A 57,671-nucleotide genomic window follows, 5' to 3' on the forward strand; every position below is an offset into this window, starting at 1 on the left:
GTCACGAGTCCATCGCTATTTTCTATGGCTGTTATGCCAGCATTTCCCCATCCAGCACCCCATTGGCCTGGGATCTCAATGCCACGAAGGCGCTGCTCATCATTGAATTTTGTGTAGTAGATGTCGAGTACAGAGTGAAAAGTCTCATTTGGCTGGTATTCAAATACGGCTAAAACACCATCACGCTCAAGCTCACTTGAACGCACAAAAGGTTTTGCCCCACCCAATACTTTTGGATTGTCTGGGTTATAGTCAAGCTCTGGGTAACCCCAAGCTTGCCAGCGCTCCTCCTGATTAGGTGATTGCATGCGTGCATAACCTAAGGCGATCCCAAAGGTGTCATCGGCAAATTGATCCACATAGGAGATACTACCGCGGTAGCCTTTGTCGGTGGAGTCACTGTTAAGTGCGCCAAGGTCGTTCCACTCACCGCGCAGAGACACGGCGATAGTCTGCTCACCATGAATTAGTGGACTGATGGTTTGCATATCAACTGTGCCACCAATGGCCTGAGCCATAACAGAGGCATCGGGTGTCTTATACACCACCACGCGATTTAATAGCTCTGAAGGGTATTGATCGAACTCTACACCACGATTGTCATTAACAGAGGCCTGTTCACGTCCGTTCAAGGTTGCGGTTGTGAAGTCTGGTCCCAGTCCACGAATTGAGATCACATTGGCACGGCCATCGAGTCGCTGGGCGGCAACGCCTGGAAGTCTAGCTAATGATTCAGCAATACTGACATCTGGCAGCTTGCCTATATCTTCAGCAGATATCGCTTCAACAATGGATGAGGATGACATCTTTAGTGATTGTGACTCTTTGAGGCTGCGTCTGATCCCCGTCACTTCAATCACTTCGATCGCTTCTTCTGCATTTTGGTCTGTTTGCGAAAGTGGTTCTGCTGCGTAGGTTTGCGTACTTGCACCTGCGGCCATTAAGGCTAAAGTCAGTAGGCTAGGTTTAAATTGAATCATCCATCTATCCCCTTATTTCACTCGATTACTTATCTTATTTTTATTGTGAGCAGTCACGGCAATACACAGGTTTTAATGAATCGTTGTGAATTAGAGCTGCTTGATTGTTGCATCTGTTTTTGGTTTGTTGCATTTCAGTGACGATACTACTCTCGGGATAATGGAGACGACAATATTATGCATACGTATTCAAAAGATATGCAAGAGGCGTTATGGGTGTTTTTTACCCATATCTAGCCCAGTTAAAGTTAGGCGAAAAGAGGTGTTTGCCTTTGTTTTTAAATGGTTTTACTGCCTCATCTCACTAGCCTTGTTTAGCTTGGTAGTTATGCATACGTATGCAGAGATATTGAACCCTATTTCCCGGATCACGTATGCTCAACTCATTCGAGCAATCACTTTTGTGCTTTACAAAAAAACAACAAGGGTGCAACTGGCTAGAGTTTTTGTTCTCAAGTTGGTTATTAATTTTTTTAGGGGCGGCAATGACTCAGGTTTCGACTCAGCTTTCTTGGTGGCGCGGTGCGGTGATCTATCAGATCTATCCACGTAGTCTGCTTGATACCAACGGAGACGGTGTTGGTGATCTACAGGGCATTATTCAAAAGCTTGATTATATCGCTAGCCTGAATGTGGATGCTATTTGGATCTCTCCATTTTTTAAGTCACCAATGAAAGATTTTGGTTATGACATCAGTGACTATCGTGATGTTGACCCCATGTTCGGCACGATGAATGATTTCGATAAGCTGATTGTTAAGGCGCACGCGTTAGGTATTAAGGTGGTGATCGATCAAGTGCTAAGTCATACATCAGATCAGCATCAGTGGTTTATCGATAGTCGTGAAAGTAAGACGAATGCTAAAAGTGATTGGTATGTATGGGCTGAGCCAAAAGAAGATGGGACGGCGCCCAATAACTGGTTAGCTATTTTTGGCGGTTGTGCTTGGGAGTGGGAACCTAGGCGTCAGCAGTATTACCTGCATAATTTTTTAACGAGTCAGCCTGATCTTAATTTTCATCATCCAGAGGTAAGGCAAGCGGTACTCGATAATGTTGAGTTTTGGCTTAAAAAGGGAGTTGACGGTTTTCGGTTAGATGCGATCACTTTTTGTTATCATGATGAACTGCTTAGAGACAACCCGCCTAAGCCAAAGGATAAGCGCCAAGGCCGCGGCTTTAGTGAAGACAACCCTTACGCATACCAATATCACTACTTCAATAATACCCGCCCACAAACCTTAGGGTTTATTGAGGAGCTAAGAGCATTAGTGGATAGGTATCCAGGTGCTATGACCTTAGGTGAGGTCTCATCAGAAGATTCACTCTCTACGATGGCTCAATACACCCAAGGTGAGGGGCGATTGCATATGGCCTATAGTTTTGAGCTACTGACCGAAGATTTTAGCGCAGCCTACATAAGACAAACGGTGGAAGAATTAGAGGCTAGCATTGGCGATGGATGGCCTTGTTGGGCCATTGGAAATCATGATGTGCAGCGTGTGGCAACGCGTTGGGGTCGAAACTGTAGTGATCCCAATATGGTGAAGATGTTAACTGCCATGCTGTGCTCTCTACGTGGCAGTGTTTGTACTTACCAAGGAGAGGAGTTGGGACTCACAGAGGCTTCGATCGATTTTGAGCAGTTGCAAGACCCCTTTGGTATCGCTTTCTGGCCCAAGTTTAAGGGGAGAGATGGATGCCGCACTCCACTACCTTGGACCAACAGTGATAAGGGGGCGGGCTTTAGTGATGGGGCACCTTGGCTTCCTGTCGCTAAAGAGCACTTGTCTGCATCAGTAGCAGGGCAGGAATCTAATCAGGATTCAGTACTCAATGCATATCGACAGTTTCTGCAGTGGCGACGTGAACATACGCCACTTATTCAAGGTGAGATCAAATTTATTGATGCACCGGAGTCCATTCTCGCTTTTATTCGTGAAGCTGAAGGTATTCGCTATTTTATCTGTTTCAACCTTAGCGATAAGTGCACTGAATATAGATTCAGCTTAAGTGGTGAAGTCGATGCGAAGAAGCTTGATGTTCTCAGTGGTCATGGGCTAGTGACTGGTCGATTGATAGACGGTGGCCTTGCGTTACCTGCTTACTCAAGTTTTTATGGCGTATTAACGTGAAATAAATTGATAATAAAATTGGAAGATAATAATGGCCTCACTCTATAACAACTCACAACTTGATAACTCTGGCTCCAATAAAGCAGGTACTGAAGGGAGTTATCGGTTTGCTTTGGTGTCTCTAACGTCTCTGTTTTTTATGTGGGGCTTTATTACCTGCTTAAACGATATCCTTATTCCTCATCTTAAGGCCGTCTTTTCCCTAAATTATACCCAGGCGATGTTAATCCAGTTTTGTTTCTTTGGCGCTTATTTTTTAGTGTCTATTCCAGCAGGCCGATTAGTTAAAAAGCTTGGGTATCAGAAGGGGATAGTCACTGGGTTGATTATTGCTAGTTTAGGTTGCGCCCTGTTTTACCCCGCAGCTGAGTTTGAAACCTATGGCTTATTCCTCGGCGCTCTATTTGTGTTAGCGTCTGGAATTACAATACTGCAGGTGGCTGCTAACCCCTATGTCAATGCGTTAGGTAGTAGTGAGACGGCATCTAGCCGTTTAAATTTAACCCAAGCGTTTAATGCATTGGGGACGACAGTGGCTCCCTATTTCGGGGCTGTGCTTATTTTATCGGTAGCCACGGAAGCCACATCGGCTTTAGCGCACTCAGCAGAAGCTGAGGTAGTTAAGCTCCCTTATCTTTTGTTATCAGGCATGTTGGCCGTGCTAGCTTTGGTATTTGCCAAGCTTAAGCTACCTGTTATTCAATCTCATATCGATTTAAATAGCGGTGAAACAGTCACGTACAAAGGGAGAACAGGTGCGCTGCAATCGACACACTTGGTATTAGGTGCAGTGGGTATTTTTGTTTATGTGGGCGCAGAGGTGTCGATTGGCAGTTTTCTGGTTAACTTCCTAGGCGAGTCTCATATTGGTGGATTGAAAGAGTCTGAAGCAGCCCAGCTTATTACATACTATTGGGGCGGGGCGATGGTAGGGCGCTTTATTGGTTCTGCGGTGATGCAAAAAGTGGCAGCGGGAAAAGTATTGGCCTTTAATGCGGCTATGGCAGCTATTTTGGTTGCTGTGGCCATGCTCAGTAGCGGTAACATTGCGATGTGGGCAATCTTGGCTGTGGGTTTATTTAACTCAATTATGTTTCCTACTATCTTTAGCTTGGCATTGAGGGATCTAGGACCACATACATCACAAGGCTCAGGAGTTCTCTGTTTGGCTATTGTTGGTGGAGCAATCTTGCCATTACTGCAGGGGATAACGGCTGATGCTATCGGGATCCAGCAGGCCTTTTTCCTACCTATCCTCTGTTATGCTTTCATCCTATTTTATGGTGTTAAAGGTTCTCGTATTTAGCCGTTGCCGATTGGTATTAGCGGCCCGTTGGCCGCTTTTGAATTTGTCAGAGCAAGTCCTGAGTATATAATCGCGCTTTGGAGGAGAGATATCTTGCGTATTGCAGGCTTAACTCTTATTATCCTCACGTTTTCCCTTATGCATCTACAATAGGCAATATCATGCTTAACTCTCCGCTTTCCCCTAGCTCAACAGAATTAGTTATCAGTATTTTAGATATGGTGTTATCTGAAGGTAAACCTTTAGATAGAGCTTATTCTGTTCACTTCTCTGGTCTTCAACTTATACCGTCGGAGCAGGCCCGTATAACTAAGGTCGTCGGAGATATTTTACGTCGTTTGAATCTGTACTGTTTTCTATCTGACGTGAAGCCTGAGGAGATCTCTCGTTTGGGATCGCGTTTGATGAATGCTTGGCACCTGTTTCACGAGCTTGAATTACCAAAACTTCAATACTCCTTGCCTCTTGCTGAAGCTGAATATTTTGCCCGTCTTGAAGAAGCTAAGCTTCAACCAGCGCTCTGGGATGGTTGTCCTGAATGGTTAGATACCATGGGACAAGCTCAATTAGGAGAGGCATGGGCAAAAGAGCGTGCGGCATTGAATACTCAGCCTAAGCGTTTTATTCGTACCAATATTTTAAAATGTACCCGTGAAGAGCTTGCAAAGAAGTTGCGCAATGAGCAAGTGCAAACAACTGAGGTTGATGGTGTCGATACCGCCTTAGAGGTGGTGTCTGATTCTGCACTATTTCGTACAGAGAGTTTCAAAAAAGGTTGGTTTGAGCAGCAAGACGCTGGCTCTCAGTTGGTGGCAGCAGCGGTCGATGCCAAACCTGGTATGCGCGTGATTGACGCATGTGCTGGTGCGGGTGGAAAAACCCTTTCAATTGCAGCTCAGATGAAAGGGAAAGGTCGTTTACTGGCGATGGATGTTGAGCAGTGGAAACTCGATAATCTTAAACAGCGTGCTCGCCGTGCAAATGCTAGTAATGTTGAAACTCGTATTATCGCCAGCAGCAAAACAATAAAGCGTTTGAAATTGAGCGCCGATAGATTGTTACTTGATGTTCCTTGTTCAGGTTTAGGCGTTCTTAAGCGTAACCCTGATGCTAAATGGCGTGACACGCCAGATCGTCTCCCTGTTTTGGTTGAGCTGCAAAAGCATATTTTACAAAGTTATAGTCGTATGGTGAAAGTGGGCGGGATCTTAATCTATGCGACCTGCTCAATTATGCCAGAGGAAAACCGCGACCAAGTCGACGCGTTTTTGGCTGAAAATGAACACTTTACATTTTTAGAAGATGAAACCATCAGTGTCGCTGACTCAGGTTTTGATGGCTTTTATATGGCAAGGCTTGAGCGGATTGCTGAGTAGAGGTTTGTTGCCTATATTTCAATCAACTGTTAATAAACGAGGCTAATAGCCTCGTTTTTTTTGCAGGTAATAAACCGTTTATGCTTGTATTTCTTGGTCAGCATTTGTAAGCATTTATGTTTAAATTAAGTTAGAATTATTGTAGAACCTTATCTTGTAGATGCGGAGAGCAATGAATATAAAGCGCGACTACAGTATTCCTGAACTACCCAGTATGACTAATTCCAGTGTCAGTGTTAGGCGTTATGGTTCGATTTTAGCCATGTTGCTTGATGCCTCGCCCTTAAAAGATATCTTAGACTCCTTAGTCTTACTAATAGAGGAGGAGAAGCTTGGAACGATAGGCTCCATCTTGCTACTTAGCGATGACGGACAGCGTTTGTTAACTGGTGCAGCCCCCAATCTACCCGATAGTTATAATGAGGCTATCCATGGGATTGAAATCGGTGAGGGGGTTGGGTCGTGTGGAACCGCCGCTTTTCGCGGTGAGCGGGTTATTGTTGAAGACATTAGTAGCCATCCCTATTGGGAGCCTTTCAAGGCGCTTCCATTAGCAGCAGGACTACAAGCATGTTGGTCTGAGCCCATCAAGAATAACGAAAACAGGGTACTTGGCACTTTTGCGATGTACTATGACACTGAAAAGTCTCCCACAGAGATGGATCTTGTTTTGATCCGTGAGGCTGCTAGGCTTGCCAGTTTAGCGATTGAGCGCAGTAGAGCGCTGCAGTTTCAACGCCTAACTGCAAATATATTTAATCACTTACCGATGGCGATGGTGATAACCAATCAGTTGGGCTCAATACTCGATGCCAACCCCACATTTTATCAGATGTTAAATGCCTGCCCTGATAAATATCATCATTTTGAACCTGAGATCTTTTTTAAATCATCAGGTCATAAGCTCAACTCTATGTTAGCCCAGTTAAAACTGAAAGAGAGTTGGCAGGGTGAACTACTTGGCTGCAGGCTCGATGGTGAGCATTTTCATCTTGATCTGACTGTCAGTGTGTTTAAAGACCCAGCCTCTGATGAGCGCCTTTATTCATGGCTCTTTAGTGATATCAGTGAGCGAAAAAAAGCGAGTGAAATTATTGATTTTCAGGCTAATTACGATTCTTTAACTCACTTAGCGAACCGTAACCACCTGTTTAAAGCCATGAATGCTGAAATTGAGTCCGATAGGCTCAATCCAGGCTTTGGTTTTATGTTGATGGATCTGGATAACTTTAAGCAAGTTAATGATACTTTAGGACATGATAAAGGTGATCAACTCCTGCAAGCTGTGTGTAAACGTATTCAGGCTTGTATTAAAGAGAGTGCGTTACTAGCTAGGCTAGGTGGTGATGAGTTCGCGCTTTTGTTGCCCGATATGGTGAAAGAGTGCGAACTACAGCTATTAGCTAATGAGATTAATGAAGCCGTATCAGTTCCCTATATTTTAGGAGGAGACAAACAAGTTTTAACCAGTATTAGCATAGGTATCGCTCGCTTTCCTGAAGATGCGATGAGTTTGGAGCAAGTATTAAACTGTGCTGATCAAGCCATGTATATCTCAAAAGATGAGGGCAGGAATTGTTTTCATTTCTTTACTGAACAGATGCAGCAAAACGCTGAATACACGGCAAAAATGCATACATCGCTTAAGTTAGCACTAGAGTCAAATGCATTCGAGCTATATTTTCAGCCTATTCTCTGCCTTGATACTCATCAAATTGTGCGTGCAGAGGTGTTATTAAGGTGGCAGGATGAAGGGCAGTTTATACCTACAGATGAGTTTATTGCACTGGCTGAAAGTAGTGGTTTAATCGTAGATATTGGACATTGGGTTCGTCAAGAGGCGATGTCATTTCTGATTGAACTGCAAAATATTGCTCCAGATATTGGTTTGTCGATCAACGTATCAATGTATGAGTTTTGGTCACACTCTCTACAAGATAACCTTGTGAATTCGATTCAACATATTGCCAAAGAGTTGAGCTGTGATGCTTTCCCCTTTGAGATGGTCACCATAGAGATCACAGAATCTCTTTTAATGAAGCAGCATACTCACCTTATTGATTCTCTTAATAAGCTTAGGGAGATGGGGATAAAAATCGCAGTTGACGATTTCGGCACTGGTTATTCATCTTTATCCTATTTAAGTCATTTTCCAATAGATCAGATCAAAATAGACAAAAGCTTTATCCAAGACTCTGGTATATCAAAAAAACAACAAGCGTTAGTTGAAGCTATTACGACACTTAGTCATGCATTGGAGCTGCATGTGATAGCTGAAGGTGTTGAAACCAAAGAGGAGCTTCAGTTCGTTAAGAATGCGGGAATAGAAGCAGTTCAAGGCTACTATTTTTATCGACCTATGACTAAATCGTCGCTGATTGAGTTACTCAATAAACGTTAAATTATATTTTATGAAGCATTTTTAACTGTAAAAAGGAGAAAAAGGCGTAATATCTTAATCATTAAATTACTTCTGTATGCGGGGTGAGCAAAATGAAGTTAACTAATGAGCAAGGTGAAGAACTGAAAACCTATCGAGTTTGGGATAGGCCAAGTCGGATATTTCATTGGGTTAATCTATTTCTGGTCGTTAGCCTGATATTTGTTGGCTTGTTGATGCTGTTTCGTAAAGATTTAGGCATTAATGCACTGGAAGCCAAAATTAAGTTAAAAGAGCTGCATGTCGTTATTGGCTATCTTTTTGCTGGTAATCTTATCTTTAGGATCCTGTGGGGTTTCATTGGCAGTCATTTTGCTCGGTTTAGTCACAATATACCGAGCCTTAAAGCTATCAAGGAGTATAAGTCAGCGTTAGATCGTGGAGAGAACCCACAGTATATCGGTCACAACCCCATGGGGAAATTAGCTGTCATGGTTATCATGCTGATGTTAGTCGTGCTTCTCGCAACGGGGTTATTTCGAGCTGGGACAGATATCTACTATCCCCCATTTGGCGGTACAATTTCTGAATATATCGCACAGGATGGTGTGGATGCTGCCAGTATTAAACCTTATGATGAAACTGGCGTCGATAAAGCTAAGTTAGATGAGATTAAGCCATATAAAAGTATCGCGGGTAAGATCCACCTTTACGGAGCCTATTTTTTAATTCTATTAATCTTCATTCACGTTATTGCAGTGATATACGCTGAGAGAAAGCATCAAGCGGGTATAATCTCTGCCATGTTCTCAGGTAAAAAGCGGATTGTTGGCAAAGCTAAAGACAGTGATACTTAACTTAGGTTGAGGCGATCAATAAGAAGTCTGTTGTTTAATGCCTTGTAATGCGTGTACTAAATTTGTACTCATCTACATGTGATTGTTCTTAAAATAAGCCATCAGTTAGCTGTTTGACCTACTTGACTATTTTTTGATTTATAACTGGATTAAAAGAACTGATGTCATGGTGCAAGAGTGCTATAGTTCTCGCTTTGGGTTTAATTCTTTTGTCGCTCTAGGGCGACATAAGATAGGTAAACAACGAGAACGAAAGGCAAACTCATTGGTCAAGCTAGAAGCGTATTTTAGTCAAGCAACAATCTTTAATGGCATGCAGCTTCTGTTAGCTGAGCAGCTAGTCCATGTTGATCACTCCTCATGGCTACTGTCCGGCGAGTTTAAATTTGACAATAAGCATGACGGGCTAGAAAGTGGCAAGTGTATTGAGTTGATTGATACTCAGCTTGATTGGACTGCTGGCCCGATAGTTGGTTCTGAACATAGTCGCTGCTCATGTGTGCAACAAACTCCCTGTGAACATCTTGCGGCATTAGCCATTGACTATATCGCTAAACAAGATGCGATAACGCCCTACCCAAGCGAGAAAAAGCGTGCTGATACTGCGATTCGTTTGCTTAAAACTGAGTTTAACCAGCGCTTCGATCCCTATCCTAATATGGCGCGTCACCGTATTGTTTACCTGCTCTCCTTAAGCAATGAGGGCGTTTTACATCTTACAGCCCATAAAGGTTATATCAGTAAGAAAGGCAGATACTCCATCAAACGGGATATGGGCTTTGCGTTTTCAGCTAAATCTGCACAACCTAAATATATCACCCAAGCCGATCTTTACCTGTTGGCAGAGCTTAAAGCTTTATCTTTAACTTTGGATGAACAGCAAAAAGCAGCTCAACAGGAGGCTATTTCACTTGATATCCAAGCGCTTAGCACGCTGACATTCATTAAAACATTATGTGCGACTCAGCGCTGCTTTTGGATGGATTGTGAGCAGGTTCCTTTAACAATAGAGACTCAATATCCGTACGATTTTTTTGATCCCGACGCCTTTATCGCAATTGATGAGCGAGCCTACCTAGATCTAGCAAGCATGAGCTTAGTTTTACTCCCTACAGAGGGGCTTGATAAGCCTGTAGTTAATAACGATATTGACTGGTCACCTAGCTTGACGATTCGTCGACATCAAATTGAATTTTCATGGTCTGAGCAGGCTGAGCTTGCAGTAGAGGTCGCAAATTTCTCGCTAGTCCACGCAGAGCAGAGCATCAGTTTAGATGAGATATTTTCCTGCGCCTATGATGCTCCTGATGTGATGAAGCAAACGGCTGAGCTTAATGTGCAACTTGCTGACTTTCCGCTACTAACCTCAGCTTTTGAATCACCTGTATGGGATTTGTTTCCTATTGGTACCCGGATATTACCTCCACAGTTAAGTGAGCAGATGATCTTACTTCGCCGGTTATCTCTTGCGGGATGGCAGATAAATTATGGGCTTAAAAATCGCTTTGAATTGATACATGCAGAGCGTTGGTATGGGGATGTACAGAGTAGGGGAGATGATAAAAGTTGGTTTGATTTAGAGATAGGCGTCGAGGTTAACGGTGAGAAAGTGAATCTGTTGCCCTACTTAGTTAAAGCTATTCGTCAGGGGGGAGTTGAAGAGCTTGATAGTCAATCCCTATTCTTGATGGATCTTGATAGTGGGGAGCGCCTTGCATTACCTGCAGCAAGGATTAAAAAAATCTTAACCGTATTGGTCGAGCTATATGATAAAAAGCCTCTATCTCTTGATGATACGGTAAGTTTGCCATTGCATCAGTTAACTAGAGTAGCAGAGTTATCCTCCATTAAAGTGGGTGGTGAGTTTGAGTGGTTAGGTAGTGACTCACTCAGAAAGAAAGCTGAAAAAATCTATGCCTATCTGGACAAGAGTGGCACTAAAGCTCATTTTACTAAGCCACCTAAAGGGCTTAATGCCCAGCTGAGAGAGTATCAGCAAGAGGGAGTTAATTGGCTACAGTTTCTGATGAAACAAGGCTTTTCTGGTATTTTAGCCGATGATATGGGGCTAGGAAAAACAATTCAAACTTTGGCCAGTATACTGATTGAAAAAGAGTCAGGTCGATTAACTAAGCCTTGTTTTATCGTAGCGCCAACCAGTTTACTCGCCAACTGGCTGCATGAAGCTCAGAGCTTTGTACCAGATTTAGCCGTGCTTTTATGGTCAGGGACCAAGCGGCATAAAAACGCTGAGCAGATAGATCAAGCCGATATTGTGATCACGAGTTACGGCACTCTTCAGCAAGATGCACTATTTTGGGCCGATACGCACTTTCATCTTGTGGTACTGGATGAGGCTCAGAATATTAAAAATGCCCGCAGCCGCATAGCCAGAGTCGTGGGCAGTTTGTCATCGTCCCATAAACTGTGTTTGACGGGGACTCCACTTGAAAACCATTTAGGTGAGCTATGGTCTCAGTTTAACTTTTTAATGCCAGGTTTTTTGGGCAGTGCAGCTCAGTTTAATCGCTTATATCAAACGCCAATAGAGAAGGAGGAAGATGAAGAGGTTCGTGGCGCTTTAGTACGGAGAATTAACCCCTTCCTATTAAGAAGAATGAAAGCGGATGTTGCAAAAGAACTTCCTGAGAAGACAGTTATTAATGAGTATATTAGCTTGACTCAGGTACAGGGGGATCTCTATGAAACGATCCGATTAACCATGTCTGAGGAGCTAAGAAAGGCTGTTTCACTCTCAGGTATGAAGCGTAATCGTCTAGCTATCAGTAATGCTTTACTGAAGTTACGTCAGGTATGTTGTCATCCCGATCTGCTTAAGATAACCCAAATTGCAGACAGAACTGATAAAGAGGGGCAAAGAGTTGAGCATTTAGTGGCTAATTCTTCGATGAATGTAAGGCAGAAGCTTGTCGCTAAGATGGAGAACCAATCGCCTAATAGCACAGGTGTGACACACTCTGGTAAGCTAAATTGGCTTGCAGATAAACTTCCTGGCATGCTTGAAGATGGAAGACGTATACTTATCTTCTCCTCCTTTACCAGTATGTTAACTTTAATCTCCGAGCTACTTGAGAGTTTAAGTATTCCCCATGTTGAACTTACAGGTAAAAGCCGAGATCGGGCGAATTTAGTTAACCGCTTTCAAAATTGTGAGGTTCCAGTTTTTCTAATTAGCCTAAAAGCAGGGGGAGCGGGATTGAACCTGACTGCCGCCGACGTGGTTATTCATACCGATCCTTGGTGGAACCCTGCCGCAGAGCAACAAGCAAGCGATAGAGCTTACCGAATTGGGCAGGATAAATCTGTGTTTGTGTATAAGCTTATCTGTAAAGATACGGTTGAAGAGCGGATTCAGAGGTTGCAAGAGAGCAAGTATAATCTGGCTCAAAGTATCTATGACAGTGAAACACAGCATCTAACAGAGATGACAGGGGATGATTGGCTTGAGCTGTTAAAGCCTTTAGCCATTGATGAATAATGATAAATCTAACTTGGTTATTTATTGACAAGCAGGAGCCTTAACTTAGTCTATTTTCAATTAAATAAACTTATTGAGGAGTAGTCCTTTACGCTCCTCTTCATCCCTCTTTAATATGACTGCGATTTTCAATTGAAGTTCGGTTCTGAGAAGGTCTGATGCCGATTGTGCATAATCAGTATCCTGAATTCTTGAGCGAGCAGCTTGGTTATTGGTACTGCTTATCTGATAAAGATTAATCTGGCTATCTAGTCCACGGCTTTGTACACCGCCTGCACTGGCGTTTGCATCTATAGTTGTACTGGCAGTTTCAATATCACTTTGTGCTGCACTTGGGTTACTTGCATCTAAAGAGGGAATAAAATTGCTCTGTCCCAATACTTGCTCAGCAATAACATTAATCTCTTCGGTAAGCTGATCAAGTTCAGCTTGAATCGCTTGCTTATCATTAACAGGATTACCAGCTTGTATGGTTAGTTCTCTAGCGCGTAATAGGTTATCTGTGATTGAAGCATATTGGCCAGCTTGGGTATTGATGATGCTTTGTTGATCTCTGGCATTGCTGGTTCGATTATCTGCGGCATTGATGCTTGAGGTTAATCTGTTTGCTATTTGCGAACCTGCAGGTGCATCCGCTGCTTGGTTTATCTTAAGACCTGTCGCAAGCTTTTCTTGTAGCTTCTTTCTCTCCTCCTGTTGACGTTCAAGGTGACTCAGATTACTTGCTTGTGTGGTAGGCAGTTTCATCTTTGCCTCCAAATACCTCTATCGATACTTAATTATTTCTCTGTATCACTCAAAAAACAACCGCCCTTAGTCCTTTGTTTAGTGCAAATAGGAGCAAGAAATAGAAGGTTAGAGCGGATAGGTATATTTAGTCGAAAGTGATTGTAGGACTATTCACCCTGTATGGTGGCAATGAGATGACGGGAGCTTGCTCTGTCTCTTGCTTCACACAGGTAGATACCTTGCCAGGTTCCCAAGTTTAACGTGCCATTGGTGATTGGAATGGTAAGTGATGCGCCTAACAGGCTAGATTTTAGGTGAGCAGGCATATCGTCTGGACCTTCATAGGTGTGAGTATAGTAAGCCTCATTCTCTGGGGCGAGCCTATTGAAATAGCGTTCAAAGTCCACTCTAACGCTAGGGTCTGCGTTCTCATTAAGGGTTAAGGCTGCAGAAGTGTGTTGAATAAAAATGTGTAAAACACCTATCTGTAATGAAGCTATCTCTTCGATAGCATTTAAGATCTCATCAGTAATGAGGTGAAAACCTCGTGGTTTACTGGTTAGGTTGAACTCTTTTTGTATCCACATAATGCTTCTTATTTGAGTGATGAGTAAGCCTAAATTCTTGGGCTAGGATTTACATCCAACCCCCTTCAAAATGCAGGATTCAGGCTCTTGAGATGGCTTGGTGTATCTGTCTCTGCCATCTGATTTTGCCTGATAAAGGGCTTTATCACAATCGGCAAGCCACTGTTCTATTAACGTCTGTGCAATTAAAGGGGCCTGATTAGCATCCAAACCAGTCAATACGATAAGAAACTCTTCAGCGCCATAACGAATCACTTCTGAATCATCTGGGGGGGGGCACTTTTAAAGCTTAAGCTGTTTTGCGTAAGAGTTCGCCTCCAATAAGGTGACCAAATTTATCATTAACTTTTTTGAAATGATCGAGACAGAGCAAGAGTATTGAGGATTGAATGCCGTTTACTGTGTTCTCTTGAGGTCGACGGGTTAATGTTTATATTAGGCGTTTACGGTTGTAAACACCGGTTAGCTCATCAGTAGTTAGCAAAAATGGAATTTAACTGAGTTTCAAATGGATTGATGATTGCACCATATTTTATGCTAGTTATTACCTTCAATAGTAGCATTGAACGACAATATTGATTTTTGATGCTAATCAAATGAACTGGCTTAGTTTCAGTTATCATTTTTACTCATAGGTTATTCTTGAGTACAGCGCTGTAACTTATCTGCTTGTCAGTGTATAAATGAGTCATCATTAGTTATTAATAAGTCAGCTAACATGGTAAAAAGACTAAATTATCATTACGATAAGCTCACATCGATTATTTTTGTTGTAGCAATATCTCTGTTGCCAATGAATATGGTTTGGGCCGAGCCAAGGCTGGATATTGAAGTGAAAGGAGGAGATGGCCAAACTTATTCTCTTTCTGAGTTGCGTGGGCAGGTGGTATATATCGATTTCTGGGCATCATGGTGTGGGCCCTGTCGCAAATCTTTTCCTTGGATGGATGAGATGCACAATAAATATGCAGATAAAGGTTTGAAAATTGTCGCAGTCAACCTTGATTTTGATAGTACGCTTGCTGATCAGTTTTTACAGCAGCTCCCTGCACAATTTACCATCGCTTATGACGTTGAGCATAAGGTCGCAAAAGAGTTTGAAATCCTCGGTATGCCATCTAGTTACCTCTTTAATCGAAAGGGGGAACTTGTGAACACTCATGTCGGATTTTATGGGGAAAATTTAATGGAATATGAAACTGAAATTGTTAAACTGCTAAATGAGAGCAAATGATGGCTATCTGTGGAAAGTGGGTTAAGGCTAAGTTTTTGTTTTTATTTGTTTTGCTTTGCGGTGGCTGTTCCACGTTAGGTGTTCAGCCGTGGGAGCGGGATCAGTTCGCTCGAGAAGATATGGCGCTTGATAATGAGAAGTTAGATCTTATGTTGAACGATCATATCTATTTCAGTAAAGAGGGGACGAGTGGGGGCCGCACACAAGGTGGTGGAGGTTGTGGGTGCAACTAACCGCGATGAGAAAAAAGCGCAGCTCAATACAAGAGAGTTCTACCCAAAAGAGCTCAACACAAAGAAGTTCAGCATTTGAACTCGCCTCAGGGGCATCAGATAAACACCAGTGCAAGCGCTATAGAAATATCAATAAAAGCCTGACTATAGCCAGCTTTGCGTTATTTTCAGCGCCTGTTATGGCTACAGAGATAGATGACTCTAAAGATATGGAGGAGGCTGATAAAACCAGTATTAGTCTCCCCACGATAGCGAGCGAAAAGAAACTTGAAGTAACAAAAATAGAAACAGCGCTGCTCTATTATCAAGAACCTGATAGGGTAACAGCTGCAGAAGGCATTTTTAATCTTCAAGCCAGTTATGGAGATAAGAGTGAACTTGAGGGAAAACTCCTCCTCGATACCTTAACTGGTGCATCTCCCAACGGCGCAGCTCCTCAACAGCAACAACAAACCTTTACGCGACCCTCTGGCAACGGTGTTTATTATGCCAAAAATGGTGAAACACCTCTGGATGATACCTTTAAAGATACCCGTTTACAGCTAAATGGTAACTGGACTGAAACCCTCTCTAATACCGATAAAGTTAATCTTGGATTTCATCTATCTCGTGAGTATGACTATACCTCCCTTGGGGTGAACAGTGGCGCCGAGCGGTCATTTAACAGGGGAAATAGCGCTGTGAATCTTGCATTTGGCTATTACTACGACATCATAGATCCTGTTGGGGGAAGGCCTGTTTCTTGGGCGCCTATGTTATTTAGAGATGATTTTTCATCTCAGTCAGAGTTTAAGCAAGCATTTGACAAAACAAGGGATCTATCGAGCTCCATTAAGCAAACTTTTGATTTAAGTGTTGGTTTTACGCAACTTCTGAATCGATACTGGCTAGTCCAAGGCAATTATAGTTTTTCCTATCTTGATGGGTACATGACCGACCCCTACAAAATAATTAGCCAGATTGATGAACGGGGGACGGCTCAGGGCTACCTCTATGAGAATAGGCCAGATACACGATATAAACAGAGTGTATTCTTGTTAACCAAAGGCGCACTAGAAACTGGAGTTGTTGACCTCTCCTACCGATACAGTGCAGATGACTGGGGCATAGATTCCCATACGGTTGAAACACACTATCGTTATCAATTTACTGCTTCACTCTATGGTCAGATCCATCTACGTTATTATCGACAATCAGCGGTCGACTTTTATCATGCCTTCTTGCCAGAACTGGATGAATTGCCAGAATACGGCAGTGCAGATAGCAGGTTAGGGAAATTAACAGCCTATACATTTGGCATTAAATTTGGTCATAAACTCCAGGGGGGAACAAAGTTTTCTTATCGGTTAGAGCTTTATCAGCATAGACCCCAGGATAATGGTGATGAGCGAGTGGGTCAGCTCGCTCATTTAGGTTTATATGAGCAGGTTAATGCCGTTATTGCTCAGATTGGTTTCGCATTTTAAACGTTCAATGGCTCCTTTTGCTTAACTTTTTCCAATATTGATATGATTTTCTCTATTTTCAGTTATTTGTGTTTGTTTCTGAGCGGGTAATGTACTACATATTAAGTTGGAGTGAGGTTACTAAGGAGTATAAGAAGATGGCAGCTAACATGCGTGAGCCTGAAGATTTAATGCAACTTATTCGAAAAGAAACCAATGCTAGAATGAGATTAAAGCTGCTCGCCTTACTTCATTTCCAAGAGGGGAAATCAAGATATCAAATTGCTGAATATCTAAAAGTCAGCCGTACTAGTGTCAATAAGTGGATTGCTAATTATCTGTCGTTTGGTTTAGATGGTTTAAAGGAAAAGAAGCATACGGGAAGGCCAGCAGCCTTGAGTGAGAAGCAGTTGGAGCAGTTGTCGATATATATAAAATCACATACAGAAAATCCCACAACAGAAACGTTACATGGCTGTGATATTCAAGAATATATCTCCGAACAATTTGAGGTAAATTATGAAATATCAAATATTTATCGAATATTAGATCGGCTAGGCTTCTCGTGGGTGATCCATGCAAGTAATGAAGTCAGTTGAAGGGCTTGGGAAGTTGGTTATCTAGTCGTTTTATTTAGAGAGAATAAAAAAACGCCCATATAGGGCGTTTTTCTTTCAGATTTAGGGCTTAGAAGCTTGCTGACTTTGGTGCGCGAGGGAAAGGGATCACATCACGGATGTTGGATACACCCGTCACATAAGATACCAAGCGCTCGAAACCTAGGCCGAATCCTGAATGTGGTACTGTGCCGTAACGGCGCATGTCTCTGTACCACCAGTAATCCTCTTTGCTTAGATTCATCTCTTCGAGACGAGCATCAAGAACCTCTAAACGCTCTTCACGTTGGGCACCACCGATAATTTCACCAATGCCTGGAGCAAGTACGTCCATTGCTGCAACGGTTTTACCATCTTCATTGAGTCGCATATAGAAAGCTTTAATGTCTTTCGGGTAGTTCTTAACCACAACAGGCGCTTTAAAATGCTCTTCAGCAAGGTAGCGTTCATGCTCTGATTGTAAATCAATTCCCCACTCAACATCGTATTCAAACTTTTTGCCGCAGTTCTTTAAAATCTCAACCGCATCAGTGTAGTCGACCTGAGCAAAATCACTGTTAACAAATGACTCTAAACGTTCGATAACTGTTTTATCAACACGTTGTGCGAAAAACTCAAGATCGTCGCGACGCTCTTCAAGTACTGCTTTAAAGCAGAATTTAAGCATCTGCTCAGCTAGGCCTGCTACATCGTCAAGATCTGCGAATGCAACTTCAGGCTCAACCATCCAGAATTCAGCTAGGTGACGACTGGTATTAGAGTTTTCTGCACGAAAAGTGGGACCGAAGGTATAAACCTTAGACAGTGCACTTGCATAAGTCTCTGCGTTAAGTTGGCCAGATACGGTTAAGAAAGACTCTTTACCGAAGAAGTCTTCACTGTAATCGACTTTCCCCTCATCAGTACGTGGCAGGTTTTCCATATCAAGTGTTGAAACACGGAACATCTCTCCAGCACCTTCACAGTCTGATGCAGTGATGAGTGGCGTAGATACCCAGATAAAGCCCTCTTCATTGTAAAAGCGGTGAATAGCCTGAGATAAGCTGTTTCTTACGCGGGCAACAGCACCAATAATATTGGTACGAGGGCGCAAGTGAGCTAGCTCTCTTAGGTGCTCTATAGAGTGACGCTTAGCTGCCATTGGGTAGGTATCAGGATCTTCAACCCAGCCTGCGACCTCAACCTGAGTGACTTGAAGTTCAAAAGCTTGACCTTTACCTGGAGAGTCGACAACTTCACCAGTCATAACAACAGAGCAACCAGCTGTTAGCTTTAAGATTTCGTCATTATAATTAGCTAAGCTATTTGGCACTACACCCTGAATAGGGTCAAAGCAGGAACCATCATAAACGGCAAGAAAAGAGATCCCAGCCTTGGAATCTCGACGGGATCTTACCCAACCGCGAACAGTAACTTGCGAACCGATCGCAAAATCACCTTTAAATACAGAAGCGACAGATGTAATGCTCATTGTTGCTTAGTTCTCCAACGAAACGTTATATAAAAAAATCGGATGTTCATATTACCTTGCTGACGGCTTTTCTCAAGTGTAAATAGGCATATTCGTGGCTTGTTGGAAAAATAATGATAGAAAAGTTTATATATCAGTCCAAATAGAGGTGTTAAGGGGTTAAAACTCCATGCTTGAGCAGAAAAAATGTAATAAGTTGCTGAAAGATGCGTCTCAATATCATATTGTTATACTTTCTATAGGGCAGTTACTAAGGAGGCTGTATGAAGAAAGTTAAGATATTTCAACTCCTATTGTCATTTTTATCGGTTTGTGGCTGGTCTTTGGCTGTTTACGCACTGATAGTGTTTGATAAAGCGAGACCTGATAGGGCGGTTGGATATTATTTGAGTAAAGGTTCTTCGGTTCGACTAGGTTGGGATCAAACTCATACCATTGAACTTGAGTATGTTATCTGGACCTGCGCTGCGATAAGTTTTATCAGCTTAGCCTTTAATTACTACTTTGCTCATCACAGTAAGATGGGATACTGGTTTAATATTCCACTGCTATTGACCGCTTCGTTGGCAGCGGGTCTTTATGTGCGTTTCGTGGTGTAGGGGCTAAATCATTGGGTGATCTGCTGGCATAACTGCTCAATGATGGCTGCTGTAGCCCCCCAGATCATATGATGTTTGTACTGAATAAAGTGCACTGTGTGTTGAGTGCCATGTCTACGGTAGAGATAATGTTTACGGTTACGTTTATCCAGTAGGAAGGTAAGTGGGATGGTAAACAGATAGTCAACCTCTCCGGGATCCAGCTCTGGAACAAAACTTTGTTTAACAATCCCAAATACAGGCGTGATCTCAAAGCCTGTAAAGGTTTTATACTTAGGATGTTGTCCTAAGACGTCAACATTTGAGATCTTTAAAGCGATCTCCTCTTCAGCTTCCCTTAATGCGGTTGCGATGTCATTAATATCTGACTTTTCTACTTTACCACCTGGAAAGCTTATCTGCCCTGGGTGACTACGCAGGTGCATAGGGCGACGGGTTAAAATAAGGTGCGTGTCGTTATCTACTTGAGTAAATGCGATTAACACTGCAGCTTGACGAAGTTCACTTGATATTGGGGGACTGATAAGATCCGTTAAAGCTTGGAAGTTATACCTCACTCTTAACTCTGCTAAATTCAAATCATCCCCCCTTTATTGCGCTAATCAAATACTGCTTACATCTTCTCCAGAATCGGCAGTATTTTACTCACCTTGTCATAGGTTTCTTGGTACTCTTCATCTGCCACTGAGTCGGCAACAATGCCACCACCGGCCCAGCAGTAGATCCGATTTGATTGGGCTACCAAGGTTCTAATGGTGATACTGGTATCCATTTGGCCATCTTGGCTTATATAGCCGATAGAACCACAGTATAGGCTACGCCTTGAAGGTTCAAGTTCCTCAATGATCTCCATAGCACGAATTTTAGGAGCTCCTGTGATTGAGCCTCCAGGGAAAGTAGCTTTAAGCAGATCACTTGCCTGATATTGAGGCGCTAACTTTGCTGTGACTGTGCTCACAAGGTGATGTACAGCGGGAAAGCTTTCAATACTAAACAGGTGAGGGACATTCACCGAGCCTGCTTGTGCCACCTTACCGATATCATTGCGCAGCAGATCGACAATCATCAGATTTTCCGCTCGATCTTTTGTGGCCAGTGAAAGTGCTATAGCAGACTCACTATCCTGTACAGGGCAGCTGAATCTTGGACGGGTTCCCTTAATCGGCTTGGTTTGTATATCTCTATCCACCAACTGCACAAAGCGCTCTGGTGAAATAGATAATATGGCTGCGTTCTCTAGTCTGATAAATGCAGAGAAGGGGGCCTTGTTGGTTTTACTCAGCTCAGTATATGCCTGCCACTCATCACCTTGATAATCGGCTTCGAACCTATGAGTCAAATTTATCTGATAGCAATCACCGCTATGCAGGTAACGTTGCACTTGAGCAAATTTCTCTTTGTATTGCTCTTGGCTGATTTGATTATGCCAACCACTGGTGAGGGTAAATGTTTGATTATTTTCATTGTTATTCTTGTTAAGCAGAGATTCAAGCTTAATTAATTGTTTTTGTAGCGCTTCCTCTCCTTGGTAATGAACTAAAAGCCAGCACGCTGATTGATAGTCATAGATTAGGGCCCACATATAGAGTCCTATATTGAGCTCTGCTAAACCTATATCCCGTTGAGCAATATCTGGTAGCTTTTCAATCTGCCGACCTAGATCGTAACTAAAACTGCCCAGAGCGCCGCCAGAGAATGGAAGCTGACTTGTTAAAGGAGTGGGGAAGTAATCATTGAGGCTTTGCTTGATAACCTTGAAGGGATCAAGCGTTAAAGTATCGACTCTGGTAACGCGATTGCCTTCATAATGGCTAACTTTACTTAATCCAGACTCAGTCACGATTGTTGCCACAGGCTCACACACTATGATGTCGTGTTTAGCGTCTGCGTGAGGGGCGTTGGCTGAATCTAATAGCATGGCCCAAGGCTGATCTGAAAAATGTGAAAAAAGTGCTGTAGAAGTATGATCCCAAGTCAACTTGCGAACTGCAAGTTGATGCGACGCCGAACAACTCATCAAAAAACCTTAATAAAATGGGAAGATCCCTTTGAAATACCTAGGTAGGGTACCATAACCATAGGCTAGAATTAAAAAAACTATATACAAGCTGGTGTGTGATGTTTCCCTAAGAGTCTGAGGAAGGTATCATGGGCCAATAAATTATAAGAAGTATGTAAGCCAATGAAACTATTGGTATGCACCCTATATAAAAAGGAAGAGTCTGTGAGTAAAGAAGTCATCATTAAGCAAGCCGATCTTATTGAGAGCGTTGCCGATTCCCTACAATATATCTCATATTACCACCCCAAAGATTTCGTTGATGCTATGTCTGAGGCCTATGAGCGTGAAGAGAGCGCAGCGGCCAAAGATGCAATTGCACAGATCCTGATCAACTCACGTATGTCGGCCGAAGGCAAACGTCCTTTATGCCAAGATACGGGGATTGTGACCTGTTTTGTAAAAGTAGGAATGGGCGTTAAGTGGGACAAGACGGACATGACCGTTCAACAGATGGTCGATGAGGGCGTCAGACAAGCTTACAATAATCCAGATAACCCACTTCGTGCATCCATTGTTGCCGATCCAGCTGGCAGCCGCAAAAACACCAAAGACAATACGCCATCAGTTGTCCATATCGATATGGTACCTGGCGATCATGTTGAAGTAGCCATTGCGGCTAAAGGTGGCGGTTCTGAAAATAAATCTAAGATGGCAATGTTAAATCCATCGGATGATGTGGCTGCTTGGGTTGAGAAAACATTACCCACCATGGGTGCTGGCTGGTGCCCACCGGGAATGCTAGGCATTGGCATTGGCGGTACCGCTGAAAAAGCCGCTGTGATGGCAAAAGAGTCACTAATGGATCCTGTTGATATCCATGAGCTTCAAGCTAGAGGCGCAGAAACCACAGAAGAGAAGATGCGTTTAGATATCTTTGAGCGCTCTAATAAACTTGGTATTGGAGCGCAGGGCTTGGGTGGATTAACCACTGTGCTCGATATTAAAATTAAAACGGCGCCAACTCATGCGGCATCTAAGCCTGTGGTGATGATCCCAAACTGTGCTGCTACGCGTCATGTACATTTTCATCTTGATGGCAGCGGCCCTGCTGTACTGACTCCGCCATCACTGGAAGATTGGCCTGTGATCACCCGTGAAGCGGGAGAAAACACGCGCCGTGTTGATCTAAACACTGTCACTCAAGCTGAGATAGAGCAGTGGAAGAGCGGTGATACGTTGCTGTTAAATGGCAAGATGCTCACGGGTCGAGATGCGGCGCATAAGCGTATTCAAAGCCTGATTGAGTCAGGTGAAGGTTTGCCAGAGGGGGTCGACTTTAAAGGTAAATTTATCTATTACGTTGGTCCTGTTGATCCTGTTGGCAGTGAAGTTGTAGGACCTGCTGGCCCAACAACGGCGACTCGTATGGATAAGTTTACCGATCTGATGCTAGAGAAGACTGGATTGATGGGCATGATAGGTAAAGCTGAGCGTGGGCCTGCTACTGTCGCTTCTATTAAGAAAAATAAAGCTGTTTACCTGATGGCTGTCGGTGGCGCTGCTTATTTAGTGTCGAAAGCGATTAAAACCTCTCGTGTTGTCGCTTTTGCCGATCTAGGCATGGAAGCTATCTATGAGTTTGATGTGAAGGATATGCCTGTCACTGTTGCAGTTGATTCAGATGGCGTGAATGCCCATGAGACGGGCCCAGCTATCTGGAAAATTAAACTGAACTAGTTTACAAAGGCGCAAGATAAACTTGGCTTAGGTGCCTTGCCTAAGCCTTGCTATTTGGATAATGTGCTTCTTGATTATCAAAAGTACGATTAGTTAAGGGTATTACTGCCCAAAACTGAGGATTGTTAGGGAAATCGATAAGCTTTTTAGCGGGTTATTTTTCCGATTTTCTTTATAAGCAAGAAGTGACTTAGTGTGATTAAGTCGCTTATAAATTAAACTAAAATCAACAAAGACGATAATAATAATGAAAAAATCTGCACTCATACTTGCGCTGGCAGGCGCAGGGGTAGTAAGTACTGTTCAAGCCTCTAAAACTGAGGACTTTACGGTTCAGCACTTAGTCAAAATCAACAAGCTTCATTCTGCAACACTCTCCAATGATGGCAATAAATTAGCTTATGCTGTCAAAAAATTTGATAGTGAAGGTGAAGCCAGCTCTGATCTCTACATTCAAGATCTAACAAACCCAGACAGTAAAGCTAAACAACTTACTTCAGCGGCGGGTACTGAGCACAACCTTGCTTTTTCGGCTGACGATAAAACCCTGTATTTTTTAGCTGGACGTGATGGCTCAAGCCAACTCTACTCTCTATCACTCTCCGGTGGCGAAGCGATTCAGATCTCTGATCTGCCACTGGATATTGAAGGCTTTAAACTCTCACAGGACAGTAAGCAAGTTGTACTGAACATGCGTGTCTTCCCTGAGTGTAAAGATCTTGCTTGCTCAAAAGACAAGTTTGAGGCCGAAGCGGAGCGTAAATCAACGGGACGTGAATATAAGCAGTTAATGGTCAGACATTGGGACACCTGGAGCGATCACTCTCGCAGTCACCTGTTTGTTGCCAACCTTAACGGTAAGAAGATCTCGACCGCTGTTGATGTCACCGCAGGTTTGGACACCGAAACACCGCCAAAGCCATTTTCAGGTATGGAGGAGGTGACTTTCACGCCAGATGGTAAGTATGTGGTTTACAGTGCAAAAGCGCCAAGTAAAGATCAAGCTTGGATCACTAATTATGATCTATGGCAGGTACCTGTGACTGGCGGCAAGACGGTTAATTTAACTGAAGCGAATAAGGCGTGGGATTCACATCCAACTTACTCAGCCGATGGACGTTACTTAGCTTACTTAGCAATGACAAAACCAGGTTTTGAAGCCGACCGTTACCGAATTATGTTACGTGACACTGTGACAGGCCAGGAGAAAGAGGTTGCCCCATTGTGGGACAGGAGCCCTAGCTCACTCTCTTTTGGCAAAGATAATCGTACCTTGTACGTGACTGCACAAGATGTCGGCCAAGTTAGCATTTTTGAGGTTAATACGCAGTTTGGTGACGTAAAAACAGTCTTTAATGATGGCAGTAACAGCATCGTTGGCGTCAACAATGACAAGATCATCTTCAATCATAAAAGCTTGGTTCAGCCTGGAGACCTCCACTCTATCAGTTTTGATGGGCAGGGCCTTAAACGTCTTACCGATGTGAATAAAGAGAACCTAGCTAAGATAAAGTTTGGTGAGTTCGAACAGTTTAGCTTTAAGGGCTGGAATAACGAAGAGGTTCACGGTTACTGGATTAAGCCGACCGATTATAAAGCGGGTAAGAAATACCCAATAGCTTTTCTCGTTCACGGTGGACCGCAAGGCTCGTTTGGTAACTCATTCAGCAGTCGCTGGAATGCACAGCTATGGGCTGGCGCTGGTTATGGCGTGGTGATGATCGACTTCCATGGTTCTACCGGATATGGCCAAGCATTTACTGATTCAATCTCAAAAGATTGGGGAGGAAAGCCACTTGAAGATCTTCAAAAAGGCTTAGCGGCAGTCACTAAACAGCAGAAATGGTTAGATGGCGATCGCGCTTGTGCCTTAGGTGGTTCCTATGGCGGCTATATGATGAACTGGTTCCAGGGGAACTGGAGTGACGGCTTTAACTGTCTAGTTAATCACGCTGGCCTATTTGATATGCGCTCTATGTACTATGTCACTGAGGAGCTATGGTTCCCTGAGTATGAGTTTGGTGGCACCTACGAAGATAACAAAGCGCTATATGAAAAGTTCAACCCAGTTAACTATGTAGAGAACTGGAAAACGCCTATGTTAGTTATCCATGGTGAGAAGGACTTCCGCGTTCCTTATGGCCAAGGTTTAGCGGCGTTTAGCTTTATGCAGCGCAAAGGCATTCCGTCTGAACTGCTTATCTATCCAGAGGAGAATCATTGGATCTTAAACCCAGATAATCTTGAGCAGTGGTATGCCAATGTTCTGGGCTGGATGGATCGCTGGACTGAGAAAAAATAAGCATATACTCAAACATCGTGAGGTAGCTTGGGGATAATTAGCTTTAAACAAAAGGTCAGCTAAATGCTGGCCTTTTTTGTGGGTAAATGTCATCTTGAATTTGAATCTTGATGAAACTAAATGTGATAAGGAATAAACAATGAGGCTGATCAACCTCTTTAAAAAGGAACTTGCCCATGAAGCTCGAGATTGGGTGCGCGATGAGCTAGTGTCCGATGCTCAGGCGAGTGCTATTTTAGCCCGCTATGGTGAATCATTAGATGAAGATCCCAATAAAAACTCCTTCGGTTACTACCTATTAATGTCACTTGGTGCGCTGTTTTTAGGGTTAGCCTTGATCCTTATTGTGTCCCATAACTGGGAGGAGATCCCAAGAGTCATACGCACCACAGGCTTGCTGTTATTGACCTTCAGTTGTGGTGTCATTGGTAGCAAACTTTTTCTGTCAGGCCGAGAGCAGGCTGGTAAAATCTGGCTGTTTTTTGGCGGGATCAGTTACGGTACCAGTATCATGCTGGTCGCTCAAATATATCACTTAGGTGAACATTTTCCCGATGGTATATTCTGGTGGGCTGCGGGTATCTTACCTCTGGTCATTTTCACTCAGAGTAGGCTATTAGCCTTACTCTCTTTCACACTAGCCACTATTTGGGCCATGGTAGAAACAGGGGAGGATTTTTTCCCCGCACTCTATCCTATATTTGCAGTGGTGACTCTCTGGTTAACCCTGTTCAAAAAAACATCTCGGTTACTGTTTGTTGGCAGCATTGCAGCTCTGGTTACCTGGTTTAATTTAGCATTGGCTTGGGCGATGGGTGGTGCAGGTTATTTCGAACTTTTTGAAGAGCAGCTGCCACTCTCTATTGCGATCGGTATATTGCTTAACGGTCTGGCTTGGTGGTTAATGAGATCTAAAGATCATGATTGGCAGGAGTATGGGCTAGTGACTCATATCTGGCTGCTAAGAGGATCCATTATTACACTGCTAGTTCTGAGCTTTGAGGGAGTATGGCAAGATTACCCGATGGGGTTTGACTGGCTGTCTCTGTTAGGTATTACCACTTTGCTTCTTTTTGGTTGTTTATCTTGGGGATTATCGAGAAAAAGTGGTTTATATGCCTCAACGCCAGCTATCTTAATGACGTTCTATTTTGTCTTGTGTTTCGCCTTAGTGGGAGCGTTCGATAATATGGAGCTGATCACCGCAATTGCAACAAACTTAATGTTAGTTGTTATGGGGATCCTATTGATCCGCAGAGGGATAGATCAGACACAAACCCACTACTTTTATACCGGTGTCGTTACTCTCTTGTTGACTGCTTTTTTCCGTTACTTTGATCTTATTGGTGACTATATAGGTGGGGCAATTCTCTTTATGGTCGCAGCAGCTATCTTGATGGCTGCAGCTAAGTATTGGAAATATCACCTAAAGTTAGTTACGAAAGTCGATGATACACAAGTTAGGGAGGGCGAGTAATGGAGAGTTTAGTGACGCCATTATTAAGAAAAGGCAGCCCAAGCAAAAGGTTTGTCCAGATTGGCTTGTTCTTGACTATTTTGTTTCAGCTTTCAGTGTTGTGCGTGGAGTATTTAGGTGCTGTTTGGCCAATTTGGACTGGCAAGGCGGTGGTATTAAAAACTCAGCCTGTGGATCCCAGAAGTTTGTTTCGAGGTAACTATGTGCGACTTAATTATGATATCAGCAGGGTTGAGCGTAAAGATGCCGAAGCCTTTAAATTAGGCAGTGTGGTTTATCTTACTCTTGAGGAGAACTCTGGCTTGTGGCAAGCCAAAGAGGTAACACGTGATATGCCTAGTGAAGGGGATTTTATTCGCGGCCGTGTTCGGAGTCACTATGGTGAAGTGCTCAGCATCGATTACGGCATTGAAGCTTTCTTTATGCCAAAAGAGAAAGCGTTGGCGGTAGAAAAAGAGATGCAAGGTACGGGTACTGCCCAAGTCGAGGTCTTTATCTCTGGATCTGGTAAAGCTAGAGCTGTAGGTTTTATATGTATTGCAAAATCATGTGATGAGTATCCCGATGATTGAGGAGGCAAAGTGAGGCGAGTGATAATTTTTGGAAATTCAGGCTCTGGAAAATCAACCTTAGCGAAGCAATTATGTGAGAGTGAGGGATTGGCTCATCTGGATCTTGATACCTTGGCTTGGCAACCAATGGGAGATGATCAGGCTCCGCTGCGAATGCCACTGCATAACTCTAAGCAAGAGTTAGAGCGGTTTATTGCCGAGAAGGACTCATGGGTTATCGAGGGCTGTTACATTGATTTGGTGGCCTTAGTCAGTGATAGAGCGACAGAGTTGATATTTATGGACTTGGATGTGGACAAGTGTATTGCTAATGCGAGATCTCGTCCCTGGGAGCCCCATAAATATGAGAGCAAAGATGCCCAAGATGCCAACTTGGTTATGTTACTTGAGTGGATAAGTCAGTATTATCATCGAGAGGATGAGTTTTCTCACTTAAGCCATAATGCTTTTTTTGGCCGCTATACAGGTAAGAAAACCCGACTAATAGAAAATGTATAGTCGGGGTTGATTAACAGTTAGGTTAATTTTTTTCAATCAATAAGAAGTACCTTAGATGCAATACCAATGGATTCTATTCGATGCCGATGAAACCCTGTTTCATTTCGATGCATTTGCGGGCCTTAAACTGATGTTTAGCGGTTTCGATATCGATTTTACATTAACTGATTTTGAGATCTATCAAAGGGTGAATAAACCACTTTGGGTGGATTATCAAGATGGGGTGATTAGCGCAGCCGAGCTACAGACAAAAAGGTTTATTGAGTGGGGGGAGAAGATAGGCGTGACGGCTCAACACCTCAATAGTGAATTTCTAAAGGCGATGGCGGAGATATGCGATCTGCTACCTGGGGCAAAAACCTTGATTGAGGATTTAGCCGGTAAAGCGAGCCTAGGCATTATCACTAATGGTTTTACTGAGTTGCAAACAGTACGTTTAGAGAAAACAGGCCTGCTGAACGCATTTCATCACGTCATTATTTCTGAAGAGGTGGGAATTGCGAAACCAGATGTTGGTATCTTCGATCATGCGCTAACACGGATGAATAATCCGGAGCGAAGCCAAGTATTAATGGTTGGGGATAACCCGCATTCAGACATTTTAGGTGGCTTGAATGCTGGGTTAGATACTTGCTGGCTCAATGCAACAGAGCAGGAGAGGCCAGATGGGATCACGCCCCACTATGAAGTTAAATCTTTGACAGAGCTGCATAGGTTACTATTAAGTTAACTAGCCTTCTACAGAAGGCTGCATAGGCTACTAACCCTCTTCAGTTCTATCTACTTGATAACTCGGTCTATATCTATTTAATAGTTTATCGCCAAATTGATACAAGGTGAGGCCGAGTAAAACACAAATTGCGCCTAAGATTAATGCAGAGGTGATGATCTCACCATTAAGTCTTGCCCCTAGCATCATGGCAAAAGCCGGCGTGATGAGTGTCACTAAGGCAACGGTACTGGCGCTGAGGTTTTGCAAAATATAGAAATAAGCGATAAATCCTATCAAAGAGCCAAAGACACCAAGGTAAAGAATGGCATAGAGAGATCTCTCACTCCAACTGTCAATGGGTAGGGTGCCATCAAACAGTATCCAAGCCAGTGCAAACATAGGGGTTGATATCATCAAGGCTCCCACTGTACTGGCGATGGGATGAATATTGATCTTAACGGTCTTGATTAACACTCCGCTTAAGCTAAAGAGAGATACAGCGGCTAACACCAAAGCTAAGCCAATCCAACTATCAGAAGTTAACGATATTTTTGAAGAGCAGACAATTCCTAACCCAATAAAAGCGACCACCAGAGAGATGGATCGCATGGGACCAAATTTAGGCTCATTGAGGATCTTCTGGGCTAGCAGCCCTGAGAGTAACGGTGAGAGTCCAAAAATTAATGACATGGTGCCTGAAGCTAAGTATTTAGCTGCAAAGTAACTCAGTAGCATTCCGCCAACAATACCGATGGATGAGACGCCATAGAGTTTTAGCGCAGCTTTAGACAGAGGTAAACGAATTCTGGCGATAAGAAGAATGAAGCTACCAAGCAGCAAAGCGATGATCATTCGCAGCAACACGGCCATGCTTGGGTGAACAGACTCACTGCTCCAGACTATCCCCAGTGGCGTTGTGGACCAAATGATCACAACGGCTAGAAATGCAACGGGCACCATTTTTGACAAGCCAGATGAGGCGATAGTGTTATCTTGCTTTTTTAGTGATGCAGGCTCTGACATGTTGATCTCGCTCCTCGTTATAATATAGGGAAATAGTGCTTGAGGGCGATGCGAGAAGAGGGGATAGACAACCGCATTGCTGACTCATGCGGTTTAAAATGGTGATATTTACAGAGTTATGACTTCCATTTTATCCGCGGCAGCTTTTGCCATACAGTATCGACGAGTAGTCGAACCATATTGGTTTGCAGTGGACAATTTTGAGAAAAAGTGGAGTTCATTTGTTGAATATTAGCCGTTTAAAATATGAACTTCATATACTCTAGGTTGAAGTGGTGTGTGTCAATACAATGATTTAATTTATTGAGAGATTTCACTTATTGAAAATAAAAAAACCGGAATATTGCTATTCCGGTTTTGTTTTGTTCCTGTGGCAGTTTTAGCCAAATTGGTTCATTGTGTTGTCTTTACCAGAAGCTTTAAGCGCTTGATCTCCAGAGAAGTACTCCTTGTGGTCATCACCCATATCAGAACCTGCCATGTTTTGGTGCTTAACACAGGCGATACCTTGACGGATCTCCTTACGTTGAACATTAGCAACATAACCTAGCATGCCTTGATCACCGAAGTACTCTTTAGCTAAGTTATCGGTAGACAGCGCAGCCGTGTGGTATGTCGGCAGTGTGATTAGGTGATGGAAAATCCCCGCCTCACGTGCAGCATCGGCTTGGAAAGTACGGATCTTCTCGTCAGCTTGAACAGCCAGCTCAGTACCATCGTAATCGATATTCATCAAATCAGCACGGTTATAGGCTGATACATCTTGGCCTGCTTCACTCATTGCATCGAAGATCTGCTGACGGAAGTTAAGTGTCCAGTTGAACGATGGAGAGTTGTTGTACACAAGCTTAGCATTCGGGATAACTTTACGAATAGCGTTAACCATACCGCCAATCTGGGCAACATGTGGCTTCTCTGTTTCAATCCAAAGCAGATCGGCACCATTTTGTAAGCTAGTGATACAATCTAATACACAGCGCTCTTCACCTGTACCAGCTCTGAACTTGAATAGGCCGTTTGGAAGGCGTGATGGTTTAACTAACTTGTCACCGCGCTTAAAGACAACATCACCATTGTTAAGGTTATCAGTAGCCACCTCTTCAACTTCAAGGAAAGAGTTGTACTTATCACCTAAATCACCTGGCTCAGCAGTTACTGCAATTTTCTGTGTAAGTCCTGCACCTAGTGAGTCAGTACGGGCAACGATAACACCATCATCGATACCTAGCTCAAGGAAGGCATAACGAACTGCATTGATTTTAGCTAAAAACTCAACATGTGGAACAGTCACTTTACCATCTTGGTGACCACACTGCTTAACATCAGAAACCTGGTTTTCAAGTTGAATACAACATGCACCAGCTTCAATCATCTGTTTAGCCATTAAATAGGTGGCTTCTTCGTTACCGAAACCTGCATCGATATCGGCAATAATTGGTACGACATGTGTTTCGAAGTTATCTATCTTAGCTTGTACTGCATCTTTCTCTGCGCCTTGAGCTTTATCAAGCTCGCGGAACAGGCCACCTAGCTCACGGGCGTCAGCTTGGCGTAGGAAGGTATATAGTTCGGCGATTAAACTGGCAACCGATGTCTTCTCATGCATAGACTGATCAGGTAGCGGTCCAAACTCACTACGCAGTGCAGCAACCATCCAACCTGATAGATAAAGATAACGGCGCTTAGTGGTTAACAGATGCTTCTTAATAGAGATCATCTTTTGCTGGCCGATAAAGCCATGCCAGCAACCTAAAGACTGAGTGTATTGCGAGCTATCGGCATCATAATTTGCCATATCTTCACGCATGATTTTAGCAGTGTACTTAGCTATGTCTAAACCCGTCTTAAACTGGTTCTGAGCTCGCATACGAGCTACTGACTCAGGATTAATTGCATTCCATGCGCTACCTTCTTTCTCAACTAATGTTGTAGCGCTGTCGATATCTGCTCTGTAATTTGACATGGTAAGTCCCTTCCAAACTAAAAATGTTTAACAATGATTGCTTCCGTTAAAAATAATAGTAATACTGGCCATAATTAGTCTAATTTATACTTATTATCTTCGGTATTTGTTTTATGAATATATCTAGAGTCGACCTCAATCTGTTGGTGTATTTTGATGTTTTGCTAAGAGAGTTAAATGTCACGCGAGCAGCAGATCAATTAGGAATAAGTCAGCCTGCAATGAGTAATGGCCTTAAAAGGCTACGTGTCCTGTTTGATGACCCTCTGCTTATTCGTACTAGTAAAGGGATGACGCCCACAGAGCGTGCATCTGAACTAAAACCTGTGATCCGTGAGCTATTAGTAGGTTTAGAGAAAGCTGTAGAGCCCAAAGCCAAGTTTAATCCCCGCGAAAGTGAACAGGTGTTTCGTATGATGGCCTCAGATTATGCAGAGGCAACATTAATACCTTTATTAATCGCTAGGTTACGCAATGAAGCTCCCAAAGTGATTTTAGATATTATGACGCCTAGTGATGTTAACTTTCCCGATGTGGAGCAGGGACGGGTGGATATGGTGATTAACCGTTTTGATAGTATTCCACTCTCTTTTCATCAAAAAGTACTCTGGAAAGACAGTTTTAGCTGCTTAATTAATCGTAATCACGATGTATTGAAAAACTTTAACCTAGAAAACTACCTAAATGCTCACCATGTTTGGGTGAGTAAAACCGGTATGGGGATTGGCGTGGGGATGGATCCTGATGATGTTCAGCGTCTCGGTTGGGTTGATGAAGCATTAGCTAAAATAGGGGCAAAACGCAGGATCACTGTATTTACTCGCCACTATCAGGCTGCAAGTTCATTGGCTGAGAGACAAGATCTGATCGCAACAGTGCCTAGTAAAATGGCTAGATTACAACAAGATAACAGTAGAGTGTCGATTATACCGCCGCCTTTTGATATCCCGCCCATTGAGCTTACTATGGCTTGGAGTCCGCTACTACAACATAACCCTGCCCATAAGTGGATGCGTGAACTCATCACAGAAACAGCCCGTATCATTGACCGTTTTTAAGTTGAACAGGGATTATGCTGTTGCAGCACTCTCTATAACAGAAGCCCACCCATAAGTGGATGCATGAACTCATCACAGAGGCAGCCCGTATCATTGACCGTTTTTAAATTGTTAAACAGCATTATTACTCTTGTGAATGCCAATCATAAATACGATAAATTTTAGTAATAGAACTAGGTGGGATAGACTGAGTGTAGAGATTTTATTTTAGCAGTCAGAGACTAAATATCAGAAGGGAGTTCGGCTATGACATCACGAGTGCAGGTTGGCAGTTTACAGGTGGCACAAGTGCTATTTGATCTGGTCAATGACAAGATCCTTCCAGGAACGGAGATCACCGCGGAGCGCTTTTGGAGTCAGTTAGAAGCGATAGTGAGTGATCTTACGCCTAAAAATAGAGCGCTACTTCAAAAGCGTGATGAGCTACAAGCTAAGATAGATGAGTGGCATCTAAATCAACACTCAAACCAGCAGCAGTTCGATCTTAATAGCTATAAAGAGTTTTTAACTGAAATAGGTTATCTAGTGAAAGTTGGTCCAGACTTTTCAATAGAGACAGAGAATGTTGATACTGAAATAGCAGAACAAGCTGGTCCTCAGTTAGTTGTGCCTGTTAAAAATGCCAGATTTGCCCTTAATGCAGCTAATGCACGTTGGGGAAGTTTGTATGATGCACTTTATGGCACTGATGCTATCAGTGAAGAGGGCGGGGCTGAGCTAGGTTCAAGTTATAACCCTGTTCGTGGTGATAAAGTTATTGCATTTGCAAAGCAACATTTAGATCAATTAGCGCCACTTTCCATAGGTAGCCATAGTGAAGCCCGTCATTATCAAGTGGCTGGGGGGAAGTTACTTGTGACTTTACTCGATGGCTGCGATACTGGCCTGCAGGAGCCTGAGAAGTTCGTCGGTTTCCAAGGTGACAAGATCTGCCCATCGGCTGTTCTGCTGAAAAATAATGGTCTGCATGTGGAGATCCAGATAGATAAAGATCATCGTATTGGTAAACAGGACTCTGCCAATGTTAAAGACCTGCTGGTGGAAGCGGCTGTAACCACCATTATGGATTGTGAAGACTCTGTCGCTGCGGTCGATGCTGAAGATAAGTGTGAAGTGTATGAAAACTGGCTCGGCCTAATGCAAGGTAACCTCAATGCTGAGCTAAACAAAGGCGGTAAAACGATTACCCGTGAGCTGAGTCAAGACAGAGATTACCAAGCACCTTTAGGGGGCAAGTTGACCCTGCCCGGACGTAGCTTACTGTTTGTTCGTAATGTGGGTCACCTGATGACAAACAACGCGATACTAGACAAAGATGGCAAAGAGATCCCAGAGGGGATTTTAGATGGCATGGTAACAGTGCTTGCCGCCATACATGATCTTCAAGGTCATAATAATGGTCGTTCAAATAGCCGTGTAGGCTCTGTCAATATTGTGAAACCTAAGATGCACGGGCCTGAAGAGGTCGCATTTACTTGTGAGCTGTTTACCCGTATTGAGGATGCCCTTAAGTTGTCTCGAGATACCATTAAGCTTGGGATCATGGATGAGGAGCGTCGTACTACCGTGAACCTTAAAGAGTGTATCCGAGTTGCCAAAGATCGTGTGGTATTTATCAACACAGGTTTTCTCGATAGAACTGGCGATGAGATCCACACCTCGATGCTGGCAGGGCCATTTGTGCCTAAATCTATGATGAAGCAGCAAGCTTGGATCAATGCTTATGAAGATTGGAATGTCGATATTGGCTTAGCATGTGGCTTGCCTGGACGTGCTCAGATAGGCAAAGGTATGTGGGCCATGCCAGATGAGATGGCCAAAATGCTTGAGCAGAAGATTGGGCACCCTAACGCCGGCGCTAACACTGCTTGGGTTCCATCGCCAAATGGCGCAAGTTTGCACTCAATTCATTACCATAGAGTCAATGTGCTTGAGCGACAAAAAGAGCTAGCTCAAAGAGAGCGGGCAAGTTTGGATGATATATTAACGATCCCCTTACTTGAAAATCCAGCTTCGCTCACCCATGAGGAGGTTGAGAAAGAGCTAGATAACAATGCTCAAGGTATTTTAGGTTATGTGGTGCGCTGGATAGATCAAGGTGTGGGCTGCTCTAAAGTGCCAGATATTAATAATGTTGGATTGATGGAGGATAGGGCGACACTGCGGATCTCCTCCCAATATATTACTAACTGGCTTGAGCATAAGATCTGTACAAAGGAGCAAGTGCTTGCCTCACTTAAGCGAATGGCTGTTGTGGTTGATGGTCAAAATAGTGCTGATAATGAATATCAAGCTATGGCACCACAATTCGATGGCATCGCCTTTAAAGCGGCTTGTGATCTGATTTTTGAAGGTAAGGAGCAGCCATCTGGCTATACAGAGCCTTTGCTACACGCATACCGAATCGAGGCTAAAGCGAGCTAAGTTAACGACTATCGACACTGAGAGCTGTGGCGTACGTCATGGCTCTTTTTTGTTTTCAGCCCTAAACCACCTACTTCAGTAGGTGGTTATCATCAATTAGGCTTTGCCTGAATATCTACTCATGTTAATTGAACTCTAACTTTTAGCGAAGTAATAGAGGATAAAAAACATGAGTAGATATGAGAAAGCATCGCATGTGTATTGGCGATGTCAATATCACATAGTTTGGACACCTAAGTATAGGTTTAGGATTTTAAAGAATAAGTTAGGAAAAGATGTTTACCGATGTATTCATGTCTATAGTGAGCAGTTAGGGTGTGTGGTTGTAGAGTTGAATGTACAAATAGACCATGTACATCTGGTTATCAAAGTTCCTCCGAAGCTATCGATTTCAAAGTTGATGGGTGCTTTAAAAGGTAAAATTGCTTTGAAAATGTTTAGCAAGTATCCGTATCTTCGGAAAAATAAGCTATGGGGAAATCACTTTTGGCAAAGAGGTTACTTTGTTGACACAGTGGGGATTAATGAGGAAGTGATTCGAAGATATGTAAGGCATCAAGAAAAGGTTGAAAAACAGGAGCAGCCGCAATTAGATTTGAAGTAGATAACGCCCCCTTTTAGGGGGCTAATACAAAGCCACCTTCTTCAGAAGGTGGATTCTTTACTTTTAAGCTAGTCATTAGTTTGGTTTGGGGTGTGCGTTTTGATATTATTCTCTTTGGTCCGTTGCTTTTGACGTGCCATCTATTGGAATCATAAGGATAATATGGAAGTTAAAAATAAGAGCCGTTTGATCGCATTACTACTTACTTTTCCACCATTTGGTTTATTAGGTTTAGATAGGTTTTACCTTGGCTTTATAGGCTTAGGTATCCTTAAGGCAATTACACTTGGTGGTCTTGGTATATGGTGGTTTTTTGATGGTGCAGTTTTACTGCTCGATGCATTTGCTTATAGCTTAGGTAAAGATACTGGCTTTCGTAAGGATAGTCGTGGAAATGACTTAAAACATGGACTATCTATGTTTCGCAGAAAGAACGGCGAGTGGGTAAAAGATTGGGGAGCTGAATAAATAGGAGCTGGCATGAGATTAAAATGGACCATAAAAAGAGATCGTGAGGTGGTTTACACAGGAACGCTTAAGTCGATGCAGCTCTTTACTGGTATGGCGAGCCTTAAAGAGACTAATGGGGGGCTTTACGGTGAAGGTGAATGTATTAACGGCGTTAAAGTCGGCCCATGGTGCCACTATTATAAAAATGGTCAGAAAATGTCTCAAATGAGATTTGATGCTGATGGCTTAACCCATGGCGAGTCACTGCTTTATCATGATAACGGTGTGCTGTGGAGTAGAAAGATGTTTGACCACGGCAAATTAATAGAGCTAAGTCAGAGCTTTTATGATTCAGGTGCGTTGGAGTCTGAGACACATTATGATCAAAAGGGTAGGGCTAAATCAATTAAAGAGTATTTTCCTAGTGGGGAGTTAAGACACACCATGGAGTTTGAGCTAGGAAAACTAAAACACGAACAGTATTACACGCTGTAAATTGTAAAGTTGGTTATATTTTTAAGGGATTAAATTATGTTTACAAGTCATGGAGCATGTTCCTGTGCAGGGGTAAAGGTAAGGATAAGGCTTCCAGATCCAATAGAGCAATATAGCCCACGAGCCTGTGATTGTGATTTTTGTATTGCTAGAGGGATCGCTTATCTTTCTGATCCAAGAGGTAGTTTAGATATTGATTGCATTGAACCTATAGAGATACAGCGACAGGGCTCCAATCAAGCAGATTTTCTCACATGTGCAACTTGCCACACTGTGATTGCTGTCAGCGTTAAGTTAGAAGGTAAGCTGATAGGTGCATTGAACTCTAGTTTGCTCTCCCATCATCAGCAACTTCAAAGTGCGACTCAAGTATCTCCTAAATTATTGATGCCAAAAGATAAGCTTGAACGGTGGCAGTCGGTCTGGCTCAAAATGACGATCAACGACTCTTCGAATTATGTCTAGTGGTCCGTTTATTTAATATTTACTATGGCTGATAATCACATCCCCCAGCGTTAACTCCAACTTTCCCAAGGCTTCCCCTAATACTAGGCCACTCCTAATGTGGCTTTCTAGCCCATTAAAATGAAACTGCCGAGCAATTGCTCGGCAGTTTGTTTTAAAGCACTCTCATGCCTATATCATTTATCACTGTATTTGTTGCCGTAGAAACTATCGAGTAGCACCTGTTTTAGCTCAGCAATGAGCGGATACCTTGGGTTAGCCCCTGTACATTGATCATCGAATGCATCTTCGGCTAACTCATCAAGCTTGGCGAGGAAGTCGGCTTCGTTGACGCCAGCCTCTTGAATTGAAGCCGGAATGCCAATCGTCGCCTTGAGTTGATCAATTGCTTCGAGTAGTGCTTCGACTTTCTCTTCATCTGTATTTCCAGCTAAGTTTAAATGTTCCGCAATTTTAGCGTAACGGCATAGTGCTTTAGGGCGATCGTATTGACTAAAGGCTGCCTGTTTCGTAGGCATGTCAGTCGCATTAAAGCGGATAACATTGCTGATTAATAGTGCATTGGCAAGGCCGTGGGCAAGATGGAACTCGGCGCCAAGTTTATGGGCCATAGAGTGACAGATCCCCAAGAAGGCGTTTGCAAAGGCGATACCTGCTATCGTTGCACCATTATGTACCTTCTCTCTCGCAACGGGGGCCGCCGCACCTAATGTGTAGGAGTCAGGTAGATACTTAAATAGCAGATCGAGTGCTTGTAGCGCTTGACCATCACTGAATTCGTTGGCCATCACACTCACATAAGCTTCAAGCGCATGAGTAACGGCATCAATCCCCCCGAAGGCTGTAAGAGACTTAGGCATATCCATGACTAAGTTTGGATCGACAATGGCGATATTGGGTGTGAGCTGGTAATCGGCAATAGGGTATTTCATGCCTGTTTTCTCATCGGTTACCACCGCAAAAGGCGTGACCTCTGAACCCGTACCAGAAGTGGTTGGTATCGCTACCATCTGCGCTTTTACGCCCAACTTAGGGAATTTGTAGATACGTTTGCGGATATCCATAAAACGCAGCGCTAGATCGGCAAAGTCCACAGCAGGGTGTTCATAGAGTACCCAGATTATCTTGGCGGCATCCATTGGTGAGCCACCACCAAGAGCGATGATCACATCTGGCTGGAAGCTTTGAGCCACTTTTGCACCTTGCTGGACAATGGCTAAGGTGGGATCGGCTTCAACTTCATAGAAAACTTCCGTTTCTAGGCCTTGAGCCTTAAGAATCTTAAGGGTCTCATCACAGTAGCCGTTATTGAACAGGTATTTATCTGTAACGATAAGGGCACGTTTCTTATCACTTAACTCTTCAAGTGCAATAGGTAGACTACCGCGACGGAAATAGATAGATGAAGGAAGCTTATGCCACAACATGTTTTCAGCCCTCTTAGCGACCATTTTTTTATTGATAAGGTGACTTGGCCCTACGTTTTCAGAAATAGAGTTACCACCCCATGAACCACAACCTAAGGTTAGGGATGGTGCCAGTTTGAAGTTATACAGGTCACCAATTCCGCCCTGTGAAGCAGGCGTATTGATCAGAATACGGGCTGTTTTCATTCTAAAACCAAACGCCATCACACGTTCAGTCTGGGTGTCTTGATCTGTATATAATCCAGATGTGTGACCGATACCACCAAGGGTAACTAAAGCTTCTGCCTTGTCTAGGGCGTCTTCAAAATCACTGGCGCGGTACATAGCAAGCAGTGGAGAGAGCTTTTCATGGGCAAAGGCTTCGGCATCAGAGATATCTTCAGCCTCACCAATAAGCACTTTAGTCCATTTTGGCACTGTAATATCGGCCATGGCTGCGATGGTTACCGCGCTTTGTCCTACGATATCGGCGTTTAGACCACCATTTTTTAAGATGACATTCTGCATTGCTGCGGCTTCATCTGTGCTTAATATATAGCCGCCGTGGGTTGCAAAACGCTCCTTGACTGATTCATAGATCTCATCAACAACAACGACTGCTTGTTCAGACGCACAAACAACACCGTTATCGAAGGTTTTTGACATCAAGATTGAACTGACGGCGCGTTTAATATCGGCGGTTTCATCGATAACTATGGGTGTATTGCCCGCGCCAACACCAATGGCTGGCTTACCTGAGGAGTAGGCGGCTTTAACCATACCAGGCCCACCGGTTGCTAAGATAAGGTTTATCTTCTCGTGGGTCATTAACTGGTTTGATAGGGCTACACTTGGTTGGTCAATCCAACCGATAATATCTTTTGGAGCACCCGCCTCAATCGCTGCATTGAGTACTATTCGCGCAGCGGTAGTGGTTGATTCTTTGGCACGTGGATGTGGAGAGAATATGATACCGTTTCGAGTCTTGAGACTGATTAATGCTTTAAAGATAGCGGTAGAGGTCGGGTTGGTGGTTGGAACGATACCGCAGATAATGCCGACAGGCTCGGCGATGGTGATTGTCCCGAAGGTGTGATCTTCACTTAAGATCCCACAGGTTTTCTCATCTTTATACTTGTTGTAGATATACTCGGAAGCAAAGTGGTTTTTGATCACTTTATCTTCTATCACACCCATGCCTGTTTCATTAGCAGCCATCTTAGCGAGCGAGATCCGCGCATCAGCAGCGGCCAGTGCGGCGGCTCTGAATATCTTATCAACCTGTTCTTGACTGAAGCTGGCAAACTCAGCCTGGGCATCAGCAACTCTCTGGACAAGAAGGTCTAACTCTTGTTCGTTTGACACAGTCATAATGAGTATCCTCGAAAAAATTTAGGCAAAGTCATTTGGTTAATTATTTTGGCTAAACATTCTCTATGAAGGAAAGTTACACCGAATGGGGCATGTTAACCGTGATCTTAACCACATTTCCACCTGTAAATGTAATTAAATAACGTTGTTAATGCTTGTTTGCATATTAGATGAGCAGTCGTTAGTTTAAGACCACCAGCGTGGAATATTAAAGCCTTGTGTGACAGCTTTGTTGCGCTTATTGAGGCTGGGCGTGTGGCCAGGCGCCTGTTTTTGTTAACCAGATTTTTATTAGGATCCTCGCTTAGAAGCCATGATATTGCCGTTTACATTTATGCTGTTTTGAGTTTAATCGTAGAATATCTCTCTTTTTTGTTGTTTGTGGCCATCGGATAAATATAAATTATCTGAAAGTGTGAAATAGGCTAAAAAATCTCATTTTTCCACGGGTCATTCATAGGGTAAAGTAGCGCCTTTCGTAGTGTCGATACGATAACTTTTACTATTTATACCAATTAGTATAAGAAAGTCGTCAGCTCAGAGCGGTTTTAGGCAAACTAGTTCGAGGCGGATAACTGAAGTAATGGTGGCTCCCTTGGGAAGTTATTCAACGAAGAAGTAGGCAGCCTAAAACGCTCCTAAAAGGCGAGTCTTAGCGCTTCTGAATACTACGTCAACGAGCTTGAGCGTAGAGCAACTATGCCCTTCACTCGCTGCCTTGTCTCAAAAGCGCTAAGTTCTCGCTGAGTGACAACATCTTTATACTAAATGGTATTATTACTTTGAGGATATGGAATTGGATTTAACACTGTATGTTAAATTTTTTCTGGGATTAGTCGCTATTATAAACCCGGTTGGCTTGTTGCCGGTTTTTGTGAGTTTAACCAGTCACCAAACAGAGGTTGAGCGCAATCAAACGGGTAAAGTGGCCAACTTTGCCGTGGTGGTTATCTTATTGGTGACTATTTTTGCTGGTCAACATATTCTGAATATGTTCAGTATCTCACTGTCTGCGTTTCGCATTGCTGGTGGATCTTTGATTGCGATTATCGCGATGTCGATGCTTCAAGGTAAACTCGGTGAGGTTAAGCGTAATCAGGAGGAGGATAGGGAAGCGTCGGGTATGGAGTCTGTTGCTGTTGTTCCATTAGCACTTCCATTGATGGCAGGCCCAGGTGCGATCAGTTCGGTTATTGTCTCCGCTGCTGAAAACAATACCTTAATGAACCATATTGGCATGTCGGTGACTGTTATTTTATTTGGCTTAACCAGTTTCATCCTGTTTAGAATGGCGCCAGTGATCTTTAAGCTATTAGGTAAAACTGGGATTAACGTCATCACACGTTTGATGGGTCTATTGATGTTATCGATTGGTATTGAGGTCATAGCCGCAGGTTTTAAGGGGCTGTTTCCAAGCTTAATGGGCTAGGCTTCTAAACTCATCTATATTAACCGCATTGCATCGCAGTGCGGTTTTGCTTTCTACCTCCACCATCTCTCATTTCTCTCTAATCTCCGCTTTGCTACGACTTTCACCTCAGCATAAGCCTTAAAGAATGACAGGACTCCGACTAAAGAAGGAAAGAGGAGGAGGCTTAATCAGAATAAACTAGGCTAAATCATCCTCTATCTGTCTGGGATTGTGAATAAGAGGGCATTAACTGGAGGTCGATGTGAATCAAGCTATTAAAGAGTCTGTTATAGCACCAGAGAGTTTGGTATCGGAGTGCCTGAATAATGAAGAGGCGTGCGAGGCTCGTTTTGAGCAAAGATCCATACCTGTTTCCCCACTTCGTCAACAGATCTCCTTAGAGCTACATAATAGACCCTCACCAAAAGTAGGTATTCCCACTTGCGTTAGTCATCTAGCCATTCGAGTCAACTTGGAACAGCGTCAGAGAGAGTATCAACATCTAAGCGCTTTTTGTCATCGATACAGTGTCAATCCGCCCTGTATTGACGCTGGCTGTTTTTTTCAGGACTTTGGCGGTTTTGAGCTGAGATGGGAGCGGCATCTTGAGTTTTCTACCTATAGCTTTATTCGCAAAGGTCAAGGTATGCAACTGTTCGATGGTTACAGTACAGAGCGAGTGCCTCAAGATTGGTTTGATGAGTTGGTTGGTGAACTTATTTGCGCGATAAATCTCACTTTCAGTAAAGATGAGCTCTCTGAGCGGGAAATATATCAGGCTTTTGAGGGGCAGCAAGTGATAGGTAGTCTTGTCGCTGATGGGCGCGCCCGAGTCTACTCCTCCTTTAGATTGCACAGTGATGGGTTTAGCCGAACCATCATACAGAGTGAGCAGCTTAACAGCTATCAGGCGGGGAGACTTATCCAGAGAACATTAGAGATAGAGACTTATCAGATGTTGGCACTGCTTAGTTTGCCGATAGCACGGGAGTTGTCACCTAAGGTGTCACAGATGGAGAGTGAGCTTGTCGCGTTAAATCAACAGATGGCCAACTTGTCACAACACGATGACAGTGAGATGTTAGATAAACTCTCTAACCTCGCCGGACAAACTGAGCAGCTGATTGCAGATATCAGCTATCGATTTAGCGCAACGAATGCCTATTATGCCCTTGTTTGCGCTCGACTTGAGCAGTTAAAGGAGCAAGATATCACCGGAGTTGAACGTATTAATGAGTTTGTGACTCGAAGGTTGAACCCAGGGATCAGAACTTGCCAGGCCTTAACTCAAAGGTTGGAAGATCTTACCCGTCGTATCGCCAGAGCAAGCAGTTTGCTCAGAACTCGGGTTGATCTAAGTATTGAGCAGCAAAACCAGCAGCTACTACATGCAATAAATCAGAGAGGCAAGATTCAACTTAGATTACAGCAGATGGTTGAAGGGGTATCAGTAGCCGCCATGGCGTATTATTTAATGGGACTTTTAGAGTATATTCTCAGCGCACTTAATGCCAATGGGTATCAGTTTAATAAGCTGATGTTTAAAGGAGTTGCAGTGCCTGTGTTTCTATTCTTTGCATGGTGGCTACTTAGGTTCGCCATGGGCTATATCAGAAAAGAGCCTGAGCGGCCGCTATAGCCTGTTCTGTTTGTTGTTAACATTTTCTATCGGTAATGACCTTAACGGGTCATTTTTTATGTGAAATTCGTGGGTTTTACCTCCTAGTTAATGATGGTATCCCTTAGTGCTCATCCTGTTATCTCATCCCTGTCATTTTCTCTTCATGCTTTAGCCTTAGCACTTTCGATTGCTACTAAATAATAAATATTTCAAGCGATTGGGCAATATTAGTCATGGGTTAACTACTCATATCATAGCTGAACTAATAATGAAGAAGGTGTGAGATGATGAATACACAAGCTAAATTGAGTTTACTGAGTGTCGCTATCTGTATGACGACATTTAATGCAAGTGCTGCATTAGAGATCTATGAAAATGATGGCATGTCTTTTAGTGCCGATGGCTTAGTCAATGCTTTCTATGCTAACAGCTCTATTGAGAAAACTGACGCAGAGGGGGCGACATCAGAACGTGACCAATCTCGCGTCAGAACGGGCTTTTTACCCAATAACATAGGCTTTAACTTCTCTAATCAACTCTCTGATATGAAAATTGGCATGCGCTCCTCTTTCTGGGTGTCGATAAGTGATGCTGATAACCATCGTGATGCATCTCCAGCGGATCTTGGAACAGGATCTTTGATCGATATCCGTCAGTTCTATGGCACTGTTAGTGGCGATTGGGGAGAGTTATTAGTCGGTAAGGATTTTGGTTTACTTAACCGAGCGAATATTTTAGGTGACGAACTCCTGTTGGGCTTTGGCCAAACTTCTGACTTTTTTGGCCTTGTTGATGGCGGCAATGTCTCATTTGGTAATATCAGCACAGGTTATACCTATCCCTTTCCTAAGTCGCAAATAACCTATCGATCGCCGGATCTAAATGGGTTTAAAATTGCCGTTGGACTGATGGATCCCAACAAGGTCGCTGCGGATTCCTCTGAAGAGCTACCTCGAGCTGAAGCCGAACTCATATATAGCACTGAGATGGATAAGGTAAACTTGAAAGCTTGGGTCAGTGGTGCGACTCAGTCCAGTGAAGTGGATGATGTGAAGCAGAACCAATCGGGCGTGGGCTATGGTGCCAATGTCAAGTTTTCCGGCTTCTCCTTCACGGCATCAGGGTTTCAAACTAAAGGGTTAGGGCACATTGCTGGACTCGATCACCTAGTGGGTGATGAGTCAATAAAGTCTGATGGCTATCTGCTACAGGCTGCTTATACGCTCGATAGTAACCGGTTTGTTTTGACCTATGGTGAGTCAGAAGTCGAGAACACTGACAGTATTCTTGATGCTAAGCACTCTAATATCGGTATCGCTTATTTCAGAACCATACGCCCAGGACTCACTGCGGTTGTTGAATATAACCAGACCGAAGCGGATGTGGCTAACTCCTTAGTTGGCGAAGAGAACAATACACTCTCTATCGGCGCAGTGTTCACATTCTAGGCATCAATTTATTTAAAATTCTCCCTGGAGTGGGAGGCTTAACTGTTTCCTGCTCCGCTCTTCTAAGTCACTTCTTACAGAGCAATCACATCTTTTTACTGATGGGTATACGGCACTAAATAGACCTCTGTCTACTACTAATGGATGAAGTCTGGCTATTGTATTCAGCGCTCAGTAGGTTAAATTGTGATATAGCTCAAATAATATAGAGGCAGTGTCATGTACAAGGTCTTGATCGCAGATGATCATCCACTATTTAGAGATGCAATCGTGCACATTTTTGGGAGTAAGTTTCCCGACAGCACCACCTATGAAACTGAAGATATTGCATCGACGTTAGCCTTTGCAAAAGAGCACGATGATATCGACCTTATTTTGCTCGATCTCAACATGCCTGGTATGTCTGGACTCAATGGATTATTAGATTTAAGTAATGAGTGCCCAACAACACCTGTTGTGGTGGTTTCAGCAGAAAATAAGAAACAAGTTATTCTACAGACGATTGCGTATGGCGCAGTAGGATTTATCGCTAAATCCTCATCGAAAGAGACTATCGCAGAAGCGATAGAGACGGTTTTTGAGGGTAATATTTACCTGCCAGCGGATATCATTCGTACCAAATCTAGCCCCAGCTCAAAGAAAGAGTATCAGCTGCTGCCTGAGATGCTCTCATCACTCACCCGTCGTCAACTTATGGTGTTGAAGTGCATGACTAAAGGGGAGGCGAACAAGCAGATCGCATACAACTTAAATGTGTCGGAAACCACGGTTAAGTCCCATGTGTCATCTATCTTGAAAAAATTAGGGGTGTCAAACCGTGTGCAGGCCGTTGTAGGCTGCAGTGATATCGATTTTAATCAATATCTCAAACGTTAATACTCTCAACTTTCTACAGCTTTATTTCAGCAAATATAAGATAGATGTTTTTAACTTCATCGGTTTTACTGGCTTATTTAGCAGTAAGATCCCTCTTTTTTTCGCCTTGGCTTTTAGCTCCTCGCTGTAGTTGGCGGTGATCATTAATATTGGGAGATCAAACTCTCGGTTTTGATTGATCTCGATAGCGACATCTAAACCATTAATATCATCATCTAAGTGATAATCGACAATCAAAATATCTGCGCTGTCAGACGTGATATCTACTTTCTCTTTGAGACTCTCCAGACTGGTTGCAGTAATAACCTGACACTGCCACCCATTGAGCAGTTGAGACATGGCATCACATATACTGGCGTCGTTATCGATAAGCCAGATTTTGCGCTCGGCAAGATCGGTATTGGCTAATACTCGGCTAAGTTTATCATCGGCTCTGTGGTTACTGATCACCTCTCCAATCGGGACTGTTACAGAGAATACTGAGCCTTTTCCTTGTGTTGAGTGTACTTGGATAGGGTGGCCTAAAACCTTGGAGATCTTATCGACGATGGCCAAACCTAAACCTAAACCATTACTGAAGGCCGTTTGTGATGACTTTAATCGTTTAAACTCTTCAAAAATTTCAGTTAGCTGGTTTTTAGCAATCCCGGCACCATTATCCCATACCTGAATTACTATCGTGTTACCTTGGCGTCTACAACCCAGCAGGACTTTGCCTTTATCTGTATACCTAAAGGCGTTAGAGAGAAAGTTACGCAGTATTCGCGCCAGTAAAACGCTGTCAGTGTGAACTACGGCGTTAGATGAGACATGGCGTAGCTCAACACCAAATTGGTCAGTGATCTGTTGATACTCATTAGCGAGATTATTAAGGAGTTCGCCAAGGTTAAATGCGCTTTTATCGGCTTTTACCACACCGGCATCAAGCTTAGAGATATCAACGAGTGTACTAATAAGGTTCTCCAGATCGTCTAAGGAGCTTGAGATGGACCCTAATAGTGAAAATGATTTTATGTCTGATACTTGCTCGGCGAGTGAGCTGGTAAAAAGCTGTGCAGCATTAAGGGGTTGTAACAGGTCGTGGCTAACGGCAGCGAGAAACTTGGTCTTTGAGATATTGGCTATTTCCGCTTCACTTTTTGCTGCGGTTAAATTCAGTTGAGCTTGACGTCGCTCCTCAACTTCAACTTGAAGTACATCGTTTAAATTTTGCAGTTGGGAGGTACGCTCTTTTACTCTAAGCTCCAGTTGGTCATGGGCTTTTTGCAGTGCTAAGGCGTTATTTCTTCTTGCTGTAATGTCTCTTACTAGCACAAAGAAACCCAGCACTGCACCTGTGTTATCTCTGTTTGGTACATAGGATTTAAGCAGGTGAGCAGGCTGGCCTGCACTATTTAACTCCTCAATTTCAAAACTGACACTTTCCCCTTTTAAGGCGCGATCCACATAGGGTTGCAGTTGTATAAAGTCCCCATGGATACGGCTTTGCTCTAGTTCAAGACCATAGAGCTCACCTTTCGCCCAGCCATACCAATCAACATAGACCTGGTTAGTAAATTGGAATTTTAGATCTGAGCCCACATAGGCGATCATAGCAGGCACGTTATCAGTAATTAGCCTTAACCAGCTCTCACTCTTCTTCAAAGACTCAGCATATCGATGGCGAGTGGTGATATCGGTAAAGGTTTTGATCAGTTTGCCATTTTTTAAGCGATGATCTCGGATCTCAATCACAGAGCCGTTAGAGAGGGTCTGAACATAGTGATCGTCTTGTGTATTTGATTTGGGCTCAAGCTCCAGCTCGGTAGAGTTTTGCAGATTAGTGAAGTAGGGCATAGAGCGTAACTTTTGTGTGGAGAGTTTGCTCATCTCAACAAAGCGTTTGTTCCACACCTCAACTTGATCATGGCTGCTGATCAGTACAACCCCTTGGGAGAGATTATCGACTAGATTTTGCAGTAGTTTCGATTTTTGGGCCATCGCTTTTTCATAACGCTCGCTCTCTGCGACTTTCAGTGCTGTAATGTCTGTGTATAGCATCACCCAGCCGCCTTCACGGGTTCGGCGTTCACTCAGTTGGAACCAGCGATTATCTGAGAGTTTATAGACGGGGCTATTGTCGGCATCTCCTGGATAAGCTTGGGAGATAATACCGCGCGTTTTTGCGAGAGCTTTAAAGTCATTAAGGTTGACGCCTTCCTCAATTTTAAGACCAGATTTTTGCCAGAAATTAACGAAGTGGCTGTTTTGCAGAATGATCCGTCCATCGTTATCGAGTAGTACAAAGGCATCTGAGATACTCTCAATGGCATCAATAAAGCGTTGTTTAAATATATTGGCCTGATCGTTAGCTTGTTTTAGTGCTCGGTTACTGCGCTCGAGTTGCGCTAAGGTATCATTGAGAGCTTGGGTTTTCTCCTTAACTTGCTCAGCGAGCTGCACTGAGTGTTCAAAGGCGGCATAGGGCTCGTCTTGATTGCCGCCTCCCTCCTCAACACGTTTCATCAGGACCTGATTTATCTTCTCTAACTTGCTGTTTTGAAGTTTAAGTCTAGCGACCTCTTCGGCTAAGCTTTGCTCACTCATTAAGCTCTCCAGAGATATAAACACCGGTAAAAGTTTGGTTCAGATGCATGCCGTTGATGTGCTCGCCATAGGTATTAAAGCCAAAAATGCGGTACTGCTTTTGTAACTGTTTTATCTCGTCATTGAGAGCGCGTTGTTCAATCTCAAGTCGCCTGAGAAAGCAGTCACAGGCGAGTACCAGTTCAGGTTTATCAAACCTCTGTTCGAGTGTCTCTAATTTCCCCGACAGGGAAGTAATAATGTTACTCATCTCGACAGCACTAAGGACGATGCCTTCATCCACGGCGCAATAGAAAGTGAGGCTGAGATCGGTTTTATTCACTTTTTGTATGGAGCGGATATAGTAATTGCCACCAATTTTGACCGCTAATGGGTGGAGTGAGAAAATTTCAGGACTGAGATCGTTGATATCGACCCCTAAGAAACGGGCATACTCCAGTGCCGCAGGCTCTGAGTTAAGTTCATAAACAGTACGGCTCTTGGCATCTGCTGCGGTAACCACAAGTTTCTCAATCGAGGATTTAATGTGGTTGCAGTTGAACACTTCGAACTGACATAGGGTATTAACCATAATGACAATGGCTGCTTGTTGAACAAACTTTCCTTGGTGATACACATGGGTATTGGCAAGGTTAATGTCATCGCCCGCAGAGCCGCCAAAGTGGGGAATACCGTTAGCGGCCGAGTTCAAGATACTGAGTAACTGCTCCTCTTTGGTAGACAGTCCATCAATTAAGGTTAACATAAAGGTGTTGTTTTTTATCTCTGTAAGCTGCTTTGAACTACAGGTTTCCAGTAGTCGGTTGACTTTAGTTTGCGCGGTGATCAGGCTGAAAGTCTCGATAGAATCAATTAGCTCTGCACTGACGGCAAAATAGTCCGGAGAGAACCAGATTGCGACGATAGAGTGCTGCTCGTAACCTTCGCAGGTTAACTCTCCGGCCGTGGTGCAGCCAGCAAGCTCTACACTGTTAAACTGTTTACTCATCGCTTTAGCCAGCGTGTCGAGTGGGTAAACCACTGAGCAGTAAAACAGCACAAAGCCATCTTGAGGTTGACCAAGTTGTTCAAATATCTCCAGACTCGCCTGTTGTGGATTATCATCTCTACTGACTGCATATTTTGTTTTTATTCTAGTCATTTTCTACCCTGTTACTGACTGACATCTTATTTTTGTTATCAAAGTTGTAATGTCATTTCTAGTGGTCAAAAGTGTCATTATCGAGTGGTTAAGCGCTGTAGTTCTCTTATAAAGTCGACTAAGTTTCTGTCTGTTATTTGACTTAAACTCCTTTTAAGTTCCTTTTGTTTATCGCTGTCAAAAGCAAGATGTAACATCTGTAATTTTCGCTTAGCTAAGGTTAATGCATCAGCGATAAACGTCGTTTCTTCCGCAATACCTTGGAGCGAACTGCTGACGGTTTCCCCTCGAGAGCTCGTGTTAATATCGAACGCGCTATAGAGGATTAACTCTTTAGTATCATCACGGTATAAACTGGCGATGCTATAACACTCCCCGTTTAACCTTGGCTGCAAAAACAGCGATGAAGCCCCCAATACAAAACTTGTCAGCCAAGCTGTTAACTGATTAACGTCATTAATAGGGACAGAGCAGATCCAATGCTCCTCACTCTTGGCTTGGGACGCTTTTGTTACATTAACGTTAAATGCAGGCGAGTGCTCGTTTTCTTTTGATTGATTAAGCTTTAGGTAGAGAGTGTGAAGAGGTTGAGGGAGCTTACTCTGTTTGCAATAACCGTTTACTGCAGAGCTCGTTTTAGATTCATAGTGTTTTAGTTGCCCCTGACAAATAGCTGATGGTATTGCTAAAGGTTCATGGACTGAGCTGAATACTTTTTTGAGAGAAGCGTTGAGAGTTGGGGCTTCATTGTGCTCCTGCTTTTGCTTCCTATTAGATTGAATGTGAGCCAAAAGGCTGCTTAATGGAGGCTGTTTAAGCTGCTCAAGCAAGTTACACTGTTTAACTTTAAAATGAGTATTACGTAAGGTATGAAATTGAATAATGTTATTGATCTGCTCTGGATACCTAGGGTTACGCCTGTCAGGGATTGTGGGCTCAAGGTTTTGAGTCGATAGATAGTGTAGAAGACTTTCTTGAGTTTGCTGAATTTGATTGGGTCGACTGATAACGCGAAGCGCAAACTGTTGCAGATTATTAAAGTCTGTGGAGATGGCTAGTATTTTTGTACCAGCCTTATCGACTAAAGCCACTAACTCATCGAACTGGGCAAGAATAAGGTTGAGATAGCCCGAATCTAGCCACCAAGTATAGATTTTTTCTGGAGACTCTTGGTATGTTTGAGCTTCTCCTTTCTTTGAAGATGTATGGGCGGAAGCATCTGATTTAGCAACTGAAGTACTTAAATCGGCTTTCGCACTTAGCTTTGATTGACTTAATCGTGTCAGGGCCTTGTCTAGAAGCCCATGTAGCTGGGCTATCTCATAGTTATCTGGTAATACGGTAAACAGCTCAATTTTACTTGCTTGATAATGTGTCTGGTGATATTCGATGATAGAGCCCAGTGTTAACTGCCCAAGTGTGTTACTGACTCCACCATAGCAGTGGATCCGCTGTGGGGCTGTATCGCCTCTGAGGATCTGCATCTGCTCAAGGTGGGCAGGCTTGCGCTCACAACCCTTCAACTCTTGAAAGATAACCCCGCACTGGTTGCCATCATAAACCTCTTTAGTGAGATCATCTTGAGTGATAACAGGAGATAATATGCCATGGATTAAATATTCCAGAGCAAGCTCAAAATCATATCTGTTATCACTGGTGCAGTGAAAGCAGGTGTATTCATCTAAGGTCGACGCGTTGATGCTAGCACTTGTCAGTGAGGTAAGCTGAAACAGGGTACTTAGGTGGGGGAAATCTATGCTGCGTCTAAAGACTAGATGTTCTAGCGCATGAGTTAAGCCGGAGTCGTCATAACTTGGTGTCTTGATAAAAAAAACTGCGTTATATGCTGTACTTATCTTTTTGGACTCAGGTGCAGATTGAGGCGCTGTTTGTGAGCTTAAGGGGTTAAGCTCCTCTTGCTGTTTTATATCCAGATGGAGAAGGCCTGAGCTGTGTCGGTATCTAGTTGCTGTATATTCATGAAAGCTCAATACCTCCTCTTGTTGAAATTGGTTGCTCATAATTTAACTAAAGCGATATCCGCGACTCGTTTACGGTGTTTGATGGCATTTTTCGGTGCGCTCGCTTGTTCGATGGCCTGAGCGATGAGGTGGTGGTCTTCCGATTTACTGCAAACAGGATCGGTTCGGTTCATATCGCCGGTCAACATAAATGCTTGGCAGCGGCATCCTCCAAAGTCTTTCTCTTTTTCATCACAATCCTTACAGGGCTTAGGCATCCAACTCTCCCCCCTGAAATGGTTAAAAGAGAAATCGTTTTGCCAGATCTCTGTGACTGTTTTATCCATTACATTAGGAAAAGTGAGCGGGAGTATCTTGGCGCTGTGGCAAGGGAGTGCACTGCCATCTGGGGTTATGGTAAGAAATGTACTTCCCCAACCATTCATACAAGCCTTTGGGCGATCCTCATAATAATCAGGAGTAACAAAGATAAACTGAGGCCCTTTATTATCTTGTTGAGCACGAAATTGATTGACGGTCTCTTCGGCTTGGCGAAGCTGGGCTTGAGAGGGAAGCAAGTGATCGCGATTATCATATGCCCAACCGTAGTATTGCGCTGTTGCCAACTCAACATAATCGGCATCTAGCTGACAACTTAAGGCTAAGATTTGCGGGATCTGCGCGATGTTCTGTTTAGAGATCACGAAGTTTAGCACCATAGGGTAACCTTCTGATTTCACCACCTCGGCCATCTTTAGTTTCTGCTCAAACGCTTTCCCCCGTCCAGCTATTGCATCATTGAGCTGAGGATCTGCCGCTTGAAAGCTTATTTGAATATGATCCAGCCCCGCTAGTTTTAACTGTTTGATCCGTTTCTCTGTCAGCCCAATCCCAGAGGTGATTAGGTTGGTATAAAAACCTAGCTTGCGACCATGTTCGACTAAGATCTCCAGATCTTTTCGAAGTAGAGGTTCTCCTCCTGAAAACCCAAGCTGAACAGAACCAAGCTCTCTTGCTTGACTGAGTACATCAAGCCAAGCTTCAGTGGTTAACTCATCCTCTCTTTTGCCTAAGTCCGTAGGGTTAGAGCAGTAAGCACAATGGAGAGGGCACTCGTAGGTTAGCTCAGCTAAAAGCCAGAGTGGTGGGCCAACGCTGGTATTCTCAGACATAGCTTATCCATCTTTTTTCTTGTGCAACCAGTAAAAACTCTTCGATATCATGGCGAATGTCACCAGCCTGTGGAAACTTGTGTTGCAGCTGTTTATGTATCTCATCAACAGAGGCGCTGCCGTCAACAAGTTGCAATATCTCAGCAGCACTTTCGTTGAGCTTAACCATGCCTTCGGGGTAGAGAAGGACAAAGCAGCCTTGGGCTTTTTCAAACTGTAATCTAAACAGTGGATTCATCTTTGGTACCGTCAGTGTCATCAGAAGATCCCTTTATGATAGACAGGCGCATCAATAAGCTGTGAATAGGGCGCACGCTCATACTGATAAGCTAATGTCATTGCATCTAACATGGACCAAAGAATATCGAGTTTAAACTGCAAAATATTCAGTGCATGCTCCTGCTGCTCTCGGGTCGTAAAATGTGCCAAAGTGATCGCTAAGCCATGATTAACATCTCGCCTTGCTTGAGAGAGTCGCATCTGAAAGTAGCTTAATCCTTCGGATTTTATCCAAGGGTAGTTTTCTGGCCAGGTATTAAGGCGACTTTGGTGTATCTCTGGCGCAAACATCTCGGTAAGTGATGAGCAGGCCGCCTCTTGCCATGAGGCTCGTCTGGCAAAATTCACATAGGCATCGACCGCGAACCGAACCCCTGGCAGGATATACTTTTCATCTAGCATATCTTGTCTATTCAGTCCCACCGCTTCACCGAGTTTTAGCCAAGCCTCGATACCACCTAAGGTGTTATCTTCAATTGAACCATCATGATCCACTATACGTTGGATCCACATGCGGCGAGTTTTTACATCGCGACAGTTTGCCAGTATGGCTGCATCTTTAACGGGAATATTGATCTGATAATAGAAGCGGTTGGCAACCCAACCTCTGATCTGTTCAACGCTGCACTCACCTTTATGCATCATCTTATGGTAGGGATGGTGTATATGGTAAAGCGACCCTTTATCTTTGAGTTTTTGTTCGAATTCTTCTTTAGTCCAGGCTTGCATTGTTACCTCTATATGAATATTTCCATACCGTCGGTCGCGATCTCAACACCGTTATTAATCACATAACTGTGCTCTGCAGACTCTTCATTTAAAATAGGGTTTGTATTGTTAATATGGATCAGTATTTTGTGTTTAATATCAAATTTTTTCAGCAGTGCTACAGTGCCAAACTCACCATTTACTGGCATATGTCCCATGTCTGAACCTAGCTTATTACTAAAGCCTTTGGCTATCATTTCATCGTCTAACCAAAGCGTACCATCGATTAAGGCGCATTCGGCGTCAGCTAACATGGCTTCTACAAGCGAGTTTGATTTGACGATGCCTGGTGCATAAAAGAGATACTTTCCAGTATTGCTATCAAGAATTTTGAGGCCAATATTATTGCCGGGTACGATGTCATCACGGTAGGGAGAGTAGGGTGGTGCATTCGATTCTAATGGGACGGGATAAAACACCAAGCCTGATACCTGTTCAACAGTAAAGGGAGTTTGAGGATCTGTTCCTATGGCTCGATGTGTCAGTCCGCCATGCCAATGACTCAGTAGGTTAAAAAGTGGATAAGCTCCAGATAAGTCTTCATGAACAACATCAGTGCAGTAAACAGGAAGAGGGAGTCCCTCTCTAAGGGTCAGTAGACCTGTGGTGTGATCGATTTGGCTATCAGAGAGCACTGCAGCTCTTATCTTTGTGCCTCTTTGACCTTCATCGGGCCAGAGTTGTGGTGATTGATTGATCTGTTGACGTATATCTGGAGAGGCATTGATCAGTACCCAGTTTTCGCCGTCTGGACTGACCGCTATTGAGGATTGGGTCCTTGCTTGGGCTTTTATGCGCCCACTACGTACTCCTTCACAATTATCGCAATGACAGTTCCATTGCGGGAATCCGCCACCCGCTGCTGAACCAAGAATGAGTATCTGCATAGAGCAAGTGTCCTCTTTTATTGTTATTATTTTTATAAAAAAATCCCCACAACCTAAGGTTATGGGGATTTTTGTTTAACGGTTACTGATATAAAGAGTAACTTCAAAACCTAGACGCATATCTTCAAATTTTGGTTTGGTCCACATCGCTTGCTCCTCCACGGTTATTTTATGTATTACTGTATTCCAATATAAAAGCTGCTAAAAAAATAAAACATTATACTTTGGGCGGAAAAAAGGACGAAAATGCCCCTAAACTTCACTTTTTGAACAATAAATCACACCCTTATTATCACTTACTGGTTTTACTCGAGAAGGTTTACTGCCTTTTTGACCATATCGTTCTACTACACATAATTTAGGACTCTCTATGGTCACTAAACATTCAAGGCATTGAATACATTCACTGTAATTGATAGTTCCATTATTGTTAATCGCCTCTATACCGCACTTTTTTCGCTGGCACAGATGACAAGGTGCGCCGCACTCTTTTCGCCTAGTTAACCACTTAAACAGAGGGTAACGTCCTAGCAGAGCAAGACCTGCGCCCAGTGGACAAAGATAACGGCAGTAGAACTTATGGATCTTCAAACTAAGCAGAAGTAGCACGACGGCATAGAGTGTAAACGGCCAGTAACGAATAAAGTTTAAGGTAATACTGGTTTTAAAGGGCTCCACTTCTGCCAGTTGCTCTGCCAGTGTGAGGGAGTAAAACGCCGTTGCGACTAAAGTGAATAGGATAAGATATTTGAGCATTCGTCCATACTTGTCAGCCTTTGGGTTGACCTGTATCTGCTTGATGTTTAATTTTTGAGCCAGCAGGGCCATAAACTCCTGCAGGGCACCAAAAGGGCATAGCCAGCCACAAAAGAGGCCTCTTCCCCAGAGGAAGAGAGTCACAAACACAAATACCCATAGAATAAAGATAATGGGATCGAATAGAAAAACCTCCAACTGAAAGCCATTAGCGATAGAGAGCAGCAAGGTATAGATGTTTACCACCGAGAGTTGCCCTTGGCTGTAGTAACCGATAAAGCCGACCACGAATAGCAAAGCAAGGTTTCGAATTGAGTGGGTGAGCTTGGCATTAGAAGCAAGCGATTGCTGCTTTATGAAGATGAGTGTTAGCAGAAACAGATAGAGTGAGAACACCGCTATCTCTATCTGTCTACTTTGCCAAATGGTTAGCCAGAGTGGAGTTTGTGGGATTAAAGTGTCTGGCGATATCTGCTTTGCAAATAGTTGCTCAGGTAGTTGAATTTTGTTGAGGAATTTGTGCTGCTTTTGGCTTAAAAAAGATTGGTTATAGAACACAGACAGGCCTAATTCAAACTGACTGTGTAGCTCAAAGCCAGATTGAGACTTTATTCTAAATACCTTGAGATCAGTAAACTCAGGCATATCTGTATTAAATAGAGGTTCGCTGAAGCTGTAAAAATCGATATCGCGTAGATCCACTGGAAATCCATTTTGCTCGGCGCTTAATCGATTAGAGACTGTTTGGGGGATAAATTCCTCGCTGATAAATGAGTATTGGCCACAATTTAATAGCATCAAGGCGTATTCACCTGGTTTTAGATTCTCTAATAGGCGCTGATATTCTCGCTCACCTAAAAGATTCTTTCCTATGATAGGTATATTTACAAAACCAAAATAGAGATCGATAAAAGGGGCCTTTCCTGCTAACTCACTTTCTTCTGTCAGTCGCTCAATCTCATTGATAAGTTCACGGGGTAGAGCGCTGAGTTCTATTTGGGATGATTGCCAGTGTTGAAGGTAACCAGATTCAAGTAATTCATCAAAGCCCATAGGGGTAAAGTAATCTGGTTTTATGATATAGGGAGAGGCTGCTACAAAGCCCTCAAGCTTAGCTCTAGCCACTTTGAGCGCCGAGGCTAAAATGGTGTCATTGATCACCATCACTGACACTGTTGCGCGAGTGACACCGTCAAAGTAGGTGGCTTGTTGAGAGGTTTTATCCTGACTATTAATGATAAAGCGCTCTTTGACCGAATGTCCCTTGTATTGCTCTACGAAGCTGAACATGGATGACTCACCTAATCCATGTAAAAATATCGGTTCATGATGTTTAATGACCTGAAGTCCTGACATGACGCCTTTGGTATCGAGTCCGATGAGCAGGTTAATAGACTCGCCAGAAAAGCCGATAAAGTCAGTGAGCTCATCGGTTTCAAATACATAACCTAAGAGTTGATTGAGTTGATAGACTGGGGTGACTGGTAATACTTTATCTTGCAAACCGATTCTTGTTGCAGTTGGAAAAAGTTGGGTTATCTCTGCTGGGATCTCTGTGACATCACTATTGGCTAAACTTATAGAGGTGAGAAAAGGGAGCGTTAACATCAAAAGGAGGCTGAAGTTGGGAAAGTGACCGAGTCTTATCCACCTTAAAAGTGCCATGTTAACGCCCCGAAAGCTTTACTATTTTTGGCCCACACATTTTATGTGTGGGCCGTTTGCCTTGGTGTTGAAATAAAAGCGACTAGAAGAAACCGAGTGGGCTAGTACTGTAGCTCACGAGCAGGTTCTTAGTTTGCTGATAATGATCTAGCATCATCTTATGTGTCTCACGACCAATACCGGATTTCTTATAACCACCGAATGCGGCATGAGCGGGATAGAGATGGTAACAGTTTGTCCATACACGTCCTGCTTGTAGGCCTCGTCCCATTCGGTAGGCAAGGTTAGTATCACGTGTCCAAACACCAGCACCTAAACCGTAAGCTGAATCGTTTGCGATGGCTAGCGCTTCAGCCTCATCTTTAAAGGTGGTTACCGCTATCACAGGGCCAAAGATCTCCTCTTGGAAGATTCTCATGGAGTTATCTCCTTGGAGAATAGTCGGTTGTACATAGAAACCATTTCCAAGCGAGTCTTCTAAGTTTTCCTGATCGCCGCCAGTTAATACTTTTGCTCCCTCTTGATTGCCTATTTTCAAGTAACCCATGATCTTATCAAACTGCTCTTGGGATGCTTGAGCACCAACCATAGTGGTGGTGTCGAGTGGGTTGCCACGTATGATCTCTTTGGTTTTTTGTAGCACTTTAGCCATAAACTCATCGAAGATATCTTCCTGCACTAATGCGCGAGATGGACAGGTACAGACCTCACCTTGGTTAAAGAAGCCTAATACAAAACCTTCGGCGCACTTATCAAGATAATCATCTTCATGCTGAGTCACATCACCAAAATAGATGTTAGGTGACTTACCGCCTAACTCGACCGTAGAGGGGATTAAGTTCTCAGCTGCACATTTTAAGATGTGTCCACCTACTGCCGTAGAGCCTGTAAAGGCGATTTTAGCGATACGAGTGCTGGTGGCCAGTGCTTCCCCGGCCTCTCTACCATAGCCATTGACTACGTTCAGTACCCCAGCAGGTAGTAGATCTTCAATTAACTCCATTAGCAGCAAAATACTCGCAGGGGTTTGCTCAGCAGGTTTAAGCACAATGCAGTTTCCTGCAGCCAATGCTGGAGCTAGCTTCCATGCTGC

At 43.4% G+C, this 57,671-nt stretch carries 48 protein-coding genes (2 of these 48 cut by a window edge); 27 read left to right on the forward strand and 21 right to left on the reverse strand.

Going from position 1 to position 57,671, the window contains the following annotated elements; all coding sequences use genetic code 11:
- Positions 1-980, reverse strand: partial view of a TonB-dependent receptor gene (locus SWOO_RS11325; protein ID WP_012324835.1) — the 5' portion only. It extends 1,747 nt beyond the left edge of the window; 980 of the gene's 2,727 nt are visible here — the first part of the coding sequence; the start codon lies at positions 978-980; its stop codon lies beyond the left edge, outside the window.
- Positions 981-1,465: 485 nt separating this feature from the next.
- Between SWOO_RS11325 and SWOO_RS11330 the strand changes: the two genes are divergently transcribed.
- From SWOO_RS11330 to SWOO_RS11355, 6 genes are all read left to right on the forward strand, one after another.
- On the forward strand, positions 1,466-3,115 hold the full coding sequence (locus SWOO_RS11330) for an alpha-glucosidase (RefSeq protein WP_041418113.1): 1,650 nt from the start codon (positions 1,466-1,468) through the stop codon (positions 3,113-3,115).
- Between the two features lie 31 nt (positions 3,116-3,146).
- A complete protein-coding gene (locus tag SWOO_RS11335; protein WP_012324837.1) occupies positions 3,147-4,421 on the forward strand; it encodes a sugar MFS transporter in 1,275 nt (424 codons plus the stop codon).
- 161 nt (positions 4,422-4,582) lie between these two features.
- Positions 4,583-5,797 carry an RsmB/NOP family class I SAM-dependent RNA methyltransferase gene (locus SWOO_RS11340; RefSeq protein WP_012324838.1) on the forward strand — a complete coding sequence of 405 codons (1,215 nt, stop codon included), beginning with the start codon at positions 4,583-4,585 and terminating at the stop codon, positions 5,795-5,797.
- Between the two features lie 172 nt (positions 5,798-5,969).
- Positions 5,970-8,198 (forward strand): sensor domain-containing phosphodiesterase, encoded by a 2,229-nt coding sequence (locus SWOO_RS11345; RefSeq protein WP_012324839.1) that lies wholly within the window; start codon positions 5,970-5,972, stop codon positions 8,196-8,198.
- Between the two features lie 92 nt (positions 8,199-8,290).
- Entirely contained in the window at positions 8,291-9,034 is a 744-nt protein-coding gene (locus tag SWOO_RS11350) for a cytochrome b/b6 domain-containing protein (RefSeq protein ID WP_012324840.1), read from the forward strand.
- Between the two features lie 166 nt (positions 9,035-9,200).
- Positions 9,201-12,533: a DEAD/DEAH box helicase gene (locus SWOO_RS11355; RefSeq protein WP_012324841.1), complete on the forward strand. Its 3,333-nt coding sequence runs from the start codon at positions 9,201-9,203 to the stop codon at positions 12,531-12,533.
- A 60-nt stretch (positions 12,534-12,593) separates the two neighbouring features.
- Here the strand turns inward: SWOO_RS11355 and SWOO_RS11360 are convergent, their stop codons facing one another.
- The 4 genes from SWOO_RS11360 to SWOO_RS26505 all read right to left on the reverse strand — a co-directional run bounded on the left by SWOO_RS11360 (position 12,594) and on the right by SWOO_RS26505 (position 14,240).
- On the reverse strand, positions 12,594-13,280 hold the full coding sequence (locus SWOO_RS11360; protein WP_012324842.1) for a flagellin: 687 nt from the start codon (positions 13,278-13,280) through the stop codon (positions 12,594-12,596).
- Between the two features lie 149 nt (positions 13,281-13,429).
- Complete coding sequence (locus tag SWOO_RS11365; RefSeq protein WP_012324843.1) at positions 13,430-13,849, reverse strand: secondary thiamine-phosphate synthase enzyme YjbQ; 420 nt, start codon at positions 13,847-13,849, stop codon at positions 13,430-13,432.
- Positions 13,850-13,891: 42 nt separating this feature from the next.
- Positions 13,892-14,104, reverse strand: coding sequence for a nucleotidyl cyclase domain-containing protein (locus tag SWOO_RS11370; RefSeq protein ID WP_041417609.1), 213 nt, complete (start codon positions 14,102-14,104; stop codon positions 13,892-13,894).
- A 34-nt stretch (positions 14,105-14,138) separates the two neighbouring features.
- Positions 14,139-14,240 (reverse strand): diguanylate cyclase domain-containing protein, encoded by a 102-nt coding sequence (locus SWOO_RS26505; RefSeq protein WP_195742950.1) that lies wholly within the window; start codon positions 14,238-14,240, stop codon positions 14,139-14,141.
- A gap of 327 nt (positions 14,241-14,567) precedes the next feature.
- On the opposite strand from SWOO_RS26505, the gene SWOO_RS11375 reads away from it, so the two are divergent.
- From SWOO_RS11375 to SWOO_RS11390, 4 genes are all read left to right on the forward strand, one after another.
- A complete protein-coding gene (locus SWOO_RS11375) occupies positions 14,568-15,083 on the forward strand; it encodes a TlpA disulfide reductase family protein (RefSeq protein WP_012324844.1) in 516 nt (171 codons plus the stop codon).
- On the forward strand, positions 15,080-15,316 hold the full coding sequence (locus SWOO_RS11380; RefSeq protein WP_012324845.1) for a DUF4266 domain-containing protein: 237 nt from the start codon (positions 15,080-15,082) through the stop codon (positions 15,314-15,316). The genes SWOO_RS11375 and SWOO_RS11380 overlap by 4 nt, the downstream gene beginning before the upstream one ends.
- 5 nt (positions 15,317-15,321) lie before the next feature.
- Positions 15,322-16,782 (forward strand): DUF3570 domain-containing protein, encoded by a 1,461-nt coding sequence (locus SWOO_RS11385; RefSeq protein ID WP_012324846.1) that lies wholly within the window; start codon positions 15,322-15,324, stop codon positions 16,780-16,782.
- Between the two features lie 137 nt (positions 16,783-16,919).
- The gene (locus tag SWOO_RS11390; protein WP_041417611.1) at positions 16,920-17,360 is read left to right on the forward strand and encodes a helix-turn-helix domain-containing protein; all 441 of its coding nucleotides are present in this window, start codon (positions 16,920-16,922) and stop codon (positions 17,358-17,360) included.
- An 88-nt stretch (positions 17,361-17,448) separates the two neighbouring features.
- On the opposite strand, the gene asnS is transcribed toward SWOO_RS11390, so the two are convergent.
- Positions 17,449-18,849 carry an asparagine--tRNA ligase gene (asnS, locus tag SWOO_RS11395; protein ID WP_012324848.1) on the reverse strand — a complete coding sequence of 467 codons (1,401 nt, stop codon included), beginning with the start codon at positions 18,847-18,849 and terminating at the stop codon, positions 17,449-17,451.
- A 263-nt stretch (positions 18,850-19,112) separates the two neighbouring features.
- Here asnS and SWOO_RS11400 point away from each other — a divergent pair, with 263 nt between their 5' ends.
- Positions 19,113-19,448 (forward strand): hypothetical protein, encoded by a 336-nt coding sequence (locus tag SWOO_RS11400; protein WP_012324849.1) that lies wholly within the window; start codon positions 19,113-19,115, stop codon positions 19,446-19,448.
- Positions 19,449-19,456: 8 nt separating this feature from the next.
- Here SWOO_RS11400 and SWOO_RS11405 read toward each other — a convergent pair whose 3' ends face one another.
- Both SWOO_RS11405 and pabB read right to left on the reverse strand, forming a co-directional pair.
- The gene (locus SWOO_RS11405) at positions 19,457-20,026 is read right to left on the reverse strand and encodes a CoA pyrophosphatase (RefSeq protein ID WP_012324850.1); all 570 of its coding nucleotides are present in this window, start codon (positions 20,024-20,026) and stop codon (positions 19,457-19,459) included.
- A gap of 35 nt (positions 20,027-20,061) precedes the next feature.
- The gene (pabB, locus tag SWOO_RS11410; RefSeq protein ID WP_012324851.1) at positions 20,062-21,465 is read right to left on the reverse strand and encodes an aminodeoxychorismate synthase component I; all 1,404 of its coding nucleotides are present in this window, start codon (positions 21,463-21,465) and stop codon (positions 20,062-20,064) included.
- 165 nt (positions 21,466-21,630) lie between these two features.
- Here pabB and SWOO_RS11415 point away from each other — a divergent pair, with 165 nt between their 5' ends.
- From SWOO_RS11415 to yjjG, 6 genes are all read left to right on the forward strand, one after another.
- Entirely contained in the window at positions 21,631-23,187 is a 1,557-nt protein-coding gene (locus tag SWOO_RS11415; protein WP_049774309.1) for a fumarate hydratase, read from the forward strand.
- 247 nt (positions 23,188-23,434) lie between these two features.
- Entirely contained in the window at positions 23,435-25,489 is a 2,055-nt protein-coding gene (locus tag SWOO_RS11420; RefSeq protein WP_012324853.1) for a dipeptidyl-peptidase 5, read from the forward strand.
- A 139-nt stretch (positions 25,490-25,628) separates the two neighbouring features.
- A complete protein-coding gene (locus SWOO_RS11425; RefSeq protein WP_012324854.1) occupies positions 25,629-26,966 on the forward strand; it encodes a DUF2157 domain-containing protein in 1,338 nt (445 codons plus the stop codon).
- The gene (locus SWOO_RS11430; RefSeq protein WP_012324855.1) at positions 26,966-27,538 is read left to right on the forward strand and encodes a GDYXXLXY domain-containing protein; all 573 of its coding nucleotides are present in this window, start codon (positions 26,966-26,968) and stop codon (positions 27,536-27,538) included. The genes SWOO_RS11425 and SWOO_RS11430 overlap by 1 nt, the downstream gene beginning before the upstream one ends.
- Before the next feature lie 9 nt (positions 27,539-27,547).
- Positions 27,548-28,036 (forward strand): AAA family ATPase, encoded by a 489-nt coding sequence (locus SWOO_RS11435; protein ID WP_012324856.1) that lies wholly within the window; start codon positions 27,548-27,550, stop codon positions 28,034-28,036.
- Positions 28,037-28,091: 55 nt separating this feature from the next.
- Complete coding sequence (yjjG, locus tag SWOO_RS11440) at positions 28,092-28,766, forward strand: pyrimidine 5'-nucleotidase (RefSeq protein WP_012324857.1); 675 nt, start codon at positions 28,092-28,094, stop codon at positions 28,764-28,766.
- Positions 28,767-28,796: 30 nt separating this feature from the next.
- On the opposite strand, the gene SWOO_RS11445 is transcribed toward yjjG, so the two are convergent.
- Together SWOO_RS11445 and SWOO_RS11450 are read right to left on the reverse strand one after the other, a co-directional pair.
- Positions 28,797-29,771, reverse strand: coding sequence for a DMT family transporter (locus tag SWOO_RS11445; RefSeq protein ID WP_012324858.1), 975 nt, complete (start codon positions 29,769-29,771; stop codon positions 28,797-28,799).
- A gap of 379 nt (positions 29,772-30,150) precedes the next feature.
- Positions 30,151-31,734, reverse strand: coding sequence for an isocitrate lyase (locus SWOO_RS11450; protein ID WP_012324859.1), 1,584 nt, complete (start codon positions 31,732-31,734; stop codon positions 30,151-30,153).
- A 113-nt stretch (positions 31,735-31,847) separates the two neighbouring features.
- On the opposite strand from SWOO_RS11450, the gene SWOO_RS11455 reads away from it, so the two are divergent.
- The 6 genes from SWOO_RS11455 to SWOO_RS11480 all read left to right on the forward strand — a co-directional run bounded on the left by SWOO_RS11455 (position 31,848) and on the right by SWOO_RS11480 (position 37,230).
- Positions 31,848-32,792: a LysR family transcriptional regulator gene (locus SWOO_RS11455; RefSeq protein WP_012324860.1), complete on the forward strand. Its 945-nt coding sequence runs from the start codon at positions 31,848-31,850 to the stop codon at positions 32,790-32,792.
- Between the two features lie 246 nt (positions 32,793-33,038).
- Positions 33,039-35,216: a malate synthase G gene (locus SWOO_RS11460; RefSeq protein WP_012324861.1), complete on the forward strand. Its 2,178-nt coding sequence runs from the start codon at positions 33,039-33,041 to the stop codon at positions 35,214-35,216.
- Between the two features lie 169 nt (positions 35,217-35,385).
- Positions 35,386-35,820: an IS200/IS605-like element ISShwo2 family transposase gene (gene tnpA / locus SWOO_RS11465; protein WP_012323117.1), complete on the forward strand. Its 435-nt coding sequence runs from the start codon at positions 35,386-35,388 to the stop codon at positions 35,818-35,820.
- Positions 35,821-35,982: 162 nt separating this feature from the next.
- Positions 35,983-36,288 carry a TM2 domain-containing protein gene (locus SWOO_RS11470; protein WP_012324862.1) on the forward strand — a complete coding sequence of 102 codons (306 nt, stop codon included), beginning with the start codon at positions 35,983-35,985 and terminating at the stop codon, positions 36,286-36,288.
- Between the two features lie 12 nt (positions 36,289-36,300).
- Positions 36,301-36,765, forward strand: a complete 465-nt coding sequence (locus tag SWOO_RS11475) for a toxin-antitoxin system YwqK family antitoxin (RefSeq protein ID WP_012324863.1) — start codon at positions 36,301-36,303, stop codon at positions 36,763-36,765.
- Between the two features lie 36 nt (positions 36,766-36,801).
- A complete protein-coding gene (locus SWOO_RS11480; protein WP_012324864.1) occupies positions 36,802-37,230 on the forward strand; it encodes a hypothetical protein in 429 nt (142 codons plus the stop codon).
- A 176-nt stretch (positions 37,231-37,406) separates the two neighbouring features.
- Here SWOO_RS11480 and adhE read toward each other — a convergent pair whose 3' ends face one another.
- Positions 37,407-40,007 carry a bifunctional acetaldehyde-CoA/alcohol dehydrogenase gene (gene adhE / locus SWOO_RS11485; protein ID WP_012324865.1) on the reverse strand — a complete coding sequence of 867 codons (2,601 nt, stop codon included), beginning with the start codon at positions 40,005-40,007 and terminating at the stop codon, positions 37,407-37,409.
- Positions 40,008-40,803: 796 nt separating this feature from the next.
- On the opposite strand from adhE, the gene SWOO_RS11490 reads away from it, so the two are divergent.
- The 4 genes from SWOO_RS11490 to SWOO_RS11505 all read left to right on the forward strand — a co-directional run bounded on the left by SWOO_RS11490 (position 40,804) and on the right by SWOO_RS11505 (position 45,363).
- Positions 40,804-41,436, forward strand: a complete 633-nt coding sequence (locus SWOO_RS11490; RefSeq protein WP_041418120.1) for a YchE family NAAT transporter — start codon at positions 40,804-40,806, stop codon at positions 41,434-41,436.
- Between the two features lie 244 nt (positions 41,437-41,680).
- Positions 41,681-43,057, forward strand: a complete 1,377-nt coding sequence (locus SWOO_RS11495) for a DUF3422 family protein (RefSeq protein WP_012324867.1) — start codon at positions 41,681-41,683, stop codon at positions 43,055-43,057.
- A 269-nt stretch (positions 43,058-43,326) separates the two neighbouring features.
- Positions 43,327-44,487 (forward strand): porin, encoded by a 1,161-nt coding sequence (locus SWOO_RS11500; protein ID WP_041417612.1) that lies wholly within the window; start codon positions 43,327-43,329, stop codon positions 44,485-44,487.
- A 219-nt stretch (positions 44,488-44,706) separates the two neighbouring features.
- Complete coding sequence (locus tag SWOO_RS11505; protein ID WP_012324869.1) at positions 44,707-45,363, forward strand: response regulator transcription factor; 657 nt, start codon at positions 44,707-44,709, stop codon at positions 45,361-45,363.
- A gap of 21 nt (positions 45,364-45,384) precedes the next feature.
- Here the strand turns inward: SWOO_RS11505 and SWOO_RS11510 are convergent, their stop codons facing one another.
- The 10 genes from SWOO_RS11510 to exaC all read right to left on the reverse strand — a co-directional run.
- Positions 45,385-47,949 (reverse strand): hybrid sensor histidine kinase/response regulator, encoded by a 2,565-nt coding sequence (locus SWOO_RS11510; protein WP_012324870.1) that lies wholly within the window; start codon positions 47,947-47,949, stop codon positions 45,385-45,387.
- A complete protein-coding gene (gene nosP, locus SWOO_RS11515) occupies positions 47,942-49,090 on the reverse strand; it encodes a nitric oxide-sensing protein NosP (protein ID WP_012324871.1) in 1,149 nt (382 codons plus the stop codon). Before nosP ends, SWOO_RS11510 begins: the two co-directional genes overlap by 8 nt.
- Positions 49,091-49,167: 77 nt before the next feature.
- Positions 49,168-51,111 (reverse strand): insulinase family protein, encoded by a 1,944-nt coding sequence (locus tag SWOO_RS11520; protein ID WP_012324872.1) that lies wholly within the window; start codon positions 51,109-51,111, stop codon positions 49,168-49,170.
- On the reverse strand, positions 51,108-52,223 hold the full coding sequence (pqqE, locus tag SWOO_RS11525) for a pyrroloquinoline quinone biosynthesis protein PqqE (RefSeq protein ID WP_012324873.1): 1,116 nt from the start codon (positions 52,221-52,223) through the stop codon (positions 51,108-51,110). The genes SWOO_RS11520 and pqqE overlap by 4 nt, the downstream gene beginning before the upstream one ends.
- Complete coding sequence (pqqD, locus tag SWOO_RS11530; protein ID WP_012324874.1) at positions 52,216-52,482, reverse strand: pyrroloquinoline quinone biosynthesis peptide chaperone PqqD; 267 nt, start codon at positions 52,480-52,482, stop codon at positions 52,216-52,218. The genes pqqE and pqqD overlap by 8 nt, the downstream gene beginning before the upstream one ends.
- The gene (gene pqqC / locus SWOO_RS11535) at positions 52,482-53,231 is read right to left on the reverse strand and encodes a pyrroloquinoline-quinone synthase PqqC (RefSeq protein ID WP_012324875.1); all 750 of its coding nucleotides are present in this window, start codon (positions 53,229-53,231) and stop codon (positions 52,482-52,484) included. Before pqqC ends, pqqD begins: the two co-directional genes overlap by 1 nt.
- 8 nt (positions 53,232-53,239) lie before the next feature.
- Positions 53,240-54,157, reverse strand: a complete 918-nt coding sequence (pqqB, locus tag SWOO_RS11540) for a pyrroloquinoline quinone biosynthesis protein PqqB (RefSeq protein ID WP_012324876.1) — start codon at positions 54,155-54,157, stop codon at positions 53,240-53,242.
- A 75-nt stretch (positions 54,158-54,232) separates the two neighbouring features.
- On the reverse strand, positions 54,233-54,304 hold the full coding sequence (gene pqqA, locus SWOO_RS25950) for a pyrroloquinoline quinone precursor peptide PqqA (protein WP_082930703.1): 72 nt from the start codon (positions 54,302-54,304) through the stop codon (positions 54,233-54,235).
- Between the two features lie 105 nt (positions 54,305-54,409).
- The gene (locus SWOO_RS11545) at positions 54,410-56,578 is read right to left on the reverse strand and encodes a NosR/NirI family protein (protein ID WP_195742886.1); all 2,169 of its coding nucleotides are present in this window, start codon (positions 56,576-56,578) and stop codon (positions 54,410-54,412) included.
- Between the two features lie 82 nt (positions 56,579-56,660).
- A protein-coding gene (exaC, locus tag SWOO_RS11550) for an acetaldehyde dehydrogenase ExaC (RefSeq protein ID WP_012324878.1) crosses the window boundary here: on the reverse strand, positions 56,661-57,671 show its 3' portion. The gene runs 510 nt beyond the window's last position; 1,011 of the gene's 1,521 nt are visible here — the last part of the coding sequence; its start codon lies beyond the right edge, outside the window; it ends in the stop codon at positions 56,661-56,663.

This window comes from Shewanella woodyi ATCC 51908 (assembly GCF_000019525.1).
GTDB classification, from domain to species: domain Bacteria; phylum Pseudomonadota; class Gammaproteobacteria; order Enterobacterales; family Shewanellaceae; genus Shewanella; species Shewanella woodyi.

Bases quoted from the DNA above. Each gene is read 5' to 3' on its own strand.
- SWOO_RS11500 (WP_041417612.1), top strand. From the start codon at position 43,327: ATGAATACACAAGCTAAATTGAGTTTACTGAGTGTCGCTATCTGTATG.
- SWOO_RS11340 (WP_012324838.1), top strand. From the start codon at position 4,583: ATGCTTAACTCTCCGCTTTCCCCTAGCTCAACAGAATTAGTTATCAGT.
- SWOO_RS11385 (WP_012324846.1), top strand. From the start codon at position 15,322: ATGAGAAAAAAGCGCAGCTCAATACAAGAGAGTTCTACCCAAAAGAGC.
- SWOO_RS11330 (WP_041418113.1), top strand. From the start codon at position 1,466: ATGACTCAGGTTTCGACTCAGCTTTCTTGGTGGCGCGGTGCGGTGATC.
- SWOO_RS11445 (WP_012324858.1), bottom strand. From the start codon at position 29,771: ATGTCAGAGCCTGCATCACTAAAAAAGCAAGATAACACTATCGCCTCA.
- asnS (WP_012324848.1), bottom strand. From the start codon at position 18,849: ATGAGCATTACATCTGTCGCTTCTGTATTTAAAGGTGATTTTGCGATC.
- SWOO_RS11450 (WP_012324859.1), bottom strand. From the start codon at position 31,734: ATGTCAAATTACAGAGCAGATATCGACAGCGCTACAACATTAGTTGAG.
- SWOO_RS11480 (WP_012324864.1), top strand. From the start codon at position 36,802: ATGTTTACAAGTCATGGAGCATGTTCCTGTGCAGGGGTAAAGGTAAGG.
- SWOO_RS11510 (WP_012324870.1), bottom strand. From the start codon at position 47,949: ATGAGTGAGCAAAGCTTAGCCGAAGAGGTCGCTAGACTTAAACTTCAA.
- yjjG (WP_012324857.1), top strand. From the start codon at position 28,092: ATGCAATACCAATGGATTCTATTCGATGCCGATGAAACCCTGTTTCAT.
- nosP (WP_012324871.1), bottom strand. From the start codon at position 49,090: ATGACTAGAATAAAAACAAAATATGCAGTCAGTAGAGATGATAATCCA.
- SWOO_RS11380 (WP_012324845.1), top strand. From the start codon at position 15,080: ATGATGGCTATCTGTGGAAAGTGGGTTAAGGCTAAGTTTTTGTTTTTA.
- SWOO_RS11335 (WP_012324837.1), top strand. From the start codon at position 3,147: ATGGCCTCACTCTATAACAACTCACAACTTGATAACTCTGGCTCCAAT.
- SWOO_RS11365 (WP_012324843.1), bottom strand. From the start codon at position 13,849: ATGTGGATACAAAAAGAGTTCAACCTAACCAGTAAACCACGAGGTTTT.
- pqqB (WP_012324876.1), bottom strand. From the start codon at position 54,157: ATGCAGATACTCATTCTTGGTTCAGCAGCGGGTGGCGGATTCCCGCAA.
- SWOO_RS11360 (WP_012324842.1), bottom strand. From the start codon at position 13,280: ATGAAACTGCCTACCACACAAGCAAGTAATCTGAGTCACCTTGAACGT.
- SWOO_RS11460 (WP_012324861.1), top strand. From the start codon at position 33,039: ATGACATCACGAGTGCAGGTTGGCAGTTTACAGGTGGCACAAGTGCTA.
- SWOO_RS11425 (WP_012324854.1), top strand. From the start codon at position 25,629: ATGAGGCTGATCAACCTCTTTAAAAAGGAACTTGCCCATGAAGCTCGA.
- pqqD (WP_012324874.1), bottom strand. From the start codon at position 52,482: ATGACACTGACGGTACCAAAGATGAATCCACTGTTTAGATTACAGTTT.
- SWOO_RS11350 (WP_012324840.1), top strand. From the start codon at position 8,291: ATGAAGTTAACTAATGAGCAAGGTGAAGAACTGAAAACCTATCGAGTT.
- tnpA (WP_012323117.1), top strand. From the start codon at position 35,386: ATGAGTAGATATGAGAAAGCATCGCATGTGTATTGGCGATGTCAATAT.
- SWOO_RS11475 (WP_012324863.1), top strand. From the start codon at position 36,301: ATGAGATTAAAATGGACCATAAAAAGAGATCGTGAGGTGGTTTACACA.
- SWOO_RS11375 (WP_012324844.1), top strand. From the start codon at position 14,568: ATGGTAAAAAGACTAAATTATCATTACGATAAGCTCACATCGATTATT.
- pqqE (WP_012324873.1), bottom strand. From the start codon at position 52,223: ATGTCTGAGAATACCAGCGTTGGCCCACCACTCTGGCTTTTAGCTGAG.
- pabB (WP_012324851.1), bottom strand. From the start codon at position 21,465: ATGAGTTGTTCGGCGTCGCATCAACTTGCAGTTCGCAAGTTGACTTGG.
- pqqC (WP_012324875.1), bottom strand. From the start codon at position 53,231: ATGCAAGCCTGGACTAAAGAAGAATTCGAACAAAAACTCAAAGATAAA.
- SWOO_RS11415 (WP_049774309.1), top strand. From the start codon at position 21,631: ATGAAACTATTGGTATGCACCCTATATAAAAAGGAAGAGTCTGTGAGT.
- SWOO_RS11520 (WP_012324872.1), bottom strand. From the start codon at position 51,111: ATGAGCAACCAATTTCAACAAGAGGAGGTATTGAGCTTTCATGAATAT.
- SWOO_RS11345 (WP_012324839.1), top strand. From the start codon at position 5,970: ATGAATATAAAGCGCGACTACAGTATTCCTGAACTACCCAGTATGACT.
- SWOO_RS11505 (WP_012324869.1), top strand. From the start codon at position 44,707: ATGTACAAGGTCTTGATCGCAGATGATCATCCACTATTTAGAGATGCA.
- SWOO_RS11390 (WP_041417611.1), top strand. From the start codon at position 16,920: ATGGCAGCTAACATGCGTGAGCCTGAAGATTTAATGCAACTTATTCGA.
- SWOO_RS11355 (WP_012324841.1), top strand. From the start codon at position 9,201: ATGGTGCAAGAGTGCTATAGTTCTCGCTTTGGGTTTAATTCTTTTGTC.
- SWOO_RS11400 (WP_012324849.1), top strand. From the start codon at position 19,113: ATGAAGAAAGTTAAGATATTTCAACTCCTATTGTCATTTTTATCGGTT.
- adhE (WP_012324865.1), bottom strand. From the start codon at position 40,007: ATGACTGTGTCAAACGAACAAGAGTTAGACCTTCTTGTCCAGAGAGTT.
- SWOO_RS11455 (WP_012324860.1), top strand. From the start codon at position 31,848: ATGAATATATCTAGAGTCGACCTCAATCTGTTGGTGTATTTTGATGTT.
- SWOO_RS11420 (WP_012324853.1), top strand. From the start codon at position 23,435: ATGAAAAAATCTGCACTCATACTTGCGCTGGCAGGCGCAGGGGTAGTA.
- SWOO_RS11545 (WP_195742886.1), bottom strand. From the start codon at position 56,578: ATGGCACTTTTAAGGTGGATAAGACTCGGTCACTTTCCCAACTTCAGC.
- SWOO_RS11470 (WP_012324862.1), top strand. From the start codon at position 35,983: ATGGAAGTTAAAAATAAGAGCCGTTTGATCGCATTACTACTTACTTTT.
- SWOO_RS11430 (WP_012324855.1), top strand. From the start codon at position 26,966: ATGGAGAGTTTAGTGACGCCATTATTAAGAAAAGGCAGCCCAAGCAAA.